Origin of the sequence: Arthrobacter sp. L77, from assembly GCF_000816565.1 — a bacterium.
Classification (GTDB): Bacteria; Actinomycetota; Actinomycetes; order Actinomycetales; family Micrococcaceae; genus Arthrobacter_D; species Arthrobacter_D antioxidans.
On record NZ_JWSU01000004.1, the window covers coordinates 55,788 to 111,972 of the forward strand.

The window sequence follows — 56,185 nt, forward strand, 5'->3', positions numbered from 1 at the left end:
TGCACCACGATAGCAGCCGCGGCGCGCCGGCCGGGTGTCCGTCAGGGTCGTTCGTCCTTCCCCCCGGGATGCGCGGCGGACGAGGGGGCGCGCGCCGCGCGGAACACGGTGACGGCCTCGGCGGGTGCGGACGCGGCGGCCACGAAGCCGTCCGGCCGCACGAGGTACAGGGTGCCGGGCCGCAGGGGGGTGGAGCCGGTGGAGCCGAAGCGGTGCAGCGGGAGCCCGAGTCCGACGGCGGAGGCTTCCGCGCGCCGTGCCGCCGCCGGGTCGGGGGCGTACAGGTGCAGCTGCCAGGACGCCGACCGCAGCGCGTCGAAATTGTCCCCGGTCCACTGCAGCCGGCGGCCGACGACGGCGTCCCTGCGTCGTCCCTCCTGCGCACCCTCCATGCGGTAGTGGATGCGCACCTGGCCGAGGTACCCGGCCAGACGGCGGCCGATCGGCAGGCGGGGGAGCACCGAGACGATGACGGGGACCACCATCCGCGGCACGAAGCGTCGCACCAGGACCGCCCTCCTCGACGTGGAGGTGAGCCCGCGGAACGCGGTGTCCGTCGTCTGCAGGAGGCGCACGGCCACGGGGCGGCGCTCCGCCCCGTAGCGGTCGAGGAGCGCCTCGGGGGCGCGCCCCGAGATGACGTCGTGGAGCTTGAACGCGAGGTTGTGGGCGTCCTGGAGTCCGGTGTTCATGCCCTGCGCACCGACCGGCGAATGGACGTGGGCCGCGTCGCCGGCGAGGAACACGGAGCCGGTCCGGAAGCGCGCGGCGATCCGGTGATGCACGCGGTAGGTGGAGAACCACCGGGAGTCCTCATAGGTGACGCCGAAGCCCTCCGCCATGCGGCGGCGTGCACCCTCCTCGGTGATGTCCGGCGCGGCGTCGTCACCGGCCGTACCGATGAGCCGCTGCCCGGTTCTGCCGTCCTCGGCGGACCGCATGGGGAACGCGAGCAGGAAGGCCGTGGCACCGAGGCGGACGTTGACGGACGCAGGGTCCAGCCCGCCGACGCCCACGGCGTCGACGAGGTAGAAGCTCTGCCGGCTGGTGGTGCCCTCGAAGTCCGTGCCGCACAGGGACCGGACGGTGGAGCCCGCTCCGTCGCAGCCGACCGCGAACCGCGCGCGGATCGTCGACGGCCCGTCCGGGCCCTCGACCACGGCGAGGACGCCGTCGTCGACCTGTTCCAGCGACACCAGCCGGTGCCGCCACCGCACGGTCCCCCCGAGGGTGCGCAGGTTGTCGCCGAGGATCCGCTCGTTGGCGCTCTGCTCCAGGACGTGGATGCCAGGGTAGGGCGTGATCCCCTGTCCCAGCCTGGTGAGCGGGACGGGCGCGAAGGAGGCATGTCCGAAGCCCTGCCGGACGGACTCCACGCGCACCGCCTCGGCCAGCACGCGGTCGATGACCCCGAGCTGGTCGTAGATCTCCAGGGACCGCGAGTGCACGCCGAGGGCCCGGGACTCGACCGTCGGTCCGTCCTTGCCATCGATCAGCGCGATGCGCCGTCCCAGCTTCACGAGCCAGTTCGCCAGCATCAGGCCCGTGGGGCCCGCACCCACCACGAGGACCTCGATGTCCTCCGGTGCTGCGCTCTCGTGGGTCATGGTCGTCTCCGCGGTCCGTTCAGCGGTCAAGGGTGGTGCAGACGCAGGCGCGATTGCCCTCGGCATCCGCCAGGACCGTGAACGACGGCGCCCGCGTGTCGTCGACCACGCGTCCGCCCGCGGCCACGGCGGCGGCGATCCGGGCCTCCGCGGCATCGTGCGGCACCCAGAGGTCGAGGTGGAAGCGCTGACGCGGCGTCTCGTGCGCGTCGGTGTGCTGGAACCACAGGGTCGGGACGCGCCCGCCCGGGTCCGCGACGTCGTCGCCGTCCACCGCGGTCGCGTCCCCGGTCAGCAGGGCGGCCCAGAACGGGCCGACGGCGGCCACGTCGGCGGTGTCGAGGGCGAGCTCGACGACGGCGGGCGCCGACGGGTCCGCCGGGATGCCGCGTTCACCCGCGATCCCGCTGATCCGGCGCGCGAGGTCGACGTCGCGCTGCGTCACCCCGGAGGCGTCGTGGCTGAGGAGCGTGACGTCGACGTGCGGGTAGGTCAGCACGACGTCGGGGTGGTGGCCGGCCTGCTCCGCGAGGTCACCGATCGCAGCGACGAGGGCGAGGCCCGTGGCGAAGTCGCCGGTCACGAAGCGGGCGTGCAGGGCCCGGGCGAGCTGGCGCCAGTCGGCCAGGCCGGCGTCGAGGATCTGCTGCGTGGTGAGGTTGGTCATGCCGCCAGTATGCAGCGTGCCCGCATCCCGGAGAAGGGGCGGGCCACCCCTGCCGCCGCGGATCGGACGCCAAGGTTCGGCTGCCATACTGCGGGATGCCCACAATCAGGATCCACCCGGGCCTCGGCGTGCTCGCCGCCCGCTTCGACGGCGACCTCAGGGAGCGGCTGCGGGCCGCGGTCCTCGCCCCGCAGCTCCTCCTGGCGGTCAAGGCCGCCTTCGCCGCGGCGCTCGCCTGGACCATCGCCCAGGCCATCCCCGGGACGCCGGCCGAGTACCCGTACTACGCGCCGCTGGGTGCGCTGCTGGCGATCTACCCGACGGTGGCGGGCACCCTCAAGCTCGGCCTGCAGACCGTCGTCGGGCTCGCGATCGGGATCCTCCTCGCGTACGTCGCGGTGTGGGCGGGGGACCCGGACTGGGTCACCATCGCGTTCGTCGTCGGGGCGGGCGTCCTCCTCAGCGGGGTGCTCAGGAGGACGGCCGGCGGCGGGTCGGGGATCGCCTCGGCCGGGCTGTTCGTGCTCGTCATCGGCAACGAGAACCTGGGGTATTCGCTGGGCTACCTCGTCCAGACCCTCGTGGGGGTGGGCGTGGGCCTCGCGGTCAGTGCGCTCATCCTGCCGCCGCTCCACCTCAATGACGCGGTGGGCCAGATGAGCGGCCTCCGGCGGACGGCGGCACGCCAGCTCCAGGAGATGGGCGAGGCACTCGAGGAGGACTGGGCCGGGGACGACCCGCGGTGGGGGGAACGCCGTGACGACCTCACGGCGTCCGTCCGGAACGCCCGGAGCGCCCTCCAGTACGCGAACGAGAGCCGGAAGGGCAACGTCCGGCGGCGCTTCCATCCGCGGGACATGCGCCGCGACTACCGGCACGTCGAAGTCCTGGAGATCGTCGCCTCGCACACCCTGAACATCACCAACATGCTGCAGGACGGGCTCCACGGGACGGCGACCGAGCAGTCCCTCCCCGAGGCGGTCCGCCCGCCCCTGCAGGAGGCCTTCACCGCCGTCGGCAACGTCCTGGACCTGTGGACGGTCGAGGAATGCGGCGACGAGAACCTCCACGACGCCGAGCGGACCCTGAAGGTGCTCGAGACGGCAGCCTACGAGTCGTCCACGGAGACGGTCCCCTTCGGTTCGGCGGCCGCGATCGGCATGAACCTCCACCGCATCCTGCAGGCCGTCAGGCCCGAGCCGGGCGTCGAGGGGGAGTCCTGACCCGGCACGCGGAAGGGGCGCCCCGAAGAGCGCCCCTTCCCTGGTCCGTGCGGCTCAGGTGAGGTCGCGGGTCTTGGCGAACCGCTCGATGGCCTGCTGCGTGGACCGGTTGGTCAGGACCTGGATGGTGGTGCTGACCGCGCCCGAGATGATGGCGAACACCAGCGCGGAGCGGAGCGTGTTCTCCAGGCCGTCCTTGCTCTTGGGCGGCGCCTCGCCGGTGATCTTCTCCCACAGGAAGTCGACGAGCTTCGTCCCTACGAAGCCCGCGCCGACACTCATTCCCACACCGAGCAGCTTGAACACGACGTTCATGGTTTCTCCTTCTAGTCCGATGGTCCTGCGCCTAGCCTAGCCGGGCCGATCTCCTCTCCGCAGGCGGAGGACAGGTGTAGGATCGGGAGCGCTCAAGCAACACACGACAGGGGAGCGCCGATCCGCAGCATGCTGCCGGGACGGGCGCTGAGAGTGCGGAATGCCGCAGACCCTCGAACCTGATCCGGTTAGTACCGGCGAAGGGAGTCGAGTTCTCGGGGTGCGCGAGAATCGTGCGCCCTCCCCTCCTGCAACCCAGGAGGAATCAGCATGGCATCATCGACGGCCCTGAAGGGCCTCTCCCCCCGGACCAGCCGGTGGCGCGTCGTCGACATCGTGGTGGCCTCGGTCATCGGCGTCGCCGTCGGCGTGCTGTTCTTCGTCTGGTCCGCGGGCTACTCGGGCATCAGCGTGCTCACCGCCGGCTTCCCGCCGCTCGCCGGTCTGTACTCCGGCGGGTGGCTCGTCGCCGGCGTGCTCGGCGGGCTGATCATCCGGAAACCGGGTGCCGCGATCTACTGCGAGGTGCTCGCGGCAGCGGTCTCGGCCCTGATCGGCACCCAGTGGGGGGTCGGCGTCCTCATCTCCGGGGCCATCCAGGGGGCGGGGGCGGAACTCGTGTTCCTGCTCTTCCTCTACCGGAAGTGGAACCTGCCGGTCGCCCTCCTCGCCGGCCTCGGCGCGGGCCTCGCGCTGGGTATCAGCGAGAACATCCTCTACAACGCGCTCTGGAGCTTCGAGTTCAAGCTCCTGTACATCGTGTTCGCCGCCATCTCCGGCGTCGTCATCGCGGGCCTGCTGTCCTGGCTGGCCATGCGCGGACTCGCGAGGACGGGCGTGCTGTCCTCCTTCGCCGCCGGCCGCACGGCGGACGTGTGACACCAGCGCAGGCGCCGTCCCCGGGAGCTGCCTCCGTCAGCGCCCGGGGATGGGGCTGGCGTCACGCCGGCCGGAAGGCCTTCGCCGCCCGCCACCTCGACCTCGACATCCGGCCCGGCGAGCGCGTGCTGCTCCTCGGTGCGTCCGGCGCGGGCAAGTCCACCGTGCTGCACGGCCTGGCGGGACTGCTCGGCAGCCAGGACGAGGGTGAGCAGGAGGGTGAGCTGCTGCTCGACGGCGTCCGCCCCGCCGACGCCCGCGGCCGCGCGGGCCTGGTGCTGCAGGACCCCGAGACGCAGGTGGTCCTGGCGCGCGTCGGCGACGAGGTGGCCTTCGCCGCCGAGAACCTCGCCGTACCCCGGGACGAGATCTGGCAGCGGGTGCACCGCGCGCTCGACGACGTCGGGCTCGACCTCCCGCTCGACCACCCGACCAGCGCGCTCTCGGGCGGCCAGAAGCAGCGCCTCGCCCTCGCAGCGGTGCTCGCCATGGAGCCCGGGCTGCTCCTGCTCGACGAGCCGACCGCGAATCTCGACCCCGACGGCGTGCTGGAGGTCCGCGACGCCGTCGTCCGTGTCCTGGAGCGCACGGGCGCGACCCTCGTCGTCGTCGAGCACCGCGTCGCCGTCTGGGCTGACGTCGTGGACCGCGTGATCGTGCTCGACGCCGCCGGGGGCGTCCTCGCCGACGGCGCCCCGGGGACGATCCTGGTCCAGGAGGGCACGCGCGCCCGGCTCGCGGAGGCGGGCGTGTGGGTCCCGGGCCGGCAGCCGCCCGTCGGCGGGCCCGTGCCTGCCGGTGGCGGTGAGGTACTGCTGTCCGCGCAGGCGCTGACGGTCGCCCGGACGAAGCGGGGCCCGGCCGCCGTCGGGCACCTCGGGCTGGACGTCCGCGCCGGGCAGGCGCTGAGCATCACCGGGCCCAACGGCGCCGGGAAGTCCACGGCCGCCCTCACGCTCGGCGGCCTGCTGCGCCCGCGCGCGGGACGGCTCGAGGCGTCACCGGAGCTCGCCGGCACTGCGGGGGCCGACCCGTTCCGCTGGCGCTCGGCGCAGCTCGTGCAGCGCATCGGCACCGTCTTCCAGGAACCCGAGCACCAGTTCCTCACCCCGAGCGTGGGGGAGGAGCTCGCGTTCGGGCCGCGGAGGGTCGGCGGATCCCCGGATCCGCGGCGCACCGGGGAGATCGCGGAACGCCTGCGGCTCACCCACCTGCTGGGGGCCAACCCGTTCACGCTGTCCGGCGGGGAGAAGCGGCGCCTGTCCGTGGCGACGATGCTCGCCACCGCGCCGCGCGTCCTGATCCTCGACGAGCCCACGTTCGGCCAGGACGCCCTCACCTGGGCCGAACTCGTGACCCTCCTGCGGGAACTGATCCACGACGGCGTCGCCGTCGTCTCCGTCACGCACGACGCCGATTTCATCGCGGCCCTGGGATGCGCGACCCTGCACGTCTCCGGCGGGGCAGGGCGGCTGGTGGCTCGGTGAGCGGCGGGCACCTGACGCCGGTCCTCACCGGACGGACACTCCTGCGGGCCAACCCGGTGTCCAAGCTGTTCGCCGCCGTGGTCATCACCCTCGCGCTCATGGCCAGCATCGACTGGGTCAGCGCCGCGGTGGTGCTCGGCTGCGAGCTCGCCCTCATGCCGCTGCTGGGCATCAGCGTGGTGGGGCTCGCCCGGCGGATCTGGCCCCTGCTGGTGGCCGCCCTGCTCGGGGCCTACGGGACGGCGCTGCTCGCCGGGAAGACGGGCGGCGTGCTGCTCGACGTCGGGCCGTTCCTGTTCACCGAGGGCTCCGTGGCCGCCGGGACCGCCGTCGGGCTGCGCGGTCTGGCGCTCGCCCTGCCGGGGATCTTCATCCTGCTCACCACGGACCCCACCGACCTGGCGGACGCCCTGGCGCAGAAGCTCCGCCTCCCGCACCGCTTCGTCCTCGGGGCGCTGGCGTCGCTGCGGCTCGTGGGCCTGCTGGTGGAGCAGTGGGAGATGCTCGGGCTCGCCCGGCACGCGCGCGGGATCGGGTCGGACGGCTCGCTCGTCGCCCGGGCCCGGAACCTGCTCGGGCAGTCGTTCGGCCTGATCGTGCAGGCCATCCGGCGCGCCACCCGGCTGGCCACGGCCATGGAGGCGCGCGGCTTCGGCGGCGGGGCGCGCACCTGGGCCAGGACGAGCACGTACACGGCGCTCGACGTCGGGGTGGCCGGCGTCGGACTCGTCATCGCGGCGGGGGCGACGACGGCGGCCGTCCTGGCCGGGACCTGGAACTTCATCCTGTCCTGACCATCCGGTCGCGATGGCGTACCGGATCCGGGGGCTTCGGCGGCCGCCGGCGCGTGTCGGGGAGGACACGCCGTCGCAGGAGAACCGTCCGGGCCGGAAGTCCCCGGAGACGGCACCGGGGGCCCGCTCGAGCGGACCCCCGGTGCCGGGCAGGTGGAACGAGGTGCCTAGAGCACGTCCGAGAGGAACGACCTCAGGCGGGGCGTCTGCGCGTCGTCGAAGATCGCGGCCGGGGGGCCGGACTCCACCACGACGCCGCCGTCCATGAACGTCACGGTGTCGGAGACGTTGCGGGAGAAGCCCATCTCGTGGGTGACCACGACCATGGTCATGCCCGCCGTCGCGAGATCCGCCATGAGTGCCAGGACGCCCTTGACGAGCTCGGGGTCCAGTGCGGAGGTGGCCTCGTCGAAGAACATGACCTCCGGGTCCATGGCCAGCGCGCGGGCGATCGCGACGCGCTGCTGCTGGCCGCCGGAGAGGTTGCCGGGGCGGACGTCGGCCTTGTGCTTCAGGCCCACGAGGTCCAGCTGGGCGAGGGCCTTGCTCCGGGCCTCGTCCGCCGACATCCTCCGGAGCTTGCGCAGCGCGAGGGAGACGTTGTCCAGCACGGTCTTGTGCGGGAACAGGTTGAACTGCTGGAACACCATGCCGATGCGCCGTCGCAGCTCGTCCGGGTTGTCCTTCAGGACGGACCGGCCGTCCAGGAGGATGTCCCCCTGATCCGGTTCGATGAGCCGGTTCAGGACGCGCAGGAGGGTGGACTTGCCGGACCCGGAGGGGCCGATGACGGACGCCGTCGTGCCCCGCTCCACGTGCAGGTCGATCCCGCGCAGCACGTGGTTGGAGCCGAAGGACAGGTGCAGGTTCTTCCCCGTCAGGGTCCCTGATTCGATCGTCTTCATGCCTTCGCTCCTTCACCGATCTTCGCGGCCAGTTCGTCCGGTTCGGGCTTCTGCTTCTTGCCCACGCGGAGCCGGTTGTCGATGAAGTTGACCAGGTGCGTGAGCGGGATGGTCAGGCACAGGTAGAGCACACCGGCCGCGATGAGCGGTGACAGGTTGCCGGTGTTGCTCGCGGCGTCGTTGCCCACCCGGAAGAGCTCGCGCTCACTGGCGACGAGGCCGATGAAGTAGATGAGCGAGGACTCCTTGATGAGCGAGATGAACTGGTTCACCAGGGCCGGCAGCACGCGCCGCACGCCCTGGGGGATCACGACGAGCTGCATCGACGAGCCGTAGCTGAAGCCGAGGGCCCGCGACGCCTCCAGCTGTCCCTTCTCCACGCTCTGGATCCCGGAGCGGAAGATCTCGCCGATGTACGCCGAGGCGATCAGCGAGAGGGCGAGGATGCCCAGCGGGTACGGGCTCGTGCTGCCCGTGATCTCCCGGAGGATCGGGCCGAGCCCGAGTCCGATGAGCAGGATGATCACGACGGCGGGCAGCCCGCGGAAGATGTCCGTGTAGATGCGGGCGATCCACCGCAGCACGCGGTTGCGCGAGATCCCCATGACGGCGAGGATCATGCCGACGATCGTCCCGATGATCCCCGACGCCAGGGCGAGCATGAGCGTGTTCGGCAGTCCGACGGTCAGCAGGTCCGGCAGGACGGCCGCCATCGCCTCCCAGTCGAAGAAGGTCTTCCCGAGCTGTTCGAGGGCATCCATGCAGGGACCGCTACTCTACTTCCACGGCTTTGCTGCCGGGCTTCCAGTCGGAGGGCATCTCGCGGTCCGGGTACCACTCCTCGGTGAGCTCGGTCCACGTGCCGTCGGCGACGACGGCGTCGAGGCCCGCGTTGAGGGCGTCGATGAGCGGCTGGTTGTCGCTGTTCACGGCGTACGCGGTGAAGTTCTCGGTGTTGATGATGGTCTCGGCGATCGTGGTGTCGTCGCCGTCCTTCACCTGGCCGGTGGCCTGCTGCGACGGGGCCACCCAGGCGTCCACCTGTCCGTTCTTCACGTTCGCGTAGACGGTGTTGTAGTCGGGGAAGCGCACCGGCTCGAGGCCGAGGGTGTTGGAGACGTAGTCGTCCTGGACGGTGCCCTGGACCACGCCGATGCGGGTGCTCTCCGAGAGGGAGTCGAAGCCCGTGACGGAGGAGCCGTTCTTCGTGACGACGGCCATGTAGCCGAAGTCGTAGCCGTTGGTGAAGCCGACGTTCTCGCGGCGCTCCGCGGTGGTGGAGATCGAGGAGGATCCGACGTCGAACTGCTTGTTCTGCACCTGGGCGAGGAGCGCGGAGAAGTCGGTGGACGCGAACTCGACCTCGAGGCCCAGCTTGTCGCCGATGGCGCGCAGCAGCTCGTTGTCGTAGCCGGTGAAGACGCCGTCCTCGAGGAAGATGTTCGGCGGGGCGTCGGAGAGCGTGCCGACGCGCAGCGTGCCGTCGGTGACGAGGCCGAGCTCCGCGACGTCGATCTCGTCGATCGGCGTGGTGGTGTCGGTCGTGTACTGGTCGAGCGACTGCTGGTCGCTGCCGGCCAGGGCGTCGGTGGTCTCGGTGGGCTCGCTGCTGCCGCTGCCGCAGGAGACGGTCAGGGCGAGGAAGGGGACGGCGAAAGCCGCCAGGACCTTGCGGGAGATGTTCATGGTGTCCTTCGAAGTGCCGGCCCGGATGGGGGCGCGGGGAACGGGGGATGGTGCGGGGGACGCCGGATCACGGCGACTGGGGACAGGCTGCTGGGTGACACGCTCACTGTTCTGGGCTGTGCGAGGGTGCGGGTTCCGTCACCGGGGAATGGTCCGGGACAGGCCGCACGACGCCGTACTTGCCAACCGGGGGACTTGTCCCGGCGGCCGAATCTTCACCTGGAGCACCCCACTACGGGAGAGGGTTGCTGTCCAGCCGGCCAGGGCCGAGGGCTGGAACTCTTGATTGCAGGCAAAACGCTAGGGCAGCACGGAGCATCGGGTCAAAACGGGAGGTGCCGGAAACCGACACTTGACGTAGCAGAAGGGCCTCAGGGCGCCCTTTTGTGGCGGAGATTACACGAAACGGTCCACGAGATCGGTGAGTTCGGCCGTCAGGGCGGTCGAGGTGCGCAGCTCCTGGCCGTCCAGCGAGAGCACCGGCGCGAGGAGCCGGATGCTCGAGATCAGCCACACGGCGTCGGCCTCGAGGAGATCGCGCGGTTCCAGCGGCCCGTAGCCGAGCTCCCACCCCTGCTCCTTCGCCGCGGCGAACAGCGCGCTCTGCGAGGTTCCCGGGAGGATCCCGCTCTCGAGCTGCGGCGTGAGGAGGGTCTTCCGGCCGTCGCGCTCGTAGGCGAGGAGCACGGTCGACGTCGGGCCTTCCAGGACCTTGCCGTCGGAGGAGGTGAAGATGACGTCGTCGGCCCCGTGCGCCTTCGCGTACCGGACGGCGGCCATGTTCACGGCGTAGGAGAGGGTCTTCGCGCCCATGAGCAGCCAGGGCGCGCGCTGGGCGACGGTGCTGTCGTACCCGCGCTCGAGGAAGAGGACCCTCAGGCCCGTCTCGCGCTGCCGGAGGGTGGCCTCCGGCACGCGGGCCACCTGCACCCAGGCCGTGGCCCGCCCGGCGCCCTCCACCCCGCGGGTGGCGATCAGCTTCACGACGGCGTGTCCCTGGTCCGGTTCCGCGGCCGCGAACTCGCGCAGGCCCGTGCGGATCGCGCGGCTCCAGGCCTCGGCGTCCGGCACGGTGAGGTCCAGGGCGGCGGCCGACGACGCGAGGCGGGCCAGGTGCGCCTGCTCCTTGCGGGGGGCTCCGTCGACGGCGAGCAGGGATTCGAAGAGGCCGTCCCCGCGGGTGGCGCCGAGGTCGGTGGCCATCAGCTGCGGCTGGGACGCGTCGACCACCCTGCCGTCGTCATGGGCCGGGTCCAGGAACACTAGAACAGTCATGGGCCACAGCGTAGCCGCCGGGACCCCGCGGCCTCAGGTGAGCCTGACCTTCCGGGTGAAGAGTTTCTGCAGCAGGATGAAGACGAGGAGCAGGGCGCCGATCACGATGCGCGTCCACCAGGAGCTCAGCGTGCCCTCGTAGGAGATGAAGGTCTGGACGATCCCGAGCACGAGCACCCCCGTCAGGGAGCCGAGCACGTAGCCGTACCCTCCGGTCAGCAGGGTCCCGCCCACCACGACCGCCGCGATGGCGTCGAGTTCCAGCCCGGTGGCCGCCAGGCTGTACCCGGAGAGGCTGTAGAACGAGAAGAGGATCCCGGCGATCGAGGAGCACAGGCCGCTGATCCCGTACACGAGGACCTTGGTGCGCGGGACGGCGAGACCCATGAGCAGCGCCGAGGACTCGCCGCCACCGATCGCGTACACGGTCCGTCCGAACCGCGTCTGGTGCAGCACGTAGAACGCGACGGCGACCACGAGGAGGGCGATCACGACACCGGGGGAGACGAACAGCCTGCCCACCAGCGGGATCCTCGCCTGCGCCATGGAGGTGAAGAAGGGGTTGGTCACGGTGATGGAATCGACGCTGATGACGTAGCAGAGACCCCGCGCCAGGAACAGGCCCGCAAGGGTGACGATGAAGGGCTGGATCTCGAAGACCTGGATCACGAGCCCCATGAGCAGGCCGAAGGTGGCACCGGTCAGGAGGACGAGGACGATCACCGCGGCGGGGTTCCACCCGGCCTGCAGGAGGGCGGCGGCGATCATCATGGACAGGGCGACGACGGACCCGACGGAGAGGTCGATGCCCCCGGTGAGGATCACGAACGTCATGCCGACGGCGAGGACGATCAGGAACGTGTTGTCGATCAGGAGGTTCAGGAAGACCTGCCCGGACAGGAACCCCGGGTACATGACCGCGCCGGCGGCGAACATGGCGAGGAACAGGCCGAGCGTCGCGAGGGTGGGGGCGTACCGCGCCTTGCCCCGCAGCCGGCTCATGCGGGGGCGGTCGAGTGGTGCCGGGGTGCGGGTGAGGACGGACATCAGGCGGCCACCTTCGGTCGGGACGGTTCGGTCACGGGCCGCCGTCGCCGGCTGAGGAGGGTGCGCGCCCTGCTGGACTGCAGGAGGCACACGATGATCACGACGAGCGCCTTGAAGACCAGGGTGGCTTCGGGCGGGACGCCCAGCGTGTAGACGGTGGTGGTGAGGGTCTGGATGATCAGCGCTCCGACGAGGGTGCCGACCAGGCTGTACCGGCCCCCGGCCAGCGAGGTGCCGCCGATGACGACGGCGAGGATGGCGTCCATCTCGATGTACAGGCCGGCATTGTTGGCGTCCGCCGCCGTGACGTTCGAGCTGATCATGAGGCCGGCGACCGCCGCGCACAGCCCGCTGAAGACGTAGACGGTCCAGGTGATGGTGCGCGCGTCGAGCCCGGCGAGCCTGCTCGCCACCGGGTTGATGCCCACCGATTCGATGAGCGTGCCGAGGGCCGTCCGGCGCGTCAGCAGGCCGGTGATGCCGAAGGCGGCCGCCGCGATGAGGATCGAGATGGGCAGGCCCAGGAAGTACCCGGCTCCGATCGCCTGGTAGGAGTCGTTGGACACGGAGATGATCTGGCCGTCGGTGACCAGCTGGGCCAGTCCGCGGCCCGCGGTCATGAGCACCAGCGTGGCGATGATCGGCTGGATCCCGATGGCAGAGACCAGGAAGCCGTTCCACGCCCCGAGGGCGAGGCCCGCGACGACGGCGATCGCCACTGCCGTCGCGGCGGTCTGGAGGGAGGCCGGGTCGGGGGAGCTGTAGATGTACATGCAGGAGACGGCGCCGGCGATCGCCGCGACCGCACCCACCGACAGGTCGATGCCCCGTGAGGCGATGACGAGTGTCATGCCGAGGGCGATCAGGATGGTGGGTGCCCCGTTGCGGAGGATGTCGATCAGGCTGCCGTAGAGGTGGCCGTCCTGGACGCGGACCGAGAGGAAGTCCGCACGGAAGAGCTGGTTCAGCAGGAGCAGCAGGACAAGGGCGAGCACGGGCCAGGTGAGGCGGTGCCGCAGCAGCGCACTCATGCGTTCGTCCCGGCGATGACCGTCATGACGTCTCCCATGGTGAGGTTCTCGTTGGGTAGGTCGGCGACCATCCGCCGGTCCTTGAGGACGGCGATCCGGTCGCTGATACGCAGCACTTCCTCGAGCTCGGCCGAGATGAAGATGACGGACATCCCGTCCGCCGCGAGGCTGCTGATGAGTTTCTGGATCTGCGTCTTGGCGCCGATGTCGATGCCCCGGGTCGGTTCGTCCAGGATGAGCAGTCGCGGATGGGTGATGAGCCAGCGCGCGAGCAGCACCTTCTGCTGGTTGCCGCCGCTGAGGTCCCGGATGAGCGTGTCCTTGCTGGACGGGCGGATGTCGAGGGCTCTGATGTACCGATCCGCCAGCTCGTCCTGGGTGGCGCGGGGGACACGCCGCCACCAGCCCTTGCCCGCCTGCAGCGCCAGGATCAGATTGTCGCGGACGGAGAGATCGCCGATCAGTCCCTCCTCCTTGCGGTTCTCGGAGGAGAACGCGATGCCCCGGTCGATGGCGGACCGCGGGCTGCGGAGGGTGCGGCCCGTGCCGCGGATGGTCAGCTGTCCCTGGTCGGCCCTGTCGGCACCGAACAGCAGCCTGGCCGTCTCGGTGCGGCCCGACCCGAGCAGGCCGGCGAGGCCGAGGATCTCGCCGGTATGGACGGTGAAGGTCACCTCCCGGACCGAACCCTTCCTCCCCAGCCCCTCCGCCTGCAGGAACAGCGTCTCCTCCGTGCGGTCCGGCCGGCGTCGGCTCTCGGCTTCCTCGAGCTCGGCCAGGGCGTCCAGTTCCTTGCCGATCATCGTGGAGATCAGGGCCATGCGCGGCAGCTCGGGCGTCAGGTATTCGCCCACCAGCCGGCCGTTGCGGAGGACCGTCATGCGGTCCGAGATCTCGTACACCTGCTCGAGGAAGTGGGACACGAACAGGATCGCGACGCCCCGGTCCCGCAGCGTCCTGATGACGGAGAACAGCTGCTGCACCTCGTCGGCGTCGAGGCTGGAGGTCGGCTCGTCGAGGATGAGCACCCTGGCCTCGATCTGCATGGCGCGGGCGATGGCCACGAGCTGCTGGATGGCGATGGAGTGCGAGGACAGGACGGACCGCGGATCGATGTGTCCCAGCTGCAGCTGGTCGAGGACCTCCTTCGCCTTCCGGCGGACGTCCCGCCAGTGGATGGCGCCGCGCCTGCGCGGTTCACGGCCGAGCAGGATGTTCTCCTCGACGGAGAGGTTGGGGCAGAGGTTCACCTCCTGGTAGACCGTGCTGATCCCGGCGGCCTGCGCCTCGGCCGGCGTGCCGAAGCTCTTCCGGGCCCCCATGACCGTGATCGTGCCGTCGTCCACGGCGTAGACCCCCGTCAGGGCCTTGATGAGGGTGGATTTCCCGGCGCCGTTCTCGCCCAGGAGGGCGTGGACCTCCCCCGGGAACAGCCGGAAGTCGACGCCGTCGAGCGCTTTCACGCCCGGGAAGGCGATGGAGATACCCTGCATGTCCACCACGGGGACGGTCCCGTCCATGTCCTGCCTCCTGTGTCCCGGATGCGGCGGGCCCGGCCCGCCGCGTCCCTCACTCCTGGTGACCCGGCCGCCTCGCGAGGCGGCCGGGTCCGGTTCCTAGTACTCGCGGCTCGCGAGGACTTCCTTGGCCTGCTCGGGCGTGAAGGTGGTCTCCTCGGTCACCACCCGGGCCGGAACCTCCTCGCCGGCGACCACCTTGGCCGCCAGGTCCATGAGCTGATCGCCGAGGAGCGGGTTGCACTCGACGATGAAGTTGATCTTCCCGTCGGCGAGAGCGGTCATGCCGTCCTTCACGGCGTCCACGGTGATGATCTTGATGTCCTTGCCGGGCACCTTCCCCGCGGCCTCGATGGCCTCGATGGCGCCGAGTCCCATGTCGTCGTTGTGGGCGTAGACCACATCGATGTCGGGGGTGTTCTTCAGGAACGCCTCCATCACCTGCTTGCCGCCGCTCCGGGTGAAGTCGCCGGTCTGCGACTGGACGATCTCGAGGTCGGGATCGGCTGCGATGGCCGCCTCGAACCCTTCCTTCCGGTCGATGGCCGGAGCCGCACCCGTGGTGCCCTGCAGTTCCACGATGTTCACCGGGCCCTCGGTCGAGGCCGAGTCCTCGACGAGCCATTCCCCGGCCTTCTTGCCCTCCTCCACGAAATCCGAGCCGAGGAAGGTCTTGTAGAGCGTGGTGTCGGTGGAGTCCACGGCCCGGTCGGTGAGGATGACGGGGATGCCCGCGTCCTTGGCTTCCTTCAGCACGGTGTCCCATCCCGATTCCACCACCGGGGAGAAGGCGATGACGTCCACCTGCTGCTGGATGTAGGACCGGATCGCCTTGATCTGGTTCTCCTGCTTCTGCTGTGCGTCCGAGAACTTCAGGTCGACACCTGCCGTTTCCGCGGCTTCCTGGATCGACGTGGTGTTGGCGGTACGCCAGCCGCTCTCGGCGCCGACCTGGGCGAAGCCCATGGTGATCGCGTCATCGGAACCACCCTCTCCGCCGGCATCGGACTGACCGCCGCAGGACGTGAGGGCGAGGGTGGTGGCGGCGATGACCGCCACGAATGATTTTCTCAACACTGCTGCCTCCTGGGAATCGGAACCACAGCAAGGCGTATCTGCACCGTCGTTGCTGCAGGGGCGGGGAGCCCTGCGGCAATTGTGAACGGTAACAAATGGCGGGTCAAGGGATCCCGGACACTATTGCGTCGCGATCCGGTGCGCCGGCCGTGCGGGGAGGCGTCGGCAGGGGAAAGGCCGGGCCGTACGATCGCGGCCCGGCCTCCGGTAGGGGTCAGTTACTTCTGACCGTTGTCCTTGCCGTCGAGGGTGTCCTTGGCCTTGTCCTCGGCCTGGTCGACCTTCTCGGGATTGTCCTGTGCATAGTCCTTGGCCTTGTCAGCCATTCCACCAGTGTCCGCCATAGAGTGCTCTTTCAGTCGAACCGGTCCGCGGCCTGCCGTGGGCTGCCGCGGTCTGACCCGTTCATCGTCCACCTCCCGCAGGAGTCGCGGTACCCGCAGGATCCGGTTGACATCCGCCGGGGAAGAGGGTGCGGCAGGATCGCCCGGCGGGACCGCCGCACCGGCACTCAGGCGTGCCGTGCCATCCGGTACAGGAGGTTGTCGCGCACCATCGGCCACTCGTGCGCCAGGACGGAGTAGACCACGGTGTCGCGCAGTTCGCCGTCCCGCGTACGGCTGTGGCTGCGGAGCACGCCGTCCTGCTTCGCCCCGAGTCGCTCGATCGCAGCCCGCGACTGGTGGTTGATCCAGTGCGTCCGGAACTCGACCGCCGGGCAGCCGAAGTCCTCGAAGGCATGCCGCAGCAGCAGGTACTTCGACTCCGTGTTGGTGCCGGTGCGCTGCGCGGAGGCGGCGTTCCACGTGGACCCGATCTCCACCCGCGGAGTGGCCTGGTCGATGTTCATGTAGGTGGTCATCCCGATGACCGGCCCGGGCCCGCCGGTCCGGGGATCGACGAGCCGCGCGGTGAACGGGAGCATCGACCCGCTCTCCTGGAGGGCCAGCCGGCGGTCGATCTCCCGGCGCATCCCCTCCGGCGCGGGCACCGACGTGTACCAGAGGGTCCACAGGTCCCCGTCACGGGCGGCGGCGACGAGCCCGTCGTGGTGGTCGGGGGCGAGGGGTTCGAGGATGACGCGCCGCCCGCGCAGGGTCGTGGGGTGGAGGGCCGTCATGCTCCGACCCTAGCGCCACCCGCCGTGCGCCGCGCAGGAGGACGATCAGGGCGAGGAGGGCGGCCGCACTGACGCCGTAGAGCACCGCCCCCCAGATCGTGTAGTCACCGCCGCCGATCGCGAAGGCGTCGGCGAGGCTCATGCCCGGGTTGAACGAGGCGACGACGTGCGACGGCGCCCCGAGAGTGATGACGCAGAGGTACAGGGCCGCGATCCGGGGCGCACTCCACCGCCGCAGGGTGCCGAGAAGACCCACCATCAGGCCCAGCGCGACGCCTGTGACCCCCCAGATCACCACGAGGTTCACGGCCATGGGCTCCCGTGCTTCCCGCATCTGCCGGTAGATCTCGGGAAGACCGAGTCCCGGGACGGCGGCCAGCGGATTCCAGACGAGGATCTGCAGGGTCCCGACGACGGCGTACGCGACGCACGTCGCGAGACCCGGAACGATGACGACGACTGTCCTGCCCGGCACTGGCTCCCCCTCCGATGAGCGCGTCCGAGGGCGGACGCCCGGCTAGGCTACCGGGTCACGCGCCGTCGGCAGGGAAGCCGGCGGGACGTCGGCAGGGCGGTCGGCAGGAAAGGAGGACCCCAGGGCGGACAGCACCCCGCGCGTCTTCGTCCGCACCTCGGCCCACTCCTCGGCCGGGTCCGAGTCGGCGGTGATCGCCCCGCCGACGCCCAGCGTGAGGTGCGTGGCGTCGCCGTCGTCCGCCAGCACGAGGGTGCGGATGACGACGGCGAGATCCGCGGCGCCGGTCAGGCTGAAGTACCCGGCGGCGCCCGAGTAGGGACCACGCGGACTCCGCTCCAGGCGGTCGAGGATGGCCATGGTGCTGATCTTCGGCGCGCCCGTCATCGAACCGGCCGGGAAGGCGGACCCGATCACCCCTGCGCGCGCGCTGCCCGGCCGCAGGCGGGCGTCGATGCTGCTCACCATCTGGTGCACGGTGGCGTAGGACTCGATGTCGCACAACCGGCTGACGGTGACCGAGCCCGGCACCGCGTGGTGCGAGAGGTCGTTGCGGAGCAGGTCCACGATCATGATGTTCTCCGCGCGGTCCTTCGCGGAGCTCCGGAGGTCCTGGAGCAGGGCGGCGTCCTCCGCCGGGTCCGCCGACCGCCCGCGCGTGCCCTTGATCGGTTCCGCCCGCATGAAGCCGTCCTGCGTGAGCTTCAGGAACCGTTCGGGCGAGGTGCTGGCCACGGCGAAGCCGGGGAAGCGGAGGTAGTGCGCGAAGGGTGCCGGACTCGCGGCGCGCAGGCGGAGATACGTCGCCAGCGGATCGAGGCGCTCCACGCGGGCCGAGAGCGACGTCGTCAGGCAGACCTCGTACGTGGTGCCGTCGGCGATCTCGGCCTGCGCGCGCCGGGTCTTCGCCATGTACTCCTCGCGGGAATCCCGGGCCGCGAACCGGGGCGCCGGGGGCGGGGCGGACGGCGGGACGGGGCCCGGGGCCGCGACNGCCAGGCCTCACGGTCCGGATCGCGCCGCCCGTCGGTGAGCGTGAGCAGGACGACGGACTGCTCGGCGTGGTCCACGACGACGGCGCGGCCGGCGAAGATCAGGGCCGCGTCGGGGAGGGCGTCGGCCGGCGTCGGCACGGACGCGCCGCCCGTCTCCCGCTTGAGCTCGTAGCCGAGGTAGCCCAGCCACCCCAGGCCGAACCCGCAGGCGAAATCCTCCGGGGCGCGGACCGCCCGGCGGCCCCAGACGTCGTCGAGCCAGCGGAAGAAGGGCTCGCGGACGCGCGTGGTGACCGGGCCCGCCGTGATCTCCGTGGTGCCGTCCCGGTGCAGGGCCTGCTGCCCGAAGGCGCCGGACGCGTCCGCCAGGATGCTGAAGCGGTTGCGCCCCTCGGGCCGGGGCGCCGTGGTCCCGGCGTCGGAACTGTCCAGCCAGACCGCGGCGGGGGACGCCCCGTACAGGGTGGAGAACAGCGCCGCGGTGTCCGGTGTCGCGGCGATGCGCTCGCAGTCCAGCCGGAGCCCGCGCCGGCCCGCGCGCTCCGGCGCGAGCATGACCGCGCACGCCGGCAGCCCCGTGAGTGCCAGGCGGACGGCCTGCGGTGACGGGGGCCCGCTGTGGCCCTGCACGACGACGTCGGCGGCGGCGCCGGGGTCGTCACCCGCCAGCCAGGCGTCCTCCTGGTCCGCCCAGCGCTGCCAGAAGGGCGCGTACGCCTCGCCGTCGCGCTCGATCGCGGTCCGGTGCCGGATCCCGGCGTCGGCCTCGATCCAGATCACCGCGTCGAGGTGGGGCCGCGCCGCGGCAGCCGCCGCCCCGACGCCCTCGAGGAGCACGATCTCGGCCGCCGCCGTGGTCCGTGCGGCGCCGTCCTGTCCGCGGTCCCAGTCCCAGGCGTTCCAGTGCGCCGGACGCCCGGCCCGCAGGGGGAGCAGGACGCGCTCCACGTAGCGGCCGATGCCGTCGTCGAGCCCGTCCCAGCCCGGATAGATGTCCTCGAGGTGGAAGAGGCTGACGCTGTGGTGCTCCCGGAGGAGGGCGGCGAGCTCGACGGCGAGGGTGGTCTTGCCCGCCCCGGACCGCCCGTCGACGGCGATGAGCAGGGGCGCGTCGGAGGGCACGGGTCAGGCCACGGCGAGGAGGGCGCCGACGCCCACGAAGAGCGAGCCGAAGGTGCGGTTGAGGAGGACCTGCCCGCGGTCGTCCTGCGTGAAGCGCCGGAACGAGCGGGCGGCACCGGCGTAGAAGAACCACATGACGAGCACGTCGATCACGACGACGGTCGCGGCCAGGACGGCGTACTGGCCGAGCAGCGGGCGGTCCGGGCGGATGAACTGGGGGATCAGGGCGAGGAAGAACACGATGGCCTTCGGGTTGAGCAGGTTCACCCAGAGGCCGCGGCGGACCATCGAGAGCGCGCCCTCGGTGACCTGCCGGGCCCGGACCTCGCCGTGCTCGGGCTTCTGCAGGAACTTCCGCACGCCCAGGTAGACCAGGTACGCGGCGCCGGTGTACCGGATGAGGTTGAATGCCAGCGGCGAGTTGGTCACGAGCAGCCCCACGCCCGCCGCGGCGACGCCGATGTGCACGAGGAGGGCCGCCTGCTGGCCGAGGATCCCCCAGATGGAACGGCGGAAACCGACCGTCAGCGCGTTGCTCATGGTGTTCACCGCGCCCGCCCCGGGCACGAAGCTGATCAGGGTCCCGGCGCCGAGCAGCGCCAGCCAGAGGGAGGGATTCACCCGTTCATGGTAAGCATCGCCGGTCGGGCCGCGGAAACGTCAGGCGTCGAGTTCGTGGCGCACGAACCGGACGACGCCCTCCACCGCGCCGTGGACCATCCGCCAGGTGGCTTCGAAGTCGCTGGCGTCGCCGTACCAGGGGTCGTAGATCCCGAGATCCTCGAGGTCGGCGTCCGTCGTCGACGGATCGAACTCGCGCAGGAGGTGGATCCTGTCCCGGGCGTCGCCGTCCGGCGCGTCACGGCGCAACTCGCGGTAGTGGTCCAGGTCCAGGGCGAGGATGAGGTCCCGCTCGCGGTACCAGACGGCCTCGAAGCGTCGGGCACGGTGCAGGTGGCTCTCGATGCCGAGTTCCGCCAGCTTCGCCGCCGCCCGCTCGTCGATGGGCTTGCCGGCCTCCCAGTCGGTGGTCCCCGCGGAATCGACGGCGACGTACTGCTGCAGTCCCGCCTGCGTGAAGGCGTGCGCGAGCATGAGCTCCGCCATGGGTGAGCGGCAGATGTTGCCCGTGCAGACGGTGACGATGCGGTACATCCCGCCAGCCTATCGGCGGTCGGCTCAGGCGCGGGCGAGAATCTCGACGCTCGGCAGGAGGAACACGCCGTCCTCCGCGCGCCCCCACCTGCGCCACCCCTCGGCCAGGCGCTGCAGGGTCTGCGCGTCGGCGAGGCCCCGCTCGACGGTCTGCTCCGCGAAGGCCGAATGCAGCACGCGCTCGGCCCACGACTCCGCATGGGCACGCCTGTCCCCATCGGCGGCGTACACCCAGGTCGACGACGACACCTCGACGTCCGCGAACCCGGCCGAGGCCGCCCACCCCGGCAGGCGCCGTCCGGCGTCCGGCTCGCCGCCGTTGCCGCGCGCCAGCTCCCCGTAGAGCTCCCGCCACTCGTCGAGCTCGCCGACCGCCGGGTACCAGGTCATCGCGCCGAAGTCGGCTTCGCGGGCGGCCACGATGCCGCCCGGCCGCACGACGCGCCGCATCTCCCGGAGCGCGGCCACCGGATCGGCGAGGTGCTGCAGCACCTGGTGGGCATGCACGACGTCGAACGACTCGTCGGGGACGTCGAGGTCGTACACGTTGCCCTCGCGGAACTCCACGTTGGCCACGTCCGCGTGGGTGGCGGACGCCTGCACGACGACGTCGGCCGACCGGTCGATGCCGGTCACGGAGCCGGGCGCCACGAGATCCGCGAAGCCGGCGGTGATGCTGCCGGGCCCGCACCCGATGTCCAGCAGGTCCATGCCGCTCTCGAGGAAGGGCTCCAGGTAGGCGGCCGACGACGCGACCGTGCGCATCGCGTGCGCGGCCGTCACGCTCGGGTGGTGTCCATGGGAGTAGATCTCGTCGTTCATGACTGGAAGGCTAACCGGCCGACCGGCCCCGAGCCGACCCGGCGCCGTCCCGCGCGTCGTCCTTCGCCGCGACCGTGGCGTCGGTGATCCGCTGCATCATGTCGCGCAGCAGCATCAGCTGCTCCTCCGTGTACTGGTCGAGGACGCCGTTGAGGTGGCGGGCGAGCGGCGCGAACAGCATCGCACCGGTGCTCCGGGCCTTCTCGGTCATCTGGAGGTGCACCTGCCGCCGGTCAACCTCGCTGCGCCGCCGTGTGACATGGCCGGCGGAATCGAGGCGGTCCACCAGGGCCGTGGTGGCCGGCGAGCTCAGATTGAGCTCCTCGCGCAGCAGGCCGGGGGTGACGGTGAGGCCGGCCTGGGCAGCGCCCATCATGATGCTCAGGGCGTGGAGATCGGTGCGGTACAGGCTGTCGCGCTCACTGGCGGCTTCCACATAGCGCTCGGTCTCGATGGTGAACTGCCGCATGAGCGCCATGAGTTCGTCCCTCGTGGCCATGGATCCTCGCCTCCTGTCCCATCCAGCTTAGGCCGCTTCCACTATCTCCACCATAGATATACTCTGTTGCAGAGAGAATTTCGAGGAAGGCGTGGAGTGCGATGAAGAACAGATGGCTGAGGGTGCTGCTGCCCGTCGTGGTGGTGCTGATCTGGCTGGTCGGCGCGGCGGTGGGCGGACCCACCTTCGGGCGGCTCGAGGAGGTCTCGAGCAACGACCAGGCGTCCTTCCTGCCCGCGAGCGCGGAGTCGACGGAGGCCGGGGAACTGCAGCAGAGGTTCAGTGATTCGGATGCCATCCCCGCGGTGATCGTCGCCGAGTCGGACACCGTGATCGAACCGCAGGACCTCGGCGCCTACGCCGAGCTCGGCGAGACGCTCGGCGGGGTCGAGGGGCTCGAGCCCCCGGCCGAGGGGGCGCCGGCGGTCGCCGGTCCCATCCCGTCGGAGGACGGGTTCGCCGTCCAGTACATCGCCTTCGTCTCCTCCGACGCGGAACTCGCCGAGGTGGTCGGCGAGCTGCGCACCATCCTGGACGACGACCTGCCCGACGGCGTCACCGGCTACGTCACCGGCCCGGCCGGGTTCACCAACGACCTCGTCGACGCCTTCGGCGGGATCGACGGCATCCTGCTCGCCGTCGCGCTCGGCGCGGTGTTCGTGATCCTCCTCGTGGTCTACCGGTCCATCGTGCTGCCGTTCCTGGTCCTGCTGACCTCGGTGTTCGCGCTGGCGACGTCGATCCTGCTGATCTTCGGCCTCGCGAAGCTCGACGTGATCCAGCTCAGCGGCCAGAGCCAGGGCATCCTCTCGATCCTCGTGATCGGCGCGGCCACGGACTACGCGCTGCTGCTCGTCGCCCGGTTCCGGGAGGCGCTCGGGGAGCACGAGACGAAGTGGGAGGCCATGCGCGTGGCCTACCGCGGGTCCTTCGAGCCGATCCTCGCCTCCGGCGCCACCGTGATCCTCGGCCTGCTCTGCCTGCTCTTCTCGGACCTCAACTCGAACCGGAGCCTCGGGCCGATCGCCGCCATCGGCATCGCCTTCTCGCTCGCCGCGGCGCTCACTCTCCTCCCCGCGCTCCTCCTCCTGTTCGGCAGGGCCGCCTTCTGGCCCCTGCTCCCGCGCTACAACCCCGCGGCGGCCGCCGTCGTCGCCCCGCACCACGGCAGGCACGCCGCACCGACCGGTGCCGGGCCGGAGACCGGCCTCGAACGGCTGAAGGGCCTCTGGAGGCGCGTGGCCCTGCTCGTGGGCCGCCGCCCGCGCGTGCTGTGGATCGCGTCGCTGCTGATCCTGGTCGCGGGCGCCCTCGGGCTGACCCAGCTGCAGGCCAACGGCGTCCCGCAGTCCGCCCTGATCCTGACGCCGTCCAACGCGGTCGACGGCCAGGAGGCCCTCGGCCGCCACTTCGACGCCGGCTCCGGGAGCCCCGTGTACGTCGTCGCCCCCGAGGCGGACCAGGAGGCCGTGCTGGAGGTCGTCTCGGCGCAGGAGGGCATCTCCGACGCCGCCCTGACCGAGGACCCGAGCGGCGCGGCCGTCGTCGAGGACGGGCAGGTCCTGATCAGCGGCACGCTCGAGTACCAGGCCGACTCCGAGCAGGCCGAGGACGTGGTGCGCGAGCTGCGGACGGCGCTCGACGACGTCGGTGGAGGAGACGCGCTGGTCGGCGGTGTCACGGCGGTGGCGATCGACACGAACGACACCGCGCTCGCCGACCTCGTCAAGATCATCCCGATCGTCCTGGCGGTCATCCTCGTGGTGCTGATCATCCTGCTCCGCTCCGTGCTCGCGCCGGTGCTCCTCGTCGCCAGCGTGGCGCTCTCCTACGCCACGGCCCTCGGTGTCTCGGCGGTGGTGTTCAACACCGTCTTCGGGTTCGAGGGGGCGGACGCATCGGTGCCGCTGTTCGGCTTCGTGTTCCTCGTGGCGCTGGGCGTGGACTACAACATCTTCCTCATGACCCGGGTCCGGGAGGAGTCCCTCCGGATCGGCACCCGGCCCGGCATCCTGCGCGGCCTCGGCGTGACGGGCGGCGTCATCACCTCGGCCGGCGTGGTCCTGGCGGCGACGTTCGCCGCGCTGGGCGTGATCCCCATCCTGTTCCTGGCGCAGATCGCGTTCATCGTGGCCTTCGGCGTGCTGCTGGACACCATCCTGGTGCGCTCGCTGCTGATCCCGGCCCTGGCGTACGACATCGGCCCGAAGATCTGGTGGCCGTCCAAGCTCGGCACGGTGCCGTCCCCGCGGTAGCCGCAGGGCGCGCCCGGGTCCCATGGGCCCGGGCGTGCGCGGGCCGGGAGCGCGGCTCCGGTCGGTGTCCGACGGCGGGACCCGCCCCACGTGCGCGACGAGGGGTGCGGATGCCGGACCGCGCCGTCCGACCGTGGCCCTCCGTCCGCGGCAGGTTCCGCATGGACCTGCCCGTTTCACAGCCCCTGCACATCGCGGGCAGGGAGCACTCCTAGCATGTGCCCGTATAACGGAGGGATGACTTCCCGCGTGGAACCCGACGACAGGCCCTCCCGCCCTCCGGTGCGTCGCCTCGTCGTCGCCCTGGTGGGCATCGACGGCGCGGGCAAGACGACGGCGGCGTCCGCGCTCGGCGGGCTCCTCGGAACGACGATGCCCACGATGGTCCTCGCCAACCCTTCGGGGCGGCGCACCATGACGGCGTGGACCGCGCGGCTCGGACTCGCCGTCCCGCCGCGGATCCTCGATCTCCTGGAATCGGCGGTGCGGGTGGTCAACGTCGCGGCCAACCACCTGCGGGCCCGCCGGTTCGACGGGGTCGTCATCCTGGACCGGCATCTGCACTGCCAGCAGGCGCTGCGTTCCACCCGGGGACTGCCGCGCGGGGCATTCCTCACCGCGCTGACGCGGGTGCTGCCGGCGGCGGACGTCGTCGTGTTCCTCGACGTCAGCCCGGAGGAGGCCGTCCGCCGGATCGTGGAGCGGGGGACGGACACCGAACGCGTCGACGACCTCCGGGCCTATCGCGACGGCTACCTCGGGCTCCCCGAATTCGGCGGCTTCCGGCGCGTGGATGCCGACGGGTCGCTGCCCGCCGTCCTCGATCAGCTGGAGGAGATCGTCGTGGGAGGCGCGCAGCGCCCGGCGTCAGCGGACGCAACCGGCGGCACCTGCCTCCCCGGTGGACGGCGTTCGACGGCGGGCCGCCCTGCGCGTGGGGTGGACGGCGCCGCTGCTCCTGCTCGATAGGGTTTCAGGTATGAATGAGATCGCCGCCTTCCTCGACGCCCGCATCACCGAGGACGAGAAAGCAGCCCGCACGGGCACCCTCCCCGAAGAAGTGTGGGGTGCGCGCGGCTGGTACGAGCCCGCGCGGGTCCTGTCCGAATGCGAGGCCAAGCGACGGCTCCTGCAGTTCGCGCTGTCCGATCTCGGTGAGCCCCACGGCTCGAGCGTGCTGAAGCTGCTCGCCGGGCCGTGGGCGGGCCACGGCGGCTACCGGCCGGAGTGGAAGGCCTGAGCGGGGGCGGGCCAGGAGGCCCGGGGGCCCATGGCGCCGACGGGCGCCGGGTGGCGGGATGGTGAAGCGCAGCAGTCATGTCGGCGAACGGCATGCTCCGGCGCAAGCTTTGCGCAAGAACTCCGTGCAGGTGCGCGCCGCCCACCCGCCGTCGCTAGGCTTGGACGGTGCCCCTACCTTCGACTCCGTCAGGCCCTGACCATTATCAGGGCCCGTTCCCGGTGGACGGCGCGGCACCTCTCCCACATGATGCCGCCCCGTCCCCCGACGCCCCGCGGGCAGCGGAGCCCCTCCTCGATCCCACGGTCCTCGCGGACATGGTGCGCGACTTCTCCGACCCCGCCGTCGTCCACCGGTTCGCGCGGGACTTCTCCGCGACGCTCGAGGGCAAGCTCGAGCGGCTGGAGCGGGGGATCGGGGCCGGCGACGCCACGGGCGCCGAGGACGCCGTCCTCAGCGTGACGACGTCGGCCGTGATGGTGGGCGCGGTGCGCCTCAGCCAGGCGGCGCGTGCAGTCCATCGCCTGATCACCGCCGACGACCTCGACGGCGCCCGGCGCGCGGTCGCCCCGCTGCGCGCGTGCGCTGCGGACACGCTCCGGGAACTGCGGGCAGGCTACCCGGAGAGCCCTGAGCCGTCGACGGTCCCGCTCTAGTCCGTGCCCCGGGGTACGACGCGGAACCCCACGCCCCGCACCGTCGTGATGAGCTCCGGGCCGCCGTCCACGCGCGCCAGCTTCTGGCGGAGATTCGCGATGTGCACCTCGATGGCCCGCTCGTCCGTGCGGCTGACGAAGTTGTACCCCCGGTAGTCCCCGCCCCGGGACACGCGGACCAGCTCCTCCTTGGTCCGGACGGCCCCGTTGCCCTGCATCAGCTCGTACAGCAGGTTGAATTCGGTCTTGGTAAGCGGCAGTTCCACGCCGGCGCAGCTGGCGATGCGCGCGTCGCCGTCCACCGTGATGCCGCCGTTCCGCAGGACGTTGGCGGACTTCACCGGCTCGTCGTCGGGCGGGACGGGCGCGGCAGGCCGGGCCGGCGGGTGCTGGGCGTTCTGGCCGATGCGGGGCCGGCGGAGCATCGCGTCGATGCGGGCCCGCAGTTCGCGGGGCCTGAACGGCTTCACGACGTAGTCGTCGGCCCCTGCCTGGAGCGCGGTGAGGATGTCCATCTCGTCGCTGTGGCCGCTGAGCACGATCACGTAGCAGTCGGTGGTGTTGCGGATCCGCCGCAGGACCTCGTACCCGTCGATATCGGGGAGCCCGATGTCCAGGGTCACCACCATGGGATGCTGCTGCCGGATCACGTCGACGCCCTCGCGCCCGGTGGTCGCACTGCTGACCACGAAGCCGCCCTGCTCGAGGACGGCACACACCAGGTTCCGGATGTCGAGATCGTCCTCGATGACCACGGCGCCCCGGCGATCGCCGGGTGCGGAGCTAGTCATCGCGCGTTGTCCGGGGACGGCCCTGCGGGGCGGCCGGCAGGTACCGGCAGGCAGGTATGGGAACGGTTGGGACTTCGCGTGTCCGGGGCATAGTCCATGGACCTGTTCTCTTCGGCGGCCCGGCTGACCTCGAGGGTCCCGTGGCTTTGCGTCCCCGGCTCGCACCGGGTTTGCCTTTGTCGACGAGCGGCTGCTCGCTCGACGATAGTAGCAACCCCCGCCGACGCCTTGGTGAACGAGCGGGAGCGCCGTCGAGCCGTGGCGTCACGGCGCCCGGTGCAGGGCGTCACCCCGTGGTCAGCGCCTCCGCACGGGTGGGCGGAGAAGGAGCGCCGCGGACCGCAGTACCGCGTCGCCGACGGCGGCCAGGGCCGTGGAACCGTGGCGCCATTGCTGCCAGTACAGCGGCACGTCCACCTGGCCTCGCGGGTCGAAGCGGACCAGGTCCCGCGGGTCGGACCGCCACTCCGCTTCGGATACGAGGCCCCAGCCCATGCCGAGACGGACCGCGTCGGCGAACTCCTGCGCCGCGGGCAGGTAGTGGCGCGGCGGGTCGACGGCGCGGCGGGTGCGCGAACGCAGGTACTGGTCCTGGAGGTCGTCCTTCCGGTCGAAGAGGACCACGGGTGCAAGGGAGAGCCGTTCGGGCGTCGCCCCGTCGGCGAACCAGGTGTCCCGGAAGCCCCGGGAACAGACCGGCACGTAGCGCATGACGCCGAGCGGCCGCGAGGAGCACCCCTGCACGGGAGAGGCCACGGAGGTGATGGCCGCCGAGGCGGTGCCGTTGCGCAGCAGCTCGAGGGAGTAGTCCTCGTCCTCCCGCAGGATCTCCAGTTGCAGGGTGTCGGCGACCTGGGCGAGGGCCGGGAGGACCCACGTGTGCAGCGAGTCGCCATTGACCACGATCGTGATCCGTCGACGGGGGCCCTCCCGGGCGGAGTCGAGCTCGGTGGCGAGGTCCGCCGACAGCAGTTCGAGCCGGCGGGCGAAGCGGATGATCGCCTCTCCCGCGTCGGTGGGGCGCAGGGGGCGTGTACGGGTGACGACGGGGCGCCCCACGGCCACCTCGAGCGCCCGGATCCGCTGGCTGATCGCCGAGGGCGAGACGGACAGCGCGGAGGCCGCTGCTTCGAAACTCCCCGTGTCGATGATCGCCGCAAGAGCCTCGGCCTGTGCCTGATCGACGGACTTCATAAGCAATTCTTATCACGCTGAAGTAAAATTAGTTTGTCTAACCATCGACGCCGCGCCTAGTTTGGGATGCGTGATCTCCACAGCCGCCACCGGCCTCGTCGCCGGTCTGACCCTGATCGTCGCCATCGGCTCGCAGAACGCCTTCGTGCTGCGCCAGGGCCTGCGGCGGTCCCACGTGGCGCTGGTCGTGACGGTGTGTGCCGTCTCGGACCTCGTCCTGATCGTGCTCGGCGTCGGCGGGTTGGGAGCTGCGATCGAGCGGGCCCCCGTGCTCCTTGAGGTGGTGCGGTGGGCCGGGGCGGCCTTCCTCGCCGGGTACGCGGTCCTCGCGGCACGGCGGGCGCTCCGGGGGGAGCGTCTCGACGTCGACGGCGGACCCGCCACGATGTCCTGGCGTGCCGCGCTCGGGACCTGCCTCGCCCTGACCTGGCTTAATCCACACGTGTACCTGGACACCGTGCTGCTGCTGGGGTCACTCGCGAACACGCACGGCACGCCGGGCCGCTGGTGGTTCGGTGCCGGTGCTGCCCTCGGCAGCATCCTGTGGTTCTCGGCGCTCGGCGTCGGTGCGCGCTTCCTCGCCCCCGTCTTCGCCCGCCCGTGGGCCTGGCGCATCCTGGATGCGCTGATCGCCGCCGTCATGCTCCTGCTGGCCGTGCTCCTGATCCTGCGGTAGCGCGCGCCGCGGTGGGCGCGCCGCGGCGCGGCCCGGGACTACTCCTGGTTGGCGCGCTCCTCGATCCAGTCCGTCGCCGCGTCCGAGAGGAAGATGCCGTCGGGGCCACGCCCGCCCATCCACCACGACTCCGAGGCCACCAGGCCGCCGGCGCTGCCGATGTCGGCGACCACCTCGGGCGTGAGCGCCTCGCCGTTGTGGGCGATCAGCCACTCCCGGGTCTGCGGCGTGACCCTGTTCCACCATCGGTCGAGATCCATGGCCGACAGTATGGCACCTGCGGGTCTCACCCGCGCCGGGTGATCGTCGGACCAGCGACCCGCCGCCTCTTCCTGCACTGTGTGTCGCACACTATGGTGTCGGCATGGACATCGATGAGGGCCTGGTGGCCGGGCACCTGCAGGAACTGCGCCGCGGGACGGTCGTCCTGGCATGTCTCACCCGGCTGCGCACCCCCGACTACGGGTATGCACTCCTCGGCTCGCTCGACGCCCTGGACCTCCAGGTCGATGCGAACACGCTCTACCCGCTCCTTCGGCGCCTCGAGAAGCAGGGCCTGCTGACCAGCGAGTGGAACACCGCCGAATCCCGTCCGCGGAAGTTCTACCGGACGAGCCCGGCCGGCGACGACCTCGCCGCCACCCTCACGGCCGACTGGGATCGGCTGACCGCATCGCTGCACCGCCTCGCCGAAGGGGAACTGCCATGACCACGCTGACCGACCGGTACGTCTGGGCGGCCGTCCGCACCGTACCCGACGCCCAGCGCGCCGAGATCGAACCCGAGATCCGGGTGATGATCGGCGACGCCGTCGACGCACACCGCACCGCGGGGGAGGAGCCCGGTGCGGCCGAACGCTCGGCTCTTGCGGAACTGGGCGACCCGGAACGCCTCGCAGCCGACTACGTGCAACGCCCGCTGCTGCTGATCGGGCCCCGGTACTACCTCGACTGGCTGCGGCTCCTGAAGACCCTGCTGTCCATCGTGGTGCCGATCAGCACCACGGTGGTCTTCCTCGTGCAGTTCCTGAGCCAGGGTGACCTCGGTGCCGCCATCGGCAGTGCGGCGGCGACCGCGCTGGGCGTCACGGTGCACGTGGGCTTCTGGACCACGCTGGTGTTCGCCGTCCTCGAGCGTTCGGGCACCACCGACACCGGGACGGAGTGGTCGCCCGACTGCCTCCCTGCAGTGCCCGACCACTCCCGCCGCAGCCGGCTGCCGGACTTCATCGCCTCCCTCGTCTTCCTCGCCGCCCTGGCGGTGGCCGTCCTCTGGCAGCAGGTGTCCTCCGTCGTCCGGGACCCCGGCGGACAGCCCGTCCCGTTCCTCGATCCCGCGCTGTGGTCCTTCTGGCTTCCGTGGTTCCTCGGGCTGATCATCGCGGAGGCCGCGTTCGCCCTCTGGCTGTACCTGCGGGACTGGTCCTGGGCGGCCGCCGTCGTGAATCTCGCGCTCGATCTCGCCTTCGCGGTCCCCGTGATCCTCCTGTGGTCCGAAGGGCGGCTGCTCAACCCGGACTTCACCGAGGCCGTCGGCTGGGATCCGGCCGCCCCGACCGGCGGCGGCTGGACCATCGCCTCCATCGTCACCGGAGTGCTGGTCCTGCTCGTCGCCTGGGACGTGGTGGACGGGTTCCTGAAGGCGCGGCGGGCGGGTGCGCCCGCCCTGCAACCGGTTCCCGCGCACCACTGATCCTCCGGCGGTCCACAGGGAACGCGCGTACGGTGGCGTGATGGCAGCCACCGAGTCCCGTCAGCAGCACATCGTCAGCACCCTCGTGGAGGCCCACCAGGACCTCATGGGCGTGGACCCCCTCGCCTTCCGGGCGCGGTTCCGGAAGATGGCCGCGGACCCGTATGCCTTCTACCGGGGCAGCGCGGCCCTGTTCTACACCGATATGGCACGGCTCGACGACGCCTGGGCGGACGAGCGCACCGGCCGCGTGTGGATCCACGGCGACCTGCACGCGGAGAACTTCGGCACCTACATGAGCAACGAGGGCCGGCTCACCTTCGACGTCAACGACTTCGACGAGGCGTACGTGGGCCACTTCTCGTGGGACCTCCGCCGCTTCGTCGCGTCGCTGACGCTGCTGTGCTGGCAGAAGGCGCTGCCCTCGCAGTCGGTGCGCGACCTCTCGCGCATCTATCTGGAGGCCTACCTCGGCCGGGTCGCGGACTACGTGGACGACGAGCAGTCCACCTTCGCCTTCGGGCTCGACAACACGGACGGCCCCGTCTACCGGGTGCTGCAGCAGGCCAGGGCGGCCCGCAGGACGCGGCTGCTCGACGCGCTCACGCTCATCGAGGACTACGAACGCCAGTTCCGCGACGACGGCTCGATCCGGGTGCTCGGCGACGACGAGCGCCGGGAGGTCGCGGACGCCTTCGATCGCTACCTCTCCACCATCCCGGACAGCGACCGGTCCCGGCGGCGGGTGTTCTACCGGGTGAAGGGCATCGTGGGCAAGAAGGGGTTCGGGATCGGCAGCGCCGGCCTCCCGACCTACAACGTGCTGATCGAGGGCTTCGACGAGGCCCAGGAGAACGACATCCTCCTCACGATGAAGCAGTCGAACATCGCCGCGCCCAGCCGGATCGTCGACGACGAGCGGGTCCGCGGCTACTTCGTGGACGACGGGCACCGCGCCGTCATCAGCCAGCGGTCCCTGCAGACCCACACCGATCCGTTCCTCGGTTACACGACCATCCGCGGGGTCTCCTTCGTGGTGTCGGAGCTCTCTCCCTACAAGCGGGACCTCTCGTGGGAGGACCTCACGGAACCCGAGCAGATGGTGCCGGTGCTCGAGGCGCTCGGACAGGCGACGGCGAAGATCCACTGCTCGACCGACGAGGACAGCGACCACGACCTCGTGCCGTTCCGCACGGAGACCGCCATCCTGGCGGCCGTGGACCGCTCGCGCGAGGACTTCCTCGAGGACATCGTCGGGTTCGGGGAGGCCTACGCCGCGACGGTGCGCGAGGACCACGCGCTCTTCGTCGACGCCTTCCGGGAAGGGCTCATCACCGCCGTGCCGGCGGCCTAGGAAGCCGGAGTTGAGTCGGTGGGACTCAACTCCGTTTTGACCTGACCCGGTCCGCCCGTATAGTTGAGTGCAGAACGCTCAATCTACGCGCCCGGCGGATGAGCGCCTCGCAAACCCCGGGCAGTCGAAAGGAATTTGCATGTCACGTGCAGTAGGTATTGACCTCGGAACCACCAACTCGGTCGTCTCGGTTCTCGAAGGCGGCGAGCCCACCGTCATCGCGAACGCCGAGGGCGCCCGCACCACGCCGTCGATCGTCGCATTCTCCAAGTCCGGCGAGGTCCTGGTCGGCGAGATCGCCAAGCGCCAGGCCGTCAACAACATCGACCGCACCATCGCGTCGGTCAAGCGCCACATGGGCACCGACTGGAACATCGCCGTCGACGACAAGAAGTACACGCCGCAGGAGATCTCGGCGCGTATCCTCCAGAAGCTCAAGACCGACGCCGAGAGCTACCTCGGCGAGAAGGTCACCGACGCCGTGATCACCGTGCCGGCGTACTTCAACGACGCTGAGCGCCAGGCCACCAAGGAGGCCGGCGAGGTCGCAGGCCTGAAGGTGCTGCGCATCGTCAACGAGCCCACCGCCGCGGCCCTCGCCTACGGCCTCGACAAGGGCAAGGAAGACGAGCTGATCCTCGTGTTCGACCTCGGCGGCGGAACGTTCGACGTCTCCCTGCTCGAAGTCGGCAAGGACGAGGACGCCTTCTCCACCATCCAGGTCCGCTCGACCGCCGGCGACAACCGCCTCGGCGGCGACGACTGGGACCAGCGCGTCGTGGACTACCTGCTCTCGCAGGCCAAGGCCAAGGGCGCCGACCTCTCCAAGGACAAGATCGCCCTGCAGAGGCTGAAGGAAGCCGCCGAGCAGGCCAAGAAGGAGCTGTCCTCGGCGACGTCCACCAACATCTCCCTGCAGTACCTCTCGGTGACGCCGGACGGACCCGTCCACCTCGACGAGCACCTCTCCCGCGCCAAGTTCCAGGACCTCACCAAGGACCTCCTGGACCGCACGAAGAAGCCGTTCCACGACGTCATCACCGAAGCCGGCATCAAGGTGGCCGACATCGACCACATCGTCCTCGTCGGCGGCTCCACCCGCATGCCCGCTGTCGGAGAGCTCGTCAAGGAGCTCGCCGGTGGCAAGGAGCCCAACAAGGGCGTCAACCCGGACGAGGTCGTGGCCGTCGGTGCCGCACTGCAGGCCGGCGTCCTGAAGGGTGAGCGCAAGGACGTCCTCCTCATCGACGTCACCCCGCTGTCCCTGGGCATCGAGACCAAGGGCGGCATGATGACCAAGCTCATCGAGCGCAACACGGCCATCCCCACCAAGCGCAGCGAGACCTTCACCACGGCGGACGACAACCAGCCGTCGGTGGCGATCCAGGTGTTCCAGGGCGAGCGTGAGTTCACCCGCGACAACAAGCCGCTGGGCACGTTCGAGCTGACCGGCATCGCGCCGGCCCCGCGCGGCGTCCCGCAGGTCGAGGTCACCTTCGACATCGACGCCAACGGCATCGTGCACGTGTCCGCCAAGGACAAGGGCACCGGGACCGAGCAGTCGATGACCATCACCGGTGGTTCCTCGCTCTCCAAGGAGGACATCGACCGCATGGTGCGCGAGGCCGAGGAGCACGCCGCCGAGGACAAGAAGCGCCGCGAGGCGGCCGACGTCCGCAACGGCGCCGAGCAGCTCGCCTACTCCGTGGACAAGCTCATCGCCGACAACGCGGACAAGCTGCCGGAGGAGGTCAGGACCGAGGTCCAGGCCGACGTCGACGCCCTCAAGAAGGCCCTCGAGACGCAGGACAACGACGACGAGGTCAAGGCGGCGTTCGAGAAGCTGCAGGCCTCGCAGTCCAAGCTCGGCGAAGCGATCTACGCCTCGGCCCAGCAGGACGCCGGCCAGGCAGGCGCAGCGCCCGCCGACGACCAGCCAGCCTCCGCAGGCACCGACGAGGACATCGTCGACGCCGAAGTGGTTGACGAAGACACCAACGAGAAGAAGTAGTCATGCCGCACCACGGAAATGAAGAAGAGCACCAGTCGGAGCCGGTGAACTCCTCCGACAACCGGGAGATCGACCCGGAGACGGGCGAAGTCCGTGGGCAGCAGCAGGACGCCGGTGAGCCGGCCGCGGAGGAATCCGCGGCCGGAGCGCAGGCCACGCCCGCGGCCGACGCTTCCGAAGGGGATGCCCTGGCCCAGGCCGAGGCGATCCTGAACGAGGCAGGTGCCGAGGGTCACGACCCGGCAGTGGACGTCGTCGCGGAGCTCCGCAACGACCTGCTCCGCCTGCAGGCGGAGTACGTCAACTACCGGCGCCGCGTCGAGCGTGACCGGGACGTCGCCCGCGACCAGGCGGTCATCGGTGTCCTCAACTCGCTGATGCCCGTCCTCGACGACATCGACGCCGCACGCCAGCACGGCGATCTCGCGGAGGGCCCGTTCGCGGCGATCGCGGGAAAGCTCGAGAACGTCCTGAAGACGTACGAGCTGACGCGGATCGACGAGGTGGGTGTCGCGTTCGACCCGAACGTCCACGAGGCGCTCATGCAGCAGCCGAGCGCGGACGTCCAGGCGGACAGCGTCAGCCAGATCCTCCGCGCGGGCTACCGCAAGGGGGAGCGCGTCCTCCGTGCCGCCCAGGTGATCGTGGCAGTGCCCGAGTAATCAGCACCGTGAACGCCGGAGCAGCCCTCGAACGGCGGCAACGAAATCTCCCTGCTCGCAGAGCTCGCTGGGAGATATTGGAGCCGCCTTCCTCGAGGGCTGCCCCGGCTTGCGCCGCTTACTCACCTCTTTATTCGGATGAACAACGGAAGGAGACGCCAATTGGCTAGTCAGGATTGGGTCGACAAGGATTTCTACAAGATCCTGGGTGTCTCCAAGGATGCGTCCGGTGACGAGATCAAGAAGGCGTACCGGAAGCTCGCGCGCAAGCACCACCCCGACCAGAACCAGGGGGCCGCGGCGTCGGAGCGCACCTTCAAGGACGTCTCGGAGGCCTACTCCGTCCTGTCCGACGCCGAGGAGCGCCAGCAGTACGACGCCATCCGCGCGATGGGCGGCGGCGCGCGCTTCTCCGCAGGTGGAGCGGGCGGAGGCGCCGGCGGCAACGCCGGCTTCGAGGACGTCTTCGGCAACCTCTTCGGCCAGGGCGCGGGCACCCGCCAGCGCACCGGGTTCTCGAACGGCAACCTGCCCCCCGAATTCGCCGACCTGTTCGGTGGCGGGGGCATGGGCGGCGGCGGCGGATTCCCCGGCGGGTTCCAGTCCACCCGCCCGCAGAAGGGCGCGGACCGCACGGCGAGCACGTCCATCTCCTTCGGCGGTGCCATCAACGGTACGACCATCGGGCTGCGCGAACCCTCCGGGGAGCAGATCGACGTCCGCATCCCGGCCGGCATCCGCGACGGCCAGAAGGTCCGGGTCAAGGGCAAGGGGCAGCCGGGCCAGGCCGGCCCCGGCGACCTCATGGTCAGCGTGAGCGTGAAGGAGCATCCGCTCTTCAAGCGCGACGGCGACAACATCCGCGTCCACGTGCCCGTCAGCTTCCCCGAGGCGGCGCTCGGTGCCGAGATCAAGGTGCCGACGCTCACCGGCGAGATGGTCACCATGCGGGTACCCGCCGGCACGCCGTCGGGCAGGACGCTCCGGCTCAAGGGCCGGGGGGTGAAGACGTCGAAGACGACCGGCGACCTGCTGGTCATCGTCGACATCGTCGTTCCGCAGAACCTCTCGAAGGAGGCGGAAGCCGCCGTGGAGACGTTCCGCGCCGCCACGAAGGACGCGGATCCGCGGGCAGGCCTGGTCGCGAAGGCGCGCCTGTAACAGCACGTCCGCACGGCACATCCGAGCAGCACCCGGGAACATCGGCATCGGAAGGAGGTCCGTCATGGACCACACCCTGCCCATCTATGTCATCTCGGTGGCCGCCGAGCTCGCCGACATGCACCCGCAGACGCTCCGCCAGTACGACAGGCTGGGGCTCGTGACGCCGAGCCGTGCGCCGGGCCGGGCGCGGCGCTACTCCCAGAAGGACGTCAGCACCCTGCGCGAGGTCCAGCGGCTGTCGCAGGAAGGCGTATCGCTGGAGGGCATCCGGCGGATCCTCGACCTCGAGAACCAGGTCGCGGCCCTGCAGTCGCGCGTCGCGGAGCTGTCCTCCGAACTGGCGGCCCGCCGTGTCCAGGCCGAGTCGAGCCGGGTGTTCGCCGCGGGTCTCGCGGGGGACGTCGTCACCCTCGTCCGCGGGCAGCGTCCCCGCGCCCGCACCCAGGCCCTCATGGTGTGGCGCCCCGAGTCGGCGCGGACCGTCAACCAGTCGCGCGGCTAGGTTCCCGGGCCAGGCGCGGCCGGCCTCAGGACACCCCGGGGCCCGTCCGCACCGCGGGTCCCGCCCCGGTGGAGCCGCGGACCACCAGGTCCGACTGGAACAGGATCTCGTTCCGGGTGACCCGATCCCCGTCCAGCTCCGTGACCAGGGCGTGGACGGCCGCCTCGGCCATCGCCGCCACGTTCTGCCGCAGGGTCGTCAGCGGCGGATCGGTGAAGGCCATGAGCGGGGAGTCGTCGAAGCCGACCACCGAGATGTCCTCCGGTACCCTGAGGCCCCGGGTCTGCGCGGCGCGGACGGCGCCGAGGGCCATGACGTCCGAGGCGCAGATGATCGCCGTGTGTCCCGAGTCGAGGAGCTCGTTCGCCGCGCTCTGCCCGCCCTCGATGGTGAACATGCTCGTCGCGATGTGCGGCCCGGCGTCGTCCTCGCCGAGGAACTGGACCAGCCCTGAGCGGAAGCCCTCCAGCTTGCGGCGGCTCGGGATGAAGCGGTCGGGGCCGGTCGCGAAGCCGACACGCTGATGGCCCTGCGCCACGACGTGCCGGACGGCCGTGCGGATGGCCGTGGCGTCGTCGTTGGAGACGGACGGCGCGTCGACCTCGGGCCTGGCCCCGTTGACGAGGACGAACGGGACCCGCCCGCGCAGGCGGCGGTAGCGTTCCAGGCTCGCCCGGCCGTCGGAGTGCGCGGCGCAGACGAAGATGATCCCGCTGACGCCCTGGTCCAGCAGGAGGGCGACGTACTCGTCCTCGGTGATGCCCCCGCCCGGCAGGGTGCACAGGGCGGGGATGTAGTCGTTGGGTGCCAGCAGGGCCGCGATGGCGCCGGCGAACGCCGGGAAGATCGGATTCACGAGGTCCGGCACGACGACGCCGATCTGCCCCTTGGAGCGCCCGGCCGTGCGGGAGGGCCGCTCGTAGCCCAGGCTGTCCATCGCCGCGAGGACGGCCTGCCGGGTCTCCTGGGAGGCACCGCCCTTGCCGTTCAGGACACGCGACACGGTGGGTACGCTGACGCCGGCGGTGCGGGCGACGTCGTCCAGGCGCGGCCGCTCGGTACGCTTGCCGGGAGTCATGGCCCCAATCTAGCGCAGGCCTTCGTCCGACCCGAAAGATTGCGTGAAACTTTTGCAAAGCCCTTCTGCTCGCCGCGCCGCGTCCCTAGGATCAGGGTATTCACCCCTCCTCAGTCCGGCCTGCAGCGACGCAGGGTCGGGGAAGGACCACCATGACCCCGAACACCACGGACACGCCCCGGACCAGCGGGAGGCCGGCCCTTCGGCGCCGGTCCCGGCTGGCCGCCGTCGTCCTGACCGCGCCGCTCCTGGCGACCCTCATGCCGGCGCCCGCGCTCGCCGACCACACGACCCCGCCGGGAACGGTGGCCCTCGTGGGTTCCCTCCAGGCAGAACTCGGCTGCCCCGACGACTGGCAGCCGGAGTGCGCCGCCACGAGGCTCGTCCCCGTGGACGGGGCGCCGGACACCTGGTCGGCGACCTTCGACGTCCCCGCCGGATCCTACGAGTACAAGGTGGCGCTGAATGGGTCCTGGGGTGAGAACTACGGCGCCGACGGCGCCGCCGGTGGCGCGAACCTGGCGCTGCAGGCCCCGGGCGGCCCCGTGACCTTCACCTACAACCACCGCACCCACGCCGTCTCGAGCGACGCGCCCCAGGCGCCCACCGGGTCGACGGCGGCGCACTGGCTCACCGCGGACACCCTCGCCTGGGGTGTCGAGGTGCCGGCCGATGCCCGTTTCCGCCTCTACTCCGCCCCGGAGGGCGGACTCGTCGCCGGCGACGGGAGCGTCACGGGCGGCAGCTACATCGACCTCGAGCGAGGCAAGGACGTCCTGCCCGCGCGTCTCGCCGCACGGTACCCCCATCTGGCCGACCTCGCGACGGTGACGCTCGGCAGGAAGGACGCCCGGAAGGCCGGGGACCTGCTCAAGGGTCAGCTGCTCCTCGCCGCCGTCGGGCCGGACGGGAAGGTCCTGGCCACCACGGGCGTCCAGGTGCCCGGCGTGCTCGACGACCTCTATGCAGGGGCCGCCCGCGAGCAGCTCGGCCTCAGCTGGAAGGGCAGGAAGCCCCACCTGGATCTCTGGGCCCCGACGGCCCGCAGTGTCTCGGTGCAGGTCTTCCGCGACGGCTCGGGTGGGGACCCGATCGCCACCCGTCCCCTGCGCGCGGGCAAGGACGGCGTCTGGAGCGTCGACGGCGAGAAGGACTGGAACGGCGCGTACTACCTCTACGACGTCGAGGTCTTCGTCCCCGAGACCGGCGCCGTGGAACACAACCTCGTGACCGACCCCTACAGCGTCGGGCTGTCCACGAACTCGGAGCGGTCCCTGTTCGTGGACCTCACGGATCCCTCGCTCATGCCGTCGTCGTGGGCTCGCCTGCCGAAACCGGCCCTCGATCGCCCCGAGGAGCTGTCCGTCTACGAACTCCACGTGCGCGACTTCTCGATCACCGACACCACCGTGCCCGAGGCCGAACGCGGCACCTACGCCGCGTTCAGCAGGCCGGACAGCGCCGGCATGCAGCGGCTCTCGGAGCTGGCGGACAACGGGCTCAACGCCATCCACCTCCTGCCCGTGAACGACATCGGCACCATCGAGGAGGACCGTGCGCAGCAGGCCGACCCCGCCTGCGACCTCGAGGCGTTCGCCCCCGACAGCACCGGACAGCAGCAGTGCGTCACCGACGTCGCCTCCCGGGACGGCTTCAACTGGGGCTACGACCCCCTGCACTACACGACGCCGGAGGGCTCCTACTCGACGAACCCCGAGGACGCCACGCGCATCCGCGAGTTCCGCGGCATGGTCGCCTCGCTCAACGAGTCCGGACTGCGCGTCATCCAGGACGTCGTGTACAACCACACCGCGGGCGCCGGTCAGGCCTCGGACAACAACCTCGACCGGATCGTCCCCGGCTACTACCACCGCCTGAACCCCGAGTCGGGTGCCGTCGAGACCTCGACGTGCTGCCCGAACACCGCGACCGAGCACACCATGATGGGCAAGCTGATGGTCGACTCGATCGTGACGCTCGCACGCACCTACAAGCTCGACGGCTTCCGGTTCGACCTCATGGGGCACCACTCGAAGCAGAACATCCTCGACGTCCGCGCGGCCCTCGACAAGCTGACGCTCAAGCGCGACGGCGTGGACGGCAGGTCCATCTACCTGTACGGCGAGGGCTGGAACTTCGGGGAGGTCGCGGACAACGCCCGGTTCGTCCAGGCCACGCAGGCCACCATGGCCGGCACCGGCATCGGCACGTTCAACGACCGCCTCCGCGACGCGGTGCGCGGCGGTGGGCCCTTCGACGAGGATCCGCGGATCCAGGGCTTCGCCTCCGGACTGCTGACCGACCCGAACGGCGTCGCCGGCAACGGCACCGAGGCCGAACAGCGCGCCGAGCTGCTCCTGTCGCAGGACCAGATCCGGGTGGGACTGACCGGCAACCTGAAGGACTACACGTTCACCGACCGCCACGGCGAGCAGGTCACGGGCGCCGACGTGGACTACAACGGATCGCCGACCGGGTACGCGGCGGACCCCCAGGAGAGCATCACCTACGTCGAGGCACACGACAACGAGACGCTCTTCGACGCGCTCGCGTTCAAGCTGCCGGCCGACACGCCGATGCCCGACCGCGTCAGGATGCAGACCCTGGCGCTCTCCACCACTGCACTGGGCCAGGGCGTCTCCTTCTGGCACGCGGGCGGCGAGGCGCTGCGCAGCAAGTCCCTGGACCGCAACAGCTACGATTCCGGCGACTGGTTCAACATCCTCGACCACACCGGCACGGACAACGGCTTCGGCCGGGGCCTGCCGCCGCGGGCGGACAACGAGGCGAAGTACGCATTCATGCAGCCGCTGCTGGCCGACCCGGCGCTCAAGCCCTCACCCGCGGACATCGAGGCCGCGAGCGGGCAGGCGCAGGAGTTGCTGCGGATCCGGCAGGGCAGCCCGCTGTTCAGCCTCGGCACGGCCGGGCTCGTCCAGCAGAAGCTGTCCTTCCCGGGCAGCGGCCCCGACCAGACGCCCGGCGTGATCGTGATGCACCTGGACGACACCGTGGGCCCCGACGTCGATCCCGGGCGGAAGGGCATCGTGGTGGTCTTCAACGCCTCCGACGAGCCCACCTCCCAGCGCGTCCCGGCCGCCGCCGGCAGGGGCTTCGCGCTGCACGCCGTCCAGGCGGAGGGGAGCGACGACGTCGTCGGCCGGTCCGCGGCCACGCAGGACGGGACCTTCACGGTCCCGGCCCGCACGGTGGCGGTGTTCGAGGCGCGGTAGTCCGTTCCCGGGGCCCGGCATCCCTCCCGGGGTGCCGGGCCCTCGTGCGTCCCGGGCCGGAGCCGGGGACTTCGGCGCCGACCCGGTCAGGGTGCGCGGCGTGTCGCGGCCCGACACGCACCTCCGAGGCCGGACGTCCCCGGGGACGGTACAGGTCAGGGTCAGGCGGACGGCGCGGCGGTGCTCGACCGGATGATCAGCGCGGTCCGGGCGGAGTGGTGCTCGGGATGGTAGGCGCCGGGATCCTGCAGGATCTGCAGCAGGCGCTCGACGGCGCGCTGGCCCTGCTGCTGCGGGAACTGGGCCACGGTGGTCAGGCCGAGCGCCTCACCGAGCTCGTGCCCGTCGATGCCGATCACGGAGACGTCCTCGGGGACGCGCAGGCCCAGCTCGCGGGCGGCCAGGATGGCGCCGATGGCCATCTCGTCCGAGGCGCAGAACACGGCCGTCGGGGTGTCCCGCGGGTAGCCGAGGAGCTGCTTCGCCTGGCTGTGCGCGCCCTGGATGGTGAAGTCGGCGTCCACCCGCCACGAGTCGAGGATCTCCAGGCCCGCCGCGGCCATCGCCGATTCGTAGCCGTGGCGGCGCGTGCCGGCGATCCGGAAATCGTTCTCGAAGGCGTCCGACCCGCCGATGTGGGCGATGCGCCGGTGCCCCAGGGTGATGAGGTGCTCGGTGGCGAGCTCCGCGATCTCGCGGTCGTTGACGCTGTAGGTCTCGGCGCCGGGCAGCGGACCGCCGATCCCCACGACGGGCTTGCCGACGGCGAGGAGCTGTCCCAGTTCCTCCCGGCTCAGTTCGAGGGAGACCGGGATGACGCCGTCGCAGCGCTGGCGCAGCAGGAACTCGGACAGGACGCGGTCGCGGAGCCCGGCGTCCTCGTTCAGGTTGTAGAGCGTGAGGTCGTAGCCGGCGGTGAGGAGCGACGCCGCGAGGCTGTCCACGATCTGGGAGTAGTACCAGCGGGCCACGGACGGCACGACGACGCCGATGTTGCGGTGCCGCCCGGACGCCAGGGAGGACGCCGTGGAGCTGACGACGAAGTCCAGCTCCCTCGCTGCCTGCAGGACACGGGCGCGCGCCCGTTCGGAGACCCGGCCGTTGCCGCTGAGCGCCCGGGAGACGGTCGCGGTGGACACGCCGGCCAGCTGGGCGACGTCCTTGATGCCGGCCATGGTCCCCCTTCCACGTGGCAGCAGTGACGGGGACACCCTACCCGGGTGTCCCCGTCCGATCATTGCCGATCCTCCGCCGATCTCCTACCCGGCGGCCATCAGCCAGACGCAGGCGTTCGGGGCGAGCATGCCCTCCGTGACCGAGCCCGGCGTGCTGGCCGCGATGACGGTGCCCTCCGGCAGGGGGGCGGTGAACTCACCCATGTTGAGTACCACCAGCACCTCGCCGTTGCGGAACGCGACGACGTCGGAACACTCGAAGTTCCGGGACCAGCTGAGGGATCCGGCGCCGAGGCGCAGGTCCCGGCGGAGCTGCAGGGCCGTCCGGTACAGCGAGAGGGTGGACTCGGGGTCGGCGGACTGCACGTCGCGGGCGTAGTCCGCCCAGCCCTCGGGCTGCGGCAGCCACGGGTCCGCGGGCGCCTCGGCGTCCCCGAATCCGAACGCGGGCGCCTCGGCCTGCCAGGGCAGGGGGACGCGGCATCCGTCGCGGCCGATCCTCTCGCCGGCCGTGCGGACGAAGGTCGGGTCCTGCCGCGCGTCGTCGGGCATGGCGGTGTGGTCGGGCAGGCCGAGCTCCTCGCCCTGGTAGAGGTAGATCCCGCCGGGCAGCGCGAACATGGCGAGCGACGCGGCACGGGCGCGGGCGAGGCCGGTCGCGGTGTCGGGCTGCGCGTCCGAACGGCCGATGCCGTCGCCGCCCCGCGGCGGGCCGTCCGTCAGGCCGAAGCGGCTGGCGTGCCGGACGACGTCGTGGTTGCTCAGCACCCAGGTGGTGGGGGCGTCCACGGCGTCGAACGCGGTGAGGGAGGAGGAGATGACGTGCCGGAGTCCGTGCGCGTTCCACGGGTGGTGGAGGTAGGCGAAGTTGAACGCCTGGTGCATCTGGTCGGAGCGGACCCAGTTCGTGAGCCGCGGGAGGGGATCGATCGAGGCCTCCGCGCACAGGATGCGCTCGCCGTCGTACTCGGCGAGGATGGCGCGCCACTGCCGGTAGATGTCGTGGATCTCCTCCTGGCCGAACATGGGCGCCTCCCAGCCGGGGAAGCCCTCGGAGGATCCGCCGTCGGCGCGTCCGCCCCAGTCCGGCAGCCCCTCGGCCTTGATGAGGGCGTGGGCCACGTCCACGCGGAAGCCGCCGACGCCGCGGTCGAGCCAGAAGCGCAGGACCCTCTCGAACTCGGCCCGCACCGCGGGGTTGTCCCAGTTGAAGTCGGGCTGCGAGGAGTCGAACAGGTGGAGGTACCACTGGCCGGGCGTGCCGTCGGCGTCGACGACGCGGGTCCAGGCCGGCCCGCCGAAGTGCGACTGCCAGTTGTTGGGCGGCTCGCTGCCGTCGGCGCCGCGGCCGTCCCGGAAGATGAACATCGCGCGTTCCGCGGAGCCCGCGGGGGCCGCGAGCGCTGCCTGGAAGAGCACGTGCTCGCTGGAGCAGTGATTGGGTACGAGGTCGACGATCACGCGGATGTCCAGGCTGTCCGCACGGGCCACGAGCGCGTCGAAGTCGGCGAGCGTGCCGAACAGCGGGTCCACGTCGCAGTAGTCAGCGACATCGTAGCCCCCGTCGCGCTGGGGCGAGGTGAAGAACGGCGAGAGCCAGAGCGCGTCGATGCTGAGCTCGGCGAGGTGCCCCAGTTCGGCCGTGATGCCCGGGAGGTCGCCCATCCCGTCACCGTTCGAGTCGCGGAACGACCGCGGGTACACCTGGTAGATGACGGACGAGCGCCACCACTGGTCGTCTTCGGACGGGGTGTGGAGCGGTGCATGGAAGGCATCGGGGGAGGACAGGTCCTCGCCGTGCAGGAGGGGGGCGATCTCAGACATGCGAATCATCCTAGACCGCCGGCGGCCGGATTATGGAAGCGCTTTCAGGAGGAAGTGCCTTGATCTTGCGTCTTTCCTCGGGTACCGGCGCGTCGGATGTGACGCGTTGGGTAAACGTGATGCAAGCGTTTACAGTTGTGACTCGGGTCACCGTCGCCTCCGAGTAGGGAGCGGCTGCGACACGCACATCCCCCGGCCTGCGAGGCTCCGTGCTTCGTCCGGGCGATCGACAGAAGCCGCTCATGAAAGGTTCACCAATGAAGGTGCGATCCAACCAGCCGACCCGTCGGCACGCTCTGATCACCGGCGTCATGTCGGTGGCCGTCCTGGCCCTCACGGCCTGCGGCGGGGGAGCCGCCGAGTCCCCCTCGGCCGGCTCCAGCTCCGCCGCCCCGAATCTCGCCGAGGGCGGCGCCACCACCCTCACCATGTGGGTCGACGCCGAGCGCGCCCCCGCCCTCGAGGAGATCACCAGGTCCTTCAAGGAGGACACCGGCATCGAGGTCAAGCTCGCGGTCAAGGACTTCGCCGCCGTCCGCGACGACTTCATCACCCAGGTGCCCACCGGCAAGGGACCCGACCTGATCGTGGGCCCCCACGACTGGCTGGGCACGTTCGTGCAGAACGGCGTCGTCGCCCCCGTGGAGCTCGGCGACAAGGCCTCCGAGTTCCAGGAGTCCGCCGTCCAGGCCATGACCTACGACGGCAACGTCTACGGCGTGCCCTACGCACTGGAGAACATCGCCCTGCTGCGCAACACGGACCTCGTCCCCGAGGCCGCCGCGACGTTCGACGAGGTCATCGCCAACGGCGAGGCCGCCGTCGCCGCCGGAGATGCGACCTACCCGTTCCTGGTGGGCATGGACCCCAAGCAGGGCGACCCCTACCACCTGTACCCGCTGCAGACCTCGATGGGCGTGCCGGTGTTCGGGCAGAACGAGGACGGCAGCTACAACGCCGACGAACTGCTGCTCGGCGAGCCGAACGGCGTGGAATTTGCCAAGAAGCTCGTGGAATGGGGCGATACCGGATCGAAGGTCATCAACTCGAACATCACGGGTGACATCGCCAAGGAGAAGTTCAACGCGGGCGAGTCGCCCTACTTCCTGACCGGTCCCTGGAACGTCCCCGATGCCCAGGCCGCAGGCCTGAACCTCGCCGTCGACAAGCTCCCCACGGTCGGCGACCAGGACGCCCAGCCCTTCATCGGCGTCAACGGCTTCTTCATCTCCTCGAAGAGCGCCAACGCCCTCGCCGCGAACGAGTTCGCCGTGAACTACCTGAGCACCGAAGCCGCCCAGGATGCGATGTACGACGTCGGAGGCCGCCCGCCGGCCCTCAAGGCCAGCTTCGACAAGGCGGCGTCCGATCCCATCGTCGCGGCGTTCGGCGAGATCGGCGCCAACGGCGTCCCGATGCCCGCCCTGCCCGAGATGCAGGCCGTCTGGGCCGACTGGGGAGGAACCGAGCTCGCGCTGATCAAGGGCAGCGGCGATCCCGCCGCAGCCTGGACCACCATGGTGAGCAACATCGAGGCGAAGATCGCCGAACAGTAGTCCCCGCAGCACCCGCAGCACCCGCAGCACCGCAGTACCACTGGCGCCCGTCGCCCCGGCGACGGGCGCCACCCTTCTCATCGCCACCCCTTCGAGGTGGCGGCACCACAGCAGCGGCCGTCCCCGCCGATCACCGAAAGCCTCCGCCATGCTCACTTCGGCCCCTCCCGGCCCGGCCGCAACGCGTCCTCCCCAGAAGACCGCCGCCCGCTCCGATTCCACCCTCGGCCTGCTCGCGAAGATCGTGCTGCTCGGCCTCGTGGACGCCTTCGCGGTCTACGTCCTCATCACGCTCTTCCTGCAGGAGAAGTGGGTGATCCTCCTCGTCGGCGCGGCCGTGACGGTCCTCATCAACTGGATCTACCTGCGCAGGGGCGGCCTGCCGGCGAAGTACCTGGCCCCCGGGATCTTCTTCCTGGTGGTCTTCCAGGTGTTCGTCATGATCTACAGCGGCTACGTGGCCTTCACCAACTACGGCGACGGCCACAACAGCACCAAGGCCGACGCCGTGAACGCCATCCAGCTCTCCGCGCAGCAGCGGGTCCCGGACTCGCCCGCCTACCGCGTCTCCGTCCTCGAGGCCGACGGCGACTTCCACCTCCTCGCCACCGGCCCCGACGGCGGGGTGTCCGTGGGCACCACCGGCGTACCGCTCGAGGAGGCCGACGACGCCGTCACCGACGGCACCGGCAAGGGCGTGGAGCTCGAGGGCTACCGCACGCTGCAGTTCGGCGAGGTCCTCGCGAACCAGGCGGACATCCTCGCGATCACCGTCCCGTTCTCCGACGACCCGGAGGACGGCAGCCTCAAGACCAGCGACGGCTCGAACGCCTACGTGTACCGCCCGTCGCTGAGCTACGACGAGACCACGAGCACCTTCACCGACCTCGAGACCGGGACCACCTACTCCGACATGGGCGAGGGCTCCTTCCGGTCCGCCGACGGCGAGCAGCTGAGCACCGGCTGGAAGATCGACGTCGGCTTCGACAACTTCGTGAAGGCGTTCACGGACCCGAACATCCGCGGCCCGCTGGTGCAGGTGGTCCTGTGGACCTTCACCTTCGCGATCGTCTCCGTCCTGTCCACGTTCGCGCTCGGACTGTTCCTCGCGAACGCCTTCAACCTCCCGGACCTCCGCGGCAAGCGGATCTACCGCATCCTGATGATCCTGCCCTACGCCTTCCCGGCCTTCCTCGCCGGGCTCGTGTGGTCCGGCCTGCTGAACCCCGAGTTCGGCTTCGTCAACAACACCTTCTTCGGCGGCGCGGACATCCCGTGGCTGACGGACCCGCTGCTCGCGAAGGTCAGCGTCCTCGTGGTGAACCTCTGGCTCGGCTTCCCGTACATGTTCCTGGTGTGCACCGGGGCCCTGCAGTCCCTGCCCGAGGAGGTCACCGAGGCCGCCCGCATGGACGGCGCGACCGCGTGGCGCACGTTCACCGCCATCAAGCTGCCCCTGCTGCTGGTCTCGGTCGCGCCGCTGCTCATCGCGAGCTTCGCGTTCAACTTCAACAACTTCAACGTCATCTACATGCTGACCGACGGCGGCCCCCGCTTCGACGGCACGACGGCGAACATCGGCCACACCGACATCCTCATCACCATGGTCTACGAGATCGCGTTCGGCACCGGTGTGGGCCGCGACTACGGCCTCGCCAGTGCCCTGTCCATCATCATCTTCATCATCGTCGCCGTGATCTCCGCCATCAGCTTCCGGCAGACCAAGGCACTGGAGGACATCAACTGATGACCACGTTCACCGATCCCCAGGCAGCCGCCCCCGCCGAGACGCGCGCAGGCGGGTCCGGTCGTGTCCCCGAGCAGCGCAGGCGCACGTTCGGCCAGTGGTTCAGGCACAAGGGCTGGCGCCACGTCGTCGGCGTCGTGACCACGCTCTTCGCCGTGTTCCCGCTGCTCTACGTGCTCTCCGCGGCCCTGAACTCCAACGGCACGATGGCCGGCTCCAACGTCCTGTTCAGCCGGTTCGACACCGGCAACTTCGAGGCCCTGTTCTCCAACCCGAGCAGGCCCTTCGGGCGGTGGTTCATGAACACCATGATCATCGGCGTGGTGACCTCCGCGGCCACCGTGTTCCTCGGCGCCCTCGCCGCCTACGCGTTCAGCCGCATGCGCTTCAAGGGCCGCCGCGTGAGCCTGCTCTCGCTGCTGATCCTGCAGATGTTCCCCCAGCTGCTCGCCGTCGTCGCCATCTTCCTCCTCCTGAACGCCATCACCGACGTCGTCCCGTGGCTGGGGCTCGGCAGCCAGCTCGGCCTGATCATGGTCTACCTGGGCGGAGCGCTGGGCGTGAACACGTACCTCATGTACGGGTTCTTCAACACGGTCCCGAAGTCCCTCGACGAGGCCGCGCGCATCGACGGCGCCAGTCACGTGCAGGTGTTCTTCACGATCATCCTGCCGCTCGTCACGCCCATCCTCGCCGTCGTGGGGCTCCTCGCGTTCATCGGCCTCAGCAGCGAGTTCGTGATCGCCAGCGTGGTGCTCACGGATCCCGACTCGCAGACCCTCGCCGTGGGCCTGTACTCCTACGTGGCGCAGCAGCGCTCCGAGAACTGGGGCGTCTTCGCGGCAGGCGCGGTGCTCGCGGCCGTGCCGGTCATGGCCCTGTTCCTCTTCCTGCAGAAGTACATCACCACCGGCCTCGTCTCCGGCTCCGTCAAGGGCTGACCCGTGCAGGATCCGTTCCTCGCCCCCCACCACGACGGCTCGCCCCTGTACGTGCCCGGGCAGCCGCCGGGCGTGGGCGACACGCTGGCGGTGCGCGTGCGGATCCCCGCCCGGTGGGGAGCGCCCGGGCGGGTGTTCGTCCGGTCGATCCGGGACGGCGAGGGGCACTACGACGAGGCGCGGCTCCTCGCCGGGGAGGGCGACGACGGCGGCTGGGCGTGGTGGGAGGCGCGCGTCACCGCCGTCAACCCCACGCTCCGGTACCGGTTCCTGTTCGAGCTGCCGGGCACCGACGGGCCCTCGCTCGCGTGGCTCAACGCCGTCGGCACGTCCCGCCGGGATACCGTCGACCGCGACGACTTCCGGATCGACTGCCGGCCGGCGCCCGCGCCGTGGGCCCGCGACGCCGTCATCTACCAGGTGTTCCCCGACCGGTACGCGAGATCGTCCGCCGCGGCACCCCTCGACGCCCTCCCGGACTGGGCGGTCGGCTGTTCCTGGGACGAGCCGGTCCAGCCGCGCGGCGAGCTCACTCCGCGGCAGGTGTACGGGGGAGACCTCGACGGCATCGCCGGCCGCCTCGACCACATCCAGGCGCTGGGCGCGACGGTCCTGTACCTGACGCCCTTCTTCCCCGCGCGGTCCAACCACCGGTACGACGCCTCGACGTTCGACGAGGTGGACCCGCTCCTCGGTGGCGACGCCGCCCTCGTCCGGCTCGTCGAGGCCGCCCACGCCCGCGGCATCGCCGTCCTCGGGGACCTCACCGTCAACCACACCGGCGACGCCCACGACTGGTTCCGGAAGGCCTCCGCCGACCCGACCAGCGAGGAGGCAGGCTTCTACTACTTCAGCGAGGACGGCACGGAGTACGCCAGCTGGTTCGGTGTCCCCAGCCTGCCGAAACTCGACTGGTCCTCGGCGGAACTGCGGCGGCGCTTCGTCGAGGGCCCGGAGTCGGTGGTGGCCCGGTGGCTGCTCCCGCCCTTCAACCTCGACGGCTGGCGCATCGACGTCGCCAACATGACCGGCCGGCACGGGCACGTGGACCTCAACCGGGAGGTGGCAGCACTCGTCCGCGGCACCATGGACGCCGTCCGGCCCGGGCTGATGCTGCTCGCCGAATCCACGGGCGACGCCACCGAGGACCTCTCCGGGGGGACCTGGGACGGCGGCATGACCTACTCGAACTTCACCCGCCCGCTCTGGCAGTGGCTGGTCCGCGAGGACCGGGCGACGGCGGGCATCAACTTCTTCGGCACGCCCGCGCCCGGCGTGCCCAGGATCGACGGCGGCGACCTCGTCGCCACGCACACGGCGCTGTCCTCCGGATTCTCCTGGCGGGTCCGCTCGCAGAACATGACGGCACTGAACACCCACGACACCGCGCGCGCCGCCACGGTGATGATCGACGGCGGGGCCGCCGTGGGGCTCGCGCTCGCCTTCCTGCTGCCCGGCCTGCCCACGCTCTTCGCCGGCGACGAGTTCGGGCTGCGGGGCACCAACGGCGAGGACGCCCGGACGCCCATGCCGTGGGATGCCCCGGACCGCCGGCCCGCCGACGTGCGCGCCCTGATCGCGGACCTGGCGGCGCTCCGACGCGACTCCCCGGCCCTGCGGGACGGCGCGGTGCGCTGGCTGGCAGCGACGCCCGACGTCGTCGTGTTCGTGCGGGAGCACGAGGAGGAATGCCTCGTGGTCGCGGCGGCCCGGGCGGATCACGACGACGTCCGGGTGCCGCTCGACCTGCTGCCCGGCCCGTGGGCCGCGGCCCGGCCGATCGACGTGGGCCCGCGAGGGGCCTCGGCGGAGGAGACGGCGCATGCGCTCGTGGTCTCCGGCCGCGGCCCGGGACTCGGGGTGTGGCGTCTTCCCGGCGTCCCCACCCCCACGTGCCGGGGATGACAGGCCCTTCGACGGGTGGAATTTGTCAGGGGAGGCGGGCAGACTGGATGGATGAACCACATCTCGGGACACCACCATGCTTGAGGAGCTCATCGAAGCCTTCGCGATCGGTCTCGGGGTGCTCCTCGCCCTCGGCGCCGGTACCGGCGTGGCCGGCTGGGTGGTGGTGCGGAAGGTCAGGAACTCGCGCATCATCGAGCGGACCAGGGAGCGCAGCATGCTGGCCGCCCGCGCCTACTCACCGGACGCGCTGACCCGGGAACCCGCACGGCTGATCGGCAACCTCGCACGGTCCTCGCGCGCCACGCACCTCGCCCTGTCGGAGGCGAAGGCCCAGGGCCGTCCGGTCGGCGACCTGCCGCGGGCCGCCGCCGAGATCGACCAGGCGGCCGCTTCCCTGGAGAACCTGCTGCGGGCCGCGGACCGGGAACCGAACCGTGCGCTCAAGCAGGAGTGGACCACGGACCTCTCCGCCCAGGCGCAGGCCCTCGACGAACTCTCCGCCGATCTGCGCCGGAGCCTCCTGCAGACGTCGCGGTCCATCGACACCCTCCAGCTGGAGCGTGCCACCACGCGCCTGCGCACCGAGATCTCGGCCATGGGGGCATGGCGGGACACCTACGGGAACCGGCAGACGTGGTGAGAGGTTTGATCAGGTAGCCACACCACAACCAGCCGGGGGTCCGAGCAATGTCGATCAAACGCCGCATCACGCGCATCGTGCAGGCCAACCGGAACGCTGCGGCCGAAGCGAAGCAGGACCCCCGGGTCCAGGCGCAGAACGCCCAGGTGTCGCAGCACTCGCTGCTGGACCAGGCGCGCCGCGGGGCCGCGGACGTCGCAGCGCACCACCACCGCGTGGGCCTCGCCGCCAATGACGCCGCCGCCTACCTCAACCGGGTCGAAGCGGCCGCTGCGGCCGCCGTCCGGCGCGGGGACGACGACGCCGCCCGCGCCGCGATCCGGGAGTCGATGACGGCACGCCGACGCCTCGACACGCTCACCCGGCAGCTCCGCGAGGCGGAGGAGCAGTCCCGTCGGTTGCAGCAGGACGTCCGGCGACTCGAACAGCGCGTGCAGCAGAACGCCATGGAGTACGACGCCATGCTGGCCCGGCGTGCTGCCGCGCAGGCCGCCATCGGCGTGCACGACGCCCTCGCCTCCTCCTCGCGAGAGGGGGCTGCTATCGACGCCGCGCGCCGCAACGCCGAACTCGAGGTGCGGCGCTTCGAGGCCCAGGCGCAGGCGCGCGAGGAGCTCTCCTGGACCGACCCGTCCTCCCCGCGCCTCCAGCAGGCCTTCGAGGAGCTCGAGGCCGAGGCCGCGACGCAGCAGGAACTCGAGGACCTCAAGCGGAGGGACGCGCGGCGCTACCCGCCCGCGCCGCACTGACCCCGCAGCCCGCCGTCGACTCCTCCGCGGCCTGCCCGCGGCACCCCGCCCCGGCCCGGGAGCGACGGGCCGCTAGACTCTGGCCATGACTGAGCTGAGCGGTTCCCACATCCTCGTCGTCGGTGCCACCGGAGTCCTCGGGGCGGAACTGTCCCGGCAGCTCGCGGCGCAGGGTGCCCGGCTGATGCTCTCCGGCCGCTCCGGGACGAAGCTCGCGGGTCTCGCCGAGGAGCTCGGGGACGCCGTCGTCGGGACCGTCGCCGCGGATCTCAGCAGGCCGTCCGGGCCCGCCGACATCGCGGCGGCGGTCTACGGCCGGGAACTCGACGGAGTGGTGTTCGCCGCCGGCGTCGTCGCCTTCGGCCCGGCCATGGAGGTCGACGACGACACCCTCGACGAACTCGTGCTCGTGAACCTGCTCGGCTACATGCGGCTCATGCGGGAGGTGGGGCCGAGGCTCGGCAAGGACTCCTTCGTGGTGCAGATCAGCGCCGTCGTCGCGGAGAGCCCGACGGCGGGTATGGCCGCGTACTCGGCCACGAAGGCCGGCCTCAGCGCGTACGGGAAGGCGCTGACGCTGGAGCTGCGCCGCCAGGGCGTCCGCGTCCTGGATGTCCGTCCGCCGCACACCGAGACCGGCCTCGCCACCCGGCCGATCGCGGGCGAGGCCCCGAAGCTGCCCCGGGGGAAGGACCCGGTGGCCGTCGCCGGGCGCATCGTCACCGCGATCCGCGACGGTGAGCGGGACCTGCCGTCGTCGTCGTTCTGACCCCACCCTCACCGCCAGTCACTCCTGCCCACCGGGCGGGGTCACACAGGGGGCAGGAACGGACATGCCCACCAGGGAGGGCCGCACGGTGGGGAGAAGCGTCGCGGGCCGGCGTCAGGCGAAGTCCCGGACCTTCTTCCAGCCGGGATCGAGCGTGTGCCTCGCGGTGACGGCGCGCTGGTCGCGGGCCGCGGCGTCGAGGACGTCCCTGCCGTTCTGGTCCTCCGAGTCGGAGTAGAAGTGGAGGGTCCGCACGCCCCGGGACGTCTCGGCCGCCACCAGCATGCCCCGGATCCCGAGGGCCTTCACGAGCGAGTCCTCGAGGGCGGCGAGGTCGTCGAGCGCCGCAGGCCGGGGGAGGCCCTGCTCGTCGGCGTCGAACGGGACCCGCAGGGCCGTGTGGAGGTCGAAGCGCGGATGGTCGATCCAGCGCAGCGGGCGCAGGACCCGTACGAGGATCGGATCGCCCGCCCCGAGCGTCCCCTGCATGAGGAGCCAGTCCGGTGCGGGGAGGGTGCTGGCGAGGTCCGCCACCCGGGCCGGCAGTTCCGCGGCGGGGATGCTGTCCACGACGTCACGGGCGATGCAGTCGACGCGGCGGACCCAGCGTTCGACGTCGTCCTCGCCGAGCAGCCATTCGAGCAGCAGGACGCACAATCCGTACTCGTCGTCCCACTGCCCGGTGAAGCCGGGGTTGTACACCGAGACGATGAAGCCGTCGCCCGCGCGGGTCACCGCGGCATGCACGCGGGTCCGGCGGAGGTCGAAGGTCCGGCCGCGGTAGGTGATGCTCGATTCCAGCATGTCCGGCTTGGCGCTGCGGGCAGGCACGAAGTCCCACCGGGGGCCGGGTGGCGGGGACGCCCGGTACCAGCGTTCGGCCACGGGACGCAGCGACGCGTCACCGCCGCTCGAGACGCACAGCGTGTGCTCGGCGTCGGTACCCGTGCGGGTCTCCCACTCGAGGCCGCGCGCGATCGCCCGCACGCGCCGGGTCATGACGTCCACATAGGCGTCGAAGTCCCCGGCCCGCGTGGCCTCGGTCAGGAGCTCCTCGCCGTCGTCCGCCCACCAGCGCCAGAAGGCCTCGATCGGGTCCGCCCCGGCCCTGCGGCCGGAACCCCTGCGGCGGCTGAAGATCCCCCTCACTCCTGCGTCCCCCGGTATCCGCGGGCGCTCAGCGGCGGCGGTAGGTGAGGTCGAACACCATGCGCCCGGCCTCGATCGCCTTGTTCTCGAAGCTGGTGAGGGTGCGGCCCTCGAAGCGGGGGGCCCAGCCGCCGAGTGTGTCCGTCCCCTCGTTGACGCCGGTGTTCCCGGTGCTCACCGGGTCGCGGCCCTCCCGCACGGGCGCACCGCCGACCACCGACTCCACACCGCTCTCCCAGACCTGGGTGAGCGGACTGTCCGCGCCGCTGCGTTCGCCGTCGTGCAGGTTCTCGAAGAGCGGGTGCGCGTCGAGGACGGCGCGCATCTGCACCGCGTAGCTCGACCAGTCGGTCGCGAGGCGGAACAGCCCGCCCGGGGCGATGATGCGGGCGGCGAGCTCGACGTAGTCCTCCTTCACGAGCCGGCGCTTGTGGTGGCGGGCCTTGTGCCAGGGGTCGGGGAAGAAGGTCCAGAGCTCGGCGACGGACGACGCCGGGATCATCCCCTCGAAGGCCTCCGCCGCGTTGACCTGCGCGGTCCGCACGTTCGTCAGGTCCTTCTGGCTGATGCGCAGCATGGTCTGGGCGAGCCCGGGACGGTACACCTCGAGGGCGAGGTAGTCGCGGTCCGGGTCGAGTTCCGCGGCGTGGGTGATGGCTTCGCCCAGCCCGGACCCCACCTCGACGACGAGCGGCGCCGACCGGCCGAAGGCGGCCCCGACGTCGAGCACGAAGCCGGGTGCCACGGAGGTGTCGGCGTTGTGGACACGCGGGACGTCCAGGAGGAAGGCCTCGGCCAGTTCGTCCCAGGCCTCGCGCCGCCGGCCCTGGAGGCGCGAGCCCCGCCGGACGAAGGACACGGGCTGGGTGCGGTGCGGCTGGTCGGGGGTCTGTACGTGAGGATCCATCACCCCCAAGGCTACCGGCAGCGGGTCCCCGCGGCGCTCCGGCAGGGTCCGCGATGCGGGGTTCCGGTGCTCCGGCTGATAAACTGGGGGAACTTGCCTGCGCACGGCCGACCATGTCATCCAGACTGGCGTCAGCCAGAACAGCGCGCAGCCTGCGTCGATAGAACGCATTCTTTTGTCCCGCATCCAGCTCGCACGATCGTGAGCGCGGTGGACACTGTCTGACTCTTCTTCGGCGAACCCCTGCGCCGACCGGTGCCGGGGAACATGAGAAGAAAGTTCGTGTACCTCACATGACTACTTTTGCTGCCCTCGGTGTGCCCAAAGCGCTGGTCGAGAACCTCGCCGCGCAGGGAATCGCCGAACCATTCCCCATCCAGGTCAAGTCGCTGCCCGACTCCCTGGCCGGGCGCGACGTCCTCGGCCGCGGCCGCACCGGCTCGGGCAAGACCCTCGCCTTCGCCCTCCCCATGGTCGCTCGCCTCGCCGAGCAGGAGGCGGCCTACCGCCGCAAGCCCGGGCGCCCGCTGGCCCTGGTCCTCGCCCCCACGCGTGAGCTCGCCACGCAGATCAACGCCACGGTCGAGCCGCTGGCCAAGGAACTGGGCCTGAACACCACCGTCATCTACGGCGGCGTCTCCCAGCAGCGCCAGGAGAAGGCACTCCGCGCCGGCGTCGACATCGTCATCGCCTGCCCCGGGCGCCTCGAGGACCTGATGCGGCAGAAGCTGATCACGCTCGAGTCCGTGGAGATCACCATCCTCGACGAGGCCGACCACATGGCGGACCTCGGCTTCCTCCCCGTCGTGAAGAAGCTGCTCGACACCACCCCGGCCGACGGCCAGCGCCTGCTGTTCTCGGCGACGCTCGACAACGGCGTGGACAAGGTGGTCAACCGCTACATGACCAACCCTGTCACCCACTCGGTCGACGACCCCCAGGCCGCGGTCACCACCATGGAGCACCACGTGCTGCTGATCGGCGACCAGACGCAGAAGAAGCAGCTGATCGTCCAGCTCGCGTCCGGCTCCGGCCGCCGCCTGCTCTTCATGCGCACCAAGCACCACGCGCGGAAGCTCGCCAAGACCCTCACCGACGCCGGGATCCCCGCCGTCGACCTGCACGGCAACCTGTCGCAGAACGCCCGCGACCGCAACCTCGCGGAGTTCTCCTCGGGTGACGTCCGAGTCCTCGTCGCCACCGACGTCGCCGCGCGCGGCGTGCACGTCGACGACGTCGAACTGGTGGTCCATGTGGATCCGCCCACGGAGCACAAGGCGTACCTGCACCGTTCGGGCCGCACGGCCCGCGCCGGCTCGTCGGGCACCGTGGTCACGATCACGCTGCCCGAGCAGAAGTCCGAGGTGCAGAAGCTCATGAAGGCCGCGGGCGTCGACGTCGCGTTCGAGAACGTGAAGGCGACCTCGCCCCTGGTCCAGTCGCTGACCGGCGACCTGGCCGAGAAGATCGACCCCCGCACCCGTGCGGCGCTCCTCGTCTCCCGCGACGCCGCCCGCGGTCAGGGCACGTCCACCGGGGCGAACGCCGAGCGCAAGCGCGCACGCCGCGGTGCTGCAGCACCGACCGCCGGCGGCCGCGGTGGCCGTGGCGGCCGGGGACGCGTCTCCGCCGATCCGCAGGGCGCCCAGGGCAACCGCGCCGAGCGCCGCAAGGACCAGCCTCAGGCACCCCGCTTCGGTTCCGACACCGGTGCCGCGGCGAAGTCCGGCGGCTCCCGCCGCCGTTCCGAGGAGCCCCGCACGGCCTCGGAGACGACGTCGCGCAGCCGCCGTCCGGCGTCGGGCCAGCGCGTCGGCGACGCCGTCCCCCGCACGGCTGCGGGGGCTCCCGCAGCCGGTGGGCAGCGCAGCCACGCGCCGTCGGCCGCACGCTCCGACGGAGCACGTTCCGAGGGCGCCCGCCGTTCCGGCGGCTCCCGCAGGGCCAGCGCCCCGGCGTCGAACGACCGCCGCCCGCGCTAGCATCCACGCGCCGATGAGGCCCCCTACCCGTCCGGGTAGGGGGCCTCACGCGTCCCGGGTGGTGCGGGCATGCACGGGGTGGTGAAGAATGGCCGGATGAACGCACTCCTGAACGTCATCTGGCTCCTGTTCGGCGGCATCTGGCTCGCCCTCGGCTATTTCGCCGCGGGCATCATCTGCTGCCTGCTGATCGTGACCATCCCCTTCGGCATCGCCTCGTTCCGGATCGGCGTGTATGCGCTGTGGCCGTTCGGCCAGACCGTCGTGAACCGGGGCGGGCAGACGGGTGCGTGGTCCACGATCGGCAACGTGATCTGGCTGCTCGTCGCGGGCATCTGGATCGCCATCGGCCACGTGGTCACGGCCATCCCGATGTTCGTGAGCATCATCGGCATCCCGCTGGGCATCGCGAACCTCAAACTGATCCCGGTGTCGCTGGCGCCGCTCGGCAAGGTCATCGTCCCGTCGCAGGGGACCTACCTGCCGACGTACCGCTGACGGGCCACCGCCGGATCACCGGCGACGGCCCGCATCCGGCGGTCAGTCCGACGTGGAGCTGTGGACCGCGGCCCCGTTCTGCCCGGGCTTGTCCGCGTTCTTCAGCAGGTCGCCCAGCAGCGCGATGATGTCGA

55 protein-coding genes and 3 riboswitches (1 of these 58 running past the window's edge) are annotated in these 56,185 nt (G+C 71.0%); of the genes, 26 read left to right on the forward strand and 29 right to left on the reverse strand.

From position 1 onward, the window contains the following. Positions 1-41: 41 nt before the first annotated feature. Both RY94_RS02855 and RY94_RS02860 read right to left on the reverse strand, forming a co-directional pair. A complete protein-coding gene (locus RY94_RS02855) occupies positions 42-1,607 on the reverse strand; it encodes an FAD-dependent monooxygenase (RefSeq protein WP_052273870.1) in 1,566 nt (521 codons plus the stop codon). Positions 1,608-1,626: 19 nt separating this feature from the next. Then, positions 1,627-2,274 carry a 4a-hydroxytetrahydrobiopterin dehydratase gene (locus tag RY94_RS02860; protein WP_043441621.1) on the reverse strand — a complete coding sequence of 216 codons (648 nt, stop codon included), beginning with the start codon at positions 2,272-2,274 and terminating at the stop codon, positions 1,627-1,629. Positions 2,275-2,369: 95 nt separating this feature from the next. Between RY94_RS02860 and RY94_RS02865 the strand changes: the two genes are divergently transcribed. After that, positions 2,370-3,497: an FUSC family protein gene (locus RY94_RS02865; RefSeq protein ID WP_082046013.1), complete on the forward strand. Its 1,128-nt coding sequence runs from the start codon at positions 2,370-2,372 to the stop codon at positions 3,495-3,497. A 54-nt stretch (positions 3,498-3,551) separates the two neighbouring features. Here RY94_RS02865 and RY94_RS02870 read toward each other — a convergent pair whose 3' ends face one another. Continuing rightward, on the reverse strand, positions 3,552-3,812 hold the full coding sequence (locus RY94_RS02870) for a DUF4235 domain-containing protein (RefSeq protein WP_043441623.1): 261 nt from the start codon (positions 3,810-3,812) through the stop codon (positions 3,552-3,554). Between the two features lie 98 nt (positions 3,813-3,910). Then, positions 3,911-4,035: riboswitch (TPP riboswitch) on the forward strand. A gap of 47 nt (positions 4,036-4,082) precedes the next feature. Between RY94_RS02870 and RY94_RS02875 the strand changes: the two genes are divergently transcribed. Genes RY94_RS02875 through RY94_RS02885 form a run of 3 tightly spaced genes read left to right on the forward strand, consistent with a single transcriptional unit; the run spans position 4,083 to position 6,972 of the window. Then, positions 4,083-4,691, forward strand: coding sequence for an ECF transporter S component (locus RY94_RS02875; protein WP_043441625.1), 609 nt, complete (start codon positions 4,083-4,085; stop codon positions 4,689-4,691). Further along, complete coding sequence (locus tag RY94_RS02880; protein ID WP_043441627.1) at positions 4,688-6,178, forward strand: ABC transporter ATP-binding protein; 1,491 nt, start codon at positions 4,688-4,690, stop codon at positions 6,176-6,178. Before RY94_RS02875 ends, RY94_RS02880 begins: the two co-directional genes overlap by 4 nt. Then, on the forward strand, positions 6,175-6,972 hold the full coding sequence (locus RY94_RS02885) for an energy-coupling factor transporter transmembrane component T family protein (protein WP_231554390.1): 798 nt from the start codon (positions 6,175-6,177) through the stop codon (positions 6,970-6,972). Before RY94_RS02880 ends, RY94_RS02885 begins: the two co-directional genes overlap by 4 nt. 167 nt (positions 6,973-7,139) lie before the next feature. Here RY94_RS02885 and RY94_RS02890 read toward each other — a convergent pair whose 3' ends face one another. The 17 genes from RY94_RS02890 to RY94_RS02960 form a co-directional block, all read right to left on the reverse strand. After that, positions 7,140-7,877: an amino acid ABC transporter ATP-binding protein gene (locus tag RY94_RS02890; RefSeq protein WP_043441630.1), complete on the reverse strand. Its 738-nt coding sequence runs from the start codon at positions 7,875-7,877 to the stop codon at positions 7,140-7,142. Next, a complete protein-coding gene (locus RY94_RS02895; protein ID WP_043441633.1) occupies positions 7,874-8,638 on the reverse strand; it encodes an amino acid ABC transporter permease in 765 nt (254 codons plus the stop codon). The genes RY94_RS02890 and RY94_RS02895 overlap by 4 nt, the downstream gene beginning before the upstream one ends. Before the next feature lie 10 nt (positions 8,639-8,648). After that, on the reverse strand, positions 8,649-9,563 hold the full coding sequence (locus RY94_RS02900; RefSeq protein ID WP_052273872.1) for an ABC transporter substrate-binding protein: 915 nt from the start codon (positions 9,561-9,563) through the stop codon (positions 8,649-8,651). A gap of 170 nt (positions 9,564-9,733) precedes the next feature. Next, a riboswitch (SAM riboswitch) is annotated at positions 9,734-9,851 on the reverse strand. 108 nt (positions 9,852-9,959) lie between these two features. After that, a complete protein-coding gene (locus tag RY94_RS02905; RefSeq protein ID WP_043441636.1) occupies positions 9,960-10,838 on the reverse strand; it encodes an aminodeoxychorismate lyase in 879 nt (292 codons plus the stop codon). 33 nt (positions 10,839-10,871) lie between these two features. Next, positions 10,872-11,885, reverse strand: a complete 1,014-nt coding sequence (yjfF, locus tag RY94_RS02910; RefSeq protein ID WP_156134998.1) for a galactofuranose ABC transporter, permease protein YjfF — start codon at positions 11,883-11,885, stop codon at positions 10,872-10,874. Beyond that, positions 11,885-12,916, reverse strand: coding sequence for an ABC transporter permease (locus RY94_RS02915; protein ID WP_043441638.1), 1,032 nt, complete (start codon positions 12,914-12,916; stop codon positions 11,885-11,887). Before RY94_RS02915 ends, yjfF begins: the two co-directional genes overlap by 1 nt. Beyond that, positions 12,913-14,436 carry a sugar ABC transporter ATP-binding protein gene (locus tag RY94_RS02920; protein WP_043441641.1) on the reverse strand — a complete coding sequence of 508 codons (1,524 nt, stop codon included), beginning with the start codon at positions 14,434-14,436 and terminating at the stop codon, positions 12,913-12,915. The genes RY94_RS02915 and RY94_RS02920 overlap by 4 nt, the downstream gene beginning before the upstream one ends. 96 nt (positions 14,437-14,532) lie before the next feature. After that, complete coding sequence (locus tag RY94_RS02925; protein ID WP_043441643.1) at positions 14,533-15,510, reverse strand: ABC transporter substrate-binding protein; 978 nt, start codon at positions 15,508-15,510, stop codon at positions 14,533-14,535. Between the two features lie 218 nt (positions 15,511-15,728). Next, positions 15,729-15,836, reverse strand: coding sequence for an Rv0909 family putative TA system antitoxin (locus RY94_RS18615; RefSeq protein ID WP_331374633.1), 108 nt, complete (start codon positions 15,834-15,836; stop codon positions 15,729-15,731). Between the two features lie 185 nt (positions 15,837-16,021). Continuing rightward, positions 16,022-16,630 (reverse strand): GNAT family N-acetyltransferase, encoded by a 609-nt coding sequence (locus RY94_RS02930; protein ID WP_043441645.1) that lies wholly within the window; start codon positions 16,628-16,630, stop codon positions 16,022-16,024. After that, positions 16,533-17,105, reverse strand: coding sequence for a hypothetical protein (locus RY94_RS02935; RefSeq protein ID WP_197060580.1), 573 nt, complete (start codon positions 17,103-17,105; stop codon positions 16,533-16,535). The genes RY94_RS02930 and RY94_RS02935 overlap by 98 nt, the downstream gene beginning before the upstream one ends. Before the next feature lie 42 nt (positions 17,106-17,147). Further along, complete coding sequence (locus tag RY94_RS18285) at positions 17,148-18,017, reverse strand: anthranilate synthase component I family protein (protein WP_231554391.1); 870 nt, start codon at positions 18,015-18,017, stop codon at positions 17,148-17,150. Then, complete coding sequence (locus RY94_RS18655; protein WP_442853438.1) at positions 17,954-18,655, reverse strand: hypothetical protein; 702 nt, start codon at positions 18,653-18,655, stop codon at positions 17,954-17,956. The genes RY94_RS18285 and RY94_RS18655 overlap by 64 nt, the downstream gene beginning before the upstream one ends. A gap of 570 nt (positions 18,656-19,225) precedes the next feature. Next, positions 19,226-19,843 carry a LysE family transporter gene (locus RY94_RS02945; protein ID WP_043441646.1) on the reverse strand — a complete coding sequence of 206 codons (618 nt, stop codon included), beginning with the start codon at positions 19,841-19,843 and terminating at the stop codon, positions 19,226-19,228. 39 nt (positions 19,844-19,882) lie between these two features. Next, complete coding sequence (locus RY94_RS02950) at positions 19,883-20,377, reverse strand: low molecular weight protein-tyrosine-phosphatase (RefSeq protein WP_043441648.1); 495 nt, start codon at positions 20,375-20,377, stop codon at positions 19,883-19,885. Between the two features lie 24 nt (positions 20,378-20,401). Continuing rightward, the gene (locus RY94_RS02955) at positions 20,402-21,199 is read right to left on the reverse strand and encodes a methyltransferase domain-containing protein (protein WP_043441651.1); all 798 of its coding nucleotides are present in this window, start codon (positions 21,197-21,199) and stop codon (positions 20,402-20,404) included. Positions 21,200-21,209: 10 nt separating this feature from the next. Further along, positions 21,210-21,698, reverse strand: a complete 489-nt coding sequence (locus tag RY94_RS02960; RefSeq protein WP_043441653.1) for a MarR family winged helix-turn-helix transcriptional regulator — start codon at positions 21,696-21,698, stop codon at positions 21,210-21,212. Between the two features lie 101 nt (positions 21,699-21,799). Here RY94_RS02960 and RY94_RS02965 point away from each other — a divergent pair, with 101 nt between their 5' ends. From RY94_RS02965 to RY94_RS16580, 4 genes are all read left to right on the forward strand, one after another. Further along, positions 21,800-23,953, forward strand: a complete 2,154-nt coding sequence (locus RY94_RS02965) for an MMPL family transporter (protein ID WP_052273873.1) — start codon at positions 21,800-21,802, stop codon at positions 23,951-23,953. 237 nt (positions 23,954-24,190) lie between these two features. Continuing rightward, positions 24,191-24,922, forward strand: coding sequence for an AAA family ATPase (locus RY94_RS02970; RefSeq protein ID WP_082046015.1), 732 nt, complete (start codon positions 24,191-24,193; stop codon positions 24,920-24,922). Positions 24,923-24,932: 10 nt separating this feature from the next. Next, positions 24,933-25,193 (forward strand): DUF6221 family protein, encoded by a 261-nt coding sequence (locus RY94_RS02975; RefSeq protein ID WP_043441658.1) that lies wholly within the window; start codon positions 24,933-24,935, stop codon positions 25,191-25,193. Between the two features lie 221 nt (positions 25,194-25,414). Then, complete coding sequence (locus RY94_RS16580; protein ID WP_052273874.1) at positions 25,415-25,849, forward strand: Hpt domain-containing protein; 435 nt, start codon at positions 25,415-25,417, stop codon at positions 25,847-25,849. Here RY94_RS16580 and RY94_RS02985 read toward each other — a convergent pair. Both RY94_RS02985 and RY94_RS02990 read right to left on the reverse strand, forming a co-directional pair. After that, positions 25,846-26,640, reverse strand: coding sequence for a response regulator transcription factor (locus RY94_RS02985; protein ID WP_043441661.1), 795 nt, complete (start codon positions 26,638-26,640; stop codon positions 25,846-25,848). The two genes, RY94_RS16580 and RY94_RS02985, sit on opposite strands and share 4 nt — an antisense overlap. Before the next feature lie 110 nt (positions 26,641-26,750). Continuing rightward, a riboswitch (cyclic di-GMP riboswitch) is annotated at positions 26,751-26,825 on the reverse strand. Positions 26,826-26,937: 112 nt separating this feature from the next. Further along, on the reverse strand, positions 26,938-27,834 hold the full coding sequence (locus tag RY94_RS02990; protein WP_043441664.1) for a LysR family transcriptional regulator ArgP: 897 nt from the start codon (positions 27,832-27,834) through the stop codon (positions 26,938-26,940). A gap of 70 nt (positions 27,835-27,904) precedes the next feature. Here RY94_RS02990 and RY94_RS02995 point away from each other — a divergent pair, with 70 nt between their 5' ends. Further along, positions 27,905-28,510 carry a LysE/ArgO family amino acid transporter gene (locus tag RY94_RS02995; RefSeq protein WP_043441667.1) on the forward strand — a complete coding sequence of 202 codons (606 nt, stop codon included), beginning with the start codon at positions 27,905-27,907 and terminating at the stop codon, positions 28,508-28,510. 38 nt (positions 28,511-28,548) lie between these two features. On the opposite strand, the gene RY94_RS03000 is transcribed toward RY94_RS02995, so the two are convergent. Next, positions 28,549-28,770 carry a hypothetical protein gene (locus tag RY94_RS03000; protein WP_043441669.1) on the reverse strand — a complete coding sequence of 74 codons (222 nt, stop codon included), beginning with the start codon at positions 28,768-28,770 and terminating at the stop codon, positions 28,549-28,551. Between the two features lie 104 nt (positions 28,771-28,874). On the opposite strand from RY94_RS03000, the gene RY94_RS03005 reads away from it, so the two are divergent. The 7 genes from RY94_RS03005 to RY94_RS03035 all read left to right on the forward strand — a co-directional run bounded on the left by RY94_RS03005 (position 28,875) and on the right by RY94_RS03035 (position 35,895). Next, positions 28,875-29,219 (forward strand): PadR family transcriptional regulator, encoded by a 345-nt coding sequence (locus RY94_RS03005; RefSeq protein WP_043441671.1) that lies wholly within the window; start codon positions 28,875-28,877, stop codon positions 29,217-29,219. After that, positions 29,216-30,202: a hypothetical protein gene (locus RY94_RS03010; protein ID WP_043441673.1), complete on the forward strand. Its 987-nt coding sequence runs from the start codon at positions 29,216-29,218 to the stop codon at positions 30,200-30,202. The genes RY94_RS03005 and RY94_RS03010 overlap by 4 nt, the downstream gene beginning before the upstream one ends. 40 nt (positions 30,203-30,242) lie before the next feature. Beyond that, on the forward strand, positions 30,243-31,556 hold the full coding sequence (locus RY94_RS03015; protein ID WP_043441675.1) for a DUF2252 domain-containing protein: 1,314 nt from the start codon (positions 30,243-30,245) through the stop codon (positions 31,554-31,556). A gap of 139 nt (positions 31,557-31,695) precedes the next feature. Then, on the forward strand, positions 31,696-33,567 hold the full coding sequence (gene dnaK, locus RY94_RS03020; RefSeq protein ID WP_043441677.1) for a molecular chaperone DnaK: 1,872 nt from the start codon (positions 31,696-31,698) through the stop codon (positions 33,565-33,567). 2 nt (positions 33,568-33,569) lie between these two features. Further along, entirely contained in the window at positions 33,570-34,229 is a 660-nt protein-coding gene (locus tag RY94_RS03025; protein ID WP_043441680.1) for a nucleotide exchange factor GrpE, read from the forward strand. A 162-nt stretch (positions 34,230-34,391) separates the two neighbouring features. Next, entirely contained in the window at positions 34,392-35,390 is a 999-nt protein-coding gene (locus RY94_RS03030) for a DnaJ C-terminal domain-containing protein (protein ID WP_043441683.1), read from the forward strand. Positions 35,391-35,454: 64 nt separating this feature from the next. Beyond that, positions 35,455-35,895 carry a heat shock protein transcriptional repressor HspR gene (locus RY94_RS03035; RefSeq protein ID WP_043441685.1) on the forward strand — a complete coding sequence of 147 codons (441 nt, stop codon included), beginning with the start codon at positions 35,455-35,457 and terminating at the stop codon, positions 35,893-35,895. 25 nt (positions 35,896-35,920) lie between these two features. Here RY94_RS03035 and RY94_RS03040 read toward each other — a convergent pair whose 3' ends face one another. Further along, the gene (locus RY94_RS03040) at positions 35,921-36,973 is read right to left on the reverse strand and encodes a LacI family DNA-binding transcriptional regulator (protein ID WP_043441688.1); all 1,053 of its coding nucleotides are present in this window, start codon (positions 36,971-36,973) and stop codon (positions 35,921-35,923) included. Positions 36,974-37,125: 152 nt separating this feature from the next. Between RY94_RS03040 and pulA the strand changes: the two genes are divergently transcribed. After that, positions 37,126-40,206 (forward strand): pullulanase-type alpha-1,6-glucosidase, encoded by a 3,081-nt coding sequence (gene pulA, locus RY94_RS03045; protein ID WP_043441691.1) that lies wholly within the window; start codon positions 37,126-37,128, stop codon positions 40,204-40,206. 161 nt (positions 40,207-40,367) lie between these two features. Here the strand turns inward: pulA and RY94_RS03050 are convergent, their stop codons facing one another. Both RY94_RS03050 and RY94_RS03055 read right to left on the reverse strand, forming a co-directional pair. Continuing rightward, on the reverse strand, positions 40,368-41,381 hold the full coding sequence (locus tag RY94_RS03050) for a LacI family DNA-binding transcriptional regulator (RefSeq protein ID WP_043441694.1): 1,014 nt from the start codon (positions 41,379-41,381) through the stop codon (positions 40,368-40,370). Positions 41,382-41,465: 84 nt separating this feature from the next. After that, the gene (locus RY94_RS03055; protein WP_043441697.1) at positions 41,466-43,205 is read right to left on the reverse strand and encodes a glycoside hydrolase family 13 protein; all 1,740 of its coding nucleotides are present in this window, start codon (positions 43,203-43,205) and stop codon (positions 41,466-41,468) included. Positions 43,206-43,462: 257 nt separating this feature from the next. Between RY94_RS03055 and RY94_RS03060 the strand changes: the two genes are divergently transcribed. The 7 genes from RY94_RS03060 (at position 43,463) to RY94_RS03090 (ending at position 51,515) form a co-directional block, all read left to right on the forward strand. Next, positions 43,463-44,761, forward strand: a complete 1,299-nt coding sequence (locus RY94_RS03060) for a sugar ABC transporter substrate-binding protein (RefSeq protein ID WP_043441699.1) — start codon at positions 43,463-43,465, stop codon at positions 44,759-44,761. A 148-nt stretch (positions 44,762-44,909) separates the two neighbouring features. After that, entirely contained in the window at positions 44,910-46,508 is a 1,599-nt protein-coding gene (locus tag RY94_RS03065) for an ABC transporter permease subunit (RefSeq protein WP_043441702.1), read from the forward strand. Further along, positions 46,508-47,449: a sugar ABC transporter permease gene (locus RY94_RS03070; protein WP_043441705.1), complete on the forward strand. Its 942-nt coding sequence runs from the start codon at positions 46,508-46,510 to the stop codon at positions 47,447-47,449. The genes RY94_RS03065 and RY94_RS03070 overlap by 1 nt, the downstream gene beginning before the upstream one ends. A gap of 3 nt (positions 47,450-47,452) precedes the next feature. Then, positions 47,453-49,354: a glycoside hydrolase family 13 protein gene (locus RY94_RS03075; protein ID WP_043441706.1), complete on the forward strand. Its 1,902-nt coding sequence runs from the start codon at positions 47,453-47,455 to the stop codon at positions 49,352-49,354. 76 nt (positions 49,355-49,430) lie between these two features. Next, positions 49,431-49,997 carry a hypothetical protein gene (locus RY94_RS03080; RefSeq protein ID WP_043441708.1) on the forward strand — a complete coding sequence of 189 codons (567 nt, stop codon included), beginning with the start codon at positions 49,431-49,433 and terminating at the stop codon, positions 49,995-49,997. A gap of 47 nt (positions 49,998-50,044) precedes the next feature. Next, positions 50,045-50,746 (forward strand): PspA/IM30 family protein, encoded by a 702-nt coding sequence (locus RY94_RS03085; RefSeq protein WP_043441710.1) that lies wholly within the window; start codon positions 50,045-50,047, stop codon positions 50,744-50,746. 85 nt (positions 50,747-50,831) lie between these two features. Beyond that, a complete protein-coding gene (locus tag RY94_RS03090) occupies positions 50,832-51,515 on the forward strand; it encodes an SDR family NAD(P)-dependent oxidoreductase (protein WP_043441712.1) in 684 nt (227 codons plus the stop codon). Between the two features lie 114 nt (positions 51,516-51,629). Here RY94_RS03090 and RY94_RS03095 read toward each other — a convergent pair whose 3' ends face one another. After that, the gene (locus tag RY94_RS03095; protein WP_043441714.1) at positions 51,630-52,664 is read right to left on the reverse strand and encodes a DUF695 domain-containing protein; all 1,035 of its coding nucleotides are present in this window, start codon (positions 52,662-52,664) and stop codon (positions 51,630-51,632) included. Positions 52,665-52,692: 28 nt separating this feature from the next. After that, positions 52,693-53,571, reverse strand: a complete 879-nt coding sequence (gene trmB / locus RY94_RS03100) for a tRNA (guanosine(46)-N7)-methyltransferase TrmB (protein WP_043443395.1) — start codon at positions 53,569-53,571, stop codon at positions 52,693-52,695. A 293-nt stretch (positions 53,572-53,864) separates the two neighbouring features. On the opposite strand from trmB, the gene RY94_RS03105 reads away from it, so the two are divergent. Further along, positions 53,865-55,553 (forward strand): DEAD/DEAH box helicase, encoded by a 1,689-nt coding sequence (locus tag RY94_RS03105; protein WP_043441717.1) that lies wholly within the window; start codon positions 53,865-53,867, stop codon positions 55,551-55,553. Positions 55,554-55,649: 96 nt separating this feature from the next. Continuing rightward, a complete protein-coding gene (locus RY94_RS03110) occupies positions 55,650-56,051 on the forward strand; it encodes a YccF domain-containing protein (protein ID WP_043441720.1) in 402 nt (133 codons plus the stop codon). Positions 56,052-56,093: 42 nt separating this feature from the next. On the opposite strand, the gene RY94_RS03115 is transcribed toward RY94_RS03110, so the two are convergent. Beyond that, on the reverse strand, positions 56,094-56,185 hold the final stretch of the coding sequence (locus RY94_RS03115; protein ID WP_052273875.1) for a flotillin family protein. Its footprint extends 1,393 nt past the window's final position; the window shows 92 of its 1,485 coding nt (coding positions 1,394-1,485); its start codon lies off the right edge, out of view; the stop codon is at positions 56,094-56,096.

Coding starts and splice junctions, on each gene's coding strand:
- RY94_RS03065 (WP_043441702.1), top strand. CDS start 44,910: ATGCTCACTTCGGCCCCTCCCGGCCCGGCCGCAACGCGTCCTCCCCAG.
- yjfF (WP_156134998.1), bottom strand. CDS start 11,885: ATGTCCGTCCTCACCCGCACCCCGGCACCACTCGACCGCCCCCGCATG.
- RY94_RS02965 (WP_052273873.1), top strand. CDS start 21,800: ATGAAGAACAGATGGCTGAGGGTGCTGCTGCCCGTCGTGGTGGTGCTG.
- RY94_RS02985 (WP_043441661.1), bottom strand. CDS start 26,640: ATGACTAGCTCCGCACCCGGCGATCGCCGGGGCGCCGTGGTCATCGAG.
- RY94_RS02855 (WP_052273870.1), bottom strand. CDS start 1,607: ATGACCCACGAGAGCGCAGCACCGGAGGACATCGAGGTCCTCGTGGTG.
- RY94_RS03090 (WP_043441712.1), top strand. CDS start 50,832: ATGACTGAGCTGAGCGGTTCCCACATCCTCGTCGTCGGTGCCACCGGA.
- RY94_RS02950 (WP_043441648.1), bottom strand. CDS start 20,377: ATGTACCGCATCGTCACCGTCTGCACGGGCAACATCTGCCGCTCACCC.
- RY94_RS02905 (WP_043441636.1), bottom strand. CDS start 10,838: ATGACTGTTCTAGTGTTCCTGGACCCGGCCCATGACGACGGCAGGGTG.
- RY94_RS02865 (WP_082046013.1), top strand. CDS start 2,370: ATGCCCACAATCAGGATCCACCCGGGCCTCGGCGTGCTCGCCGCCCGC.
- RY94_RS18285 (WP_231554391.1), bottom strand. CDS start 18,017: ATGGCGAAGACCCGGCGCGCGCAGGCCGAGATCGCCGACGGCACCACG.
- RY94_RS02915 (WP_043441638.1), bottom strand. CDS start 12,916: ATGAGTGCGCTGCTGCGGCACCGCCTCACCTGGCCCGTGCTCGCCCTT.
- trmB (WP_043443395.1), bottom strand. CDS start 53,571: ATGGATCCTCACGTACAGACCCCCGACCAGCCGCACCGCACCCAGCCC.
- RY94_RS03055 (WP_043441697.1), bottom strand. CDS start 43,205: ATGTCTGAGATCGCCCCCCTCCTGCACGGCGAGGACCTGTCCTCCCCC.
- pulA (WP_043441691.1), top strand. CDS start 37,126: ATGACCCCGAACACCACGGACACGCCCCGGACCAGCGGGAGGCCGGCC.
- dnaK (WP_043441677.1), top strand. CDS start 31,696: ATGTCACGTGCAGTAGGTATTGACCTCGGAACCACCAACTCGGTCGTC.
- RY94_RS02900 (WP_052273872.1), bottom strand. CDS start 9,563: ATGAACATCTCCCGCAAGGTCCTGGCGGCTTTCGCCGTCCCCTTCCTC.
- RY94_RS02970 (WP_082046015.1), top strand. CDS start 24,191: ATGACTTCCCGCGTGGAACCCGACGACAGGCCCTCCCGCCCTCCGGTG.
- RY94_RS03005 (WP_043441671.1), top strand. CDS start 28,875: ATGGACATCGATGAGGGCCTGGTGGCCGGGCACCTGCAGGAACTGCGC.
- RY94_RS03040 (WP_043441688.1), bottom strand. CDS start 36,973: ATGACTCCCGGCAAGCGTACCGAGCGGCCGCGCCTGGACGACGTCGCC.
- RY94_RS03015 (WP_043441675.1), top strand. CDS start 30,243: ATGGCAGCCACCGAGTCCCGTCAGCAGCACATCGTCAGCACCCTCGTG.
- RY94_RS02895 (WP_043441633.1), bottom strand. CDS start 8,638: ATGGATGCCCTCGAACAGCTCGGGAAGACCTTCTTCGACTGGGAGGCG.
- RY94_RS02975 (WP_043441658.1), top strand. CDS start 24,933: ATGAATGAGATCGCCGCCTTCCTCGACGCCCGCATCACCGAGGACGAG.
- RY94_RS03080 (WP_043441708.1), top strand. CDS start 49,431: ATGCTTGAGGAGCTCATCGAAGCCTTCGCGATCGGTCTCGGGGTGCTC.
- RY94_RS03035 (WP_043441685.1), top strand. CDS start 35,455: ATGGACCACACCCTGCCCATCTATGTCATCTCGGTGGCCGCCGAGCTC.
- RY94_RS02990 (WP_043441664.1), bottom strand. CDS start 27,834: ATGAAGTCCGTCGATCAGGCACAGGCCGAGGCTCTTGCGGCGATCATC.
- RY94_RS03060 (WP_043441699.1), top strand. CDS start 43,463: ATGAAGGTGCGATCCAACCAGCCGACCCGTCGGCACGCTCTGATCACC.
- RY94_RS03105 (WP_043441717.1), top strand. CDS start 53,865: ATGACTACTTTTGCTGCCCTCGGTGTGCCCAAAGCGCTGGTCGAGAAC.
- RY94_RS02955 (WP_043441651.1), bottom strand. CDS start 21,199: ATGAACGACGAGATCTACTCCCATGGACACCACCCGAGCGTGACGGCC.
- RY94_RS03070 (WP_043441705.1), top strand. CDS start 46,508: ATGACCACGTTCACCGATCCCCAGGCAGCCGCCCCCGCCGAGACGCGC.
- RY94_RS02920 (WP_043441641.1), bottom strand. CDS start 14,436: ATGGACGGGACCGTCCCCGTGGTGGACATGCAGGGTATCTCCATCGCC.
- RY94_RS18615 (WP_331374633.1), bottom strand. CDS start 15,836: ATGGCTGACAAGGCCAAGGACTATGCACAGGACAATCCCGAGAAGGTC.
- RY94_RS02890 (WP_043441630.1), bottom strand. CDS start 7,877: ATGAAGACGATCGAATCAGGGACCCTGACGGGGAAGAACCTGCACCTG.
- RY94_RS02870 (WP_043441623.1), bottom strand. CDS start 3,812: ATGAACGTCGTGTTCAAGCTGCTCGGTGTGGGAATGAGTGTCGGCGCG.
- RY94_RS03000 (WP_043441669.1), bottom strand. CDS start 28,770: ATGGATCTCGACCGATGGTGGAACAGGGTCACGCCGCAGACCCGGGAG.
- RY94_RS03010 (WP_043441673.1), top strand. CDS start 29,216: ATGACCACGCTGACCGACCGGTACGTCTGGGCGGCCGTCCGCACCGTA.
- RY94_RS02875 (WP_043441625.1), top strand. CDS start 4,083: ATGGCATCATCGACGGCCCTGAAGGGCCTCTCCCCCCGGACCAGCCGG.
- RY94_RS02960 (WP_043441653.1), bottom strand. CDS start 21,698: ATGGCCACGAGGGACGAACTCATGGCGCTCATGCGGCAGTTCACCATC.
- RY94_RS02930 (WP_043441645.1), bottom strand. CDS start 16,630: ATGACGGCCCTCCACCCCACGACCCTGCGCGGGCGGCGCGTCATCCTC.
- RY94_RS03050 (WP_043441694.1), bottom strand. CDS start 41,381: ATGGCCGGCATCAAGGACGTCGCCCAGCTGGCCGGCGTGTCCACCGCG.
- RY94_RS02860 (WP_043441621.1), bottom strand. CDS start 2,274: ATGACCAACCTCACCACGCAGCAGATCCTCGACGCCGGCCTGGCCGAC.
- RY94_RS03085 (WP_043441710.1), top strand. CDS start 50,045: ATGTCGATCAAACGCCGCATCACGCGCATCGTGCAGGCCAACCGGAAC.
- RY94_RS03025 (WP_043441680.1), top strand. CDS start 33,570: ATGCCGCACCACGGAAATGAAGAAGAGCACCAGTCGGAGCCGGTGAAC.
- RY94_RS03110 (WP_043441720.1), top strand. CDS start 55,650: ATGAACGCACTCCTGAACGTCATCTGGCTCCTGTTCGGCGGCATCTGG.